The organism is Vibrio sp. ECSMB14106 (genome assembly GCF_000972265.1).
Lineage (GTDB): Bacteria > Pseudomonadota > Gammaproteobacteria > Enterobacterales > Vibrionaceae > Vibrio > Vibrio kanaloae.
In genome coordinates this window covers 57,672-115,342 of record NZ_LAUM01000004.1, presented here as the reverse complement: position 1 = coordinate 115,342, position 57,671 = coordinate 57,672, and the positions used below count along the sequence as shown (strand labels likewise).

At 43.2% G+C, this 57,671-nt stretch carries 46 protein-coding genes and 1 pseudogene (2 of these 47 cut by a window edge); 23 read left to right on the top strand and 24 right to left on the bottom strand.

All coding sequences use genetic code 11. The features are described 5' to 3' along the window. Positions 1 to 812, bottom strand: partial view of an ammonia-dependent NAD(+) synthetase gene (gene nadE / locus WR49_RS04005; RefSeq protein WP_017057949.1) — the 5' portion only. Its footprint begins 19 nt before the window's first position; only the first 812 of its 831 coding nucleotides appear in the window; it begins with the start codon at positions 810 to 812; its stop codon lies beyond the left edge, outside the window. 109 nt (positions 813 to 921) lie between these two features. Between nadE and WR49_RS04000 the strand changes: the two genes are divergently transcribed. Both WR49_RS04000 and WR49_RS03995 read left to right on the top strand, forming a co-directional pair. Further along, a complete protein-coding gene (locus WR49_RS04000; protein ID WP_046223148.1) occupies positions 922 to 1,443 on the top strand; it encodes a nicotinate-nicotinamide nucleotide adenylyltransferase in 522 nt (173 codons plus the stop codon). A gap of 26 nt (positions 1,444 to 1,469) precedes the next feature. Beyond that, entirely contained in the window at positions 1,470 to 1,955 is a 486-nt protein-coding gene (locus tag WR49_RS03995; protein ID WP_017057951.1) for a hypothetical protein, read from the top strand. A 206-nt stretch (positions 1,956 to 2,161) separates the two neighbouring features. Here the strand turns inward: WR49_RS03995 and WR49_RS03990 are convergent, their stop codons facing one another. Further along, positions 2,162 to 2,788 carry a hypothetical protein gene (locus WR49_RS03990; protein ID WP_046223147.1) on the bottom strand — a complete coding sequence of 209 codons (627 nt, stop codon included), beginning with the start codon at positions 2,786 to 2,788 and terminating at the stop codon, positions 2,162 to 2,164. Between the two features lie 175 nt (positions 2,789 to 2,963). Here WR49_RS03990 and WR49_RS03985 point away from each other — a divergent pair, with 175 nt between their 5' ends. Then, positions 2,964 to 4,070 (top strand): 1-acyl-sn-glycerol-3-phosphate acyltransferase, encoded by a 1,107-nt coding sequence (locus WR49_RS03985; protein ID WP_046223146.1) that lies wholly within the window; start codon positions 2,964 to 2,966, stop codon positions 4,068 to 4,070. A 144-nt stretch (positions 4,071 to 4,214) separates the two neighbouring features. Here the strand turns inward: WR49_RS03985 and WR49_RS03980 are convergent, their stop codons facing one another. Continuing rightward, positions 4,215 to 4,814 (bottom strand): hypothetical protein, encoded by a 600-nt coding sequence (locus tag WR49_RS03980; RefSeq protein ID WP_046223145.1) that lies wholly within the window; start codon positions 4,812 to 4,814, stop codon positions 4,215 to 4,217. A 121-nt stretch (positions 4,815 to 4,935) separates the two neighbouring features. Between WR49_RS03980 and WR49_RS03975 the strand changes: the two genes are divergently transcribed. Further along, positions 4,936 to 5,235 (top strand): YnjH family protein, encoded by a 300-nt coding sequence (locus WR49_RS03975; RefSeq protein WP_017057955.1) that lies wholly within the window; start codon positions 4,936 to 4,938, stop codon positions 5,233 to 5,235. Between the two features lie 39 nt (positions 5,236 to 5,274). On the opposite strand, the gene WR49_RS03970 is transcribed toward WR49_RS03975, so the two are convergent. Further along, on the bottom strand, positions 5,275 to 5,574 hold the full coding sequence (locus WR49_RS03970) for a YfcZ/YiiS family protein (RefSeq protein ID WP_046223144.1): 300 nt from the start codon (positions 5,572 to 5,574) through the stop codon (positions 5,275 to 5,277). Positions 5,575 to 6,102: 528 nt separating this feature from the next. Here WR49_RS03970 and WR49_RS03965 point away from each other — a divergent pair. Beyond that, complete coding sequence (locus WR49_RS03965) at positions 6,103 to 6,564, top strand: TetR/AcrR family transcriptional regulator (RefSeq protein WP_017057957.1); 462 nt, start codon at positions 6,103 to 6,105, stop codon at positions 6,562 to 6,564. 228 nt (positions 6,565 to 6,792) lie between these two features. Here WR49_RS03965 and WR49_RS03955 read toward each other — a convergent pair whose 3' ends face one another. The 6 genes from WR49_RS03955 to WR49_RS03930 form a co-directional block, all read right to left on the bottom strand. Further along, positions 6,793 to 7,575: a heme ABC transporter ATP-binding protein gene (locus tag WR49_RS03955; RefSeq protein WP_046223142.1), complete on the bottom strand. Its 783-nt coding sequence runs from the start codon at positions 7,573 to 7,575 to the stop codon at positions 6,793 to 6,795. After that, positions 7,575 to 8,612, bottom strand: a complete 1,038-nt coding sequence (locus WR49_RS03950; protein ID WP_046223141.1) for a FecCD family ABC transporter permease — start codon at positions 8,610 to 8,612, stop codon at positions 7,575 to 7,577. The genes WR49_RS03955 and WR49_RS03950 overlap by 1 nt, the downstream gene beginning before the upstream one ends. A gap of 104 nt (positions 8,613 to 8,716) precedes the next feature. Beyond that, positions 8,717 to 9,607 (bottom strand): heme/hemin ABC transporter substrate-binding protein, encoded by an 891-nt coding sequence (locus tag WR49_RS03945; RefSeq protein ID WP_046223140.1) that lies wholly within the window; start codon positions 9,605 to 9,607, stop codon positions 8,717 to 8,719. A 148-nt stretch (positions 9,608 to 9,755) separates the two neighbouring features. After that, positions 9,756 to 10,169 (bottom strand): ExbD/TolR family protein, encoded by a 414-nt coding sequence (locus WR49_RS03940; RefSeq protein WP_046223139.1) that lies wholly within the window; start codon positions 10,167 to 10,169, stop codon positions 9,756 to 9,758. Further along, positions 10,166 to 10,867: a MotA/TolQ/ExbB proton channel family protein gene (locus WR49_RS03935; RefSeq protein ID WP_046223138.1), complete on the bottom strand. Its 702-nt coding sequence runs from the start codon at positions 10,865 to 10,867 to the stop codon at positions 10,166 to 10,168. Before WR49_RS03935 ends, WR49_RS03940 begins: the two co-directional genes overlap by 4 nt. A 2-nt stretch (positions 10,868 to 10,869) precedes the next feature. Continuing rightward, positions 10,870 to 11,673: an energy transducer TonB gene (locus WR49_RS03930; protein WP_017057963.1), complete on the bottom strand. Its 804-nt coding sequence runs from the start codon at positions 11,671 to 11,673 to the stop codon at positions 10,870 to 10,872. 325 nt (positions 11,674 to 11,998) lie between these two features. Between WR49_RS03930 and hutX the strand changes: the two genes are divergently transcribed. From hutX to WR49_RS03915, 3 genes are all read left to right on the top strand, one after another. Further along, positions 11,999 to 12,520: a heme utilization cystosolic carrier protein HutX gene (gene hutX / locus WR49_RS03925; RefSeq protein ID WP_046223137.1), complete on the top strand. Its 522-nt coding sequence runs from the start codon at positions 11,999 to 12,001 to the stop codon at positions 12,518 to 12,520. Positions 12,521 to 12,661: 141 nt separating this feature from the next. Beyond that, positions 12,662 to 13,192 (top strand): heme utilization protein HutZ, encoded by a 531-nt coding sequence (hutZ, locus tag WR49_RS03920; protein WP_017057965.1) that lies wholly within the window; start codon positions 12,662 to 12,664, stop codon positions 13,190 to 13,192. Positions 13,193 to 13,404: 212 nt separating this feature from the next. Next, positions 13,405 to 13,947 (top strand): ATP:cob(I)alamin adenosyltransferase, encoded by a 543-nt coding sequence (locus WR49_RS03915; RefSeq protein WP_046223136.1) that lies wholly within the window; start codon positions 13,405 to 13,407, stop codon positions 13,945 to 13,947. Positions 13,948 to 14,030: 83 nt separating this feature from the next. Here the strand turns inward: WR49_RS03915 and WR49_RS03910 are convergent, their stop codons facing one another. Then, positions 14,031 to 14,945, bottom strand: coding sequence for a chemotaxis protein (locus tag WR49_RS03910; RefSeq protein ID WP_046223135.1), 915 nt, complete (start codon positions 14,943 to 14,945; stop codon positions 14,031 to 14,033). Positions 14,946 to 15,227: 282 nt separating this feature from the next. Here WR49_RS03910 and ppiC point away from each other — a divergent pair, with 282 nt between their 5' ends. Then, the gene (gene ppiC, locus WR49_RS03905; protein WP_261383044.1) at positions 15,228 to 15,539 is read left to right on the top strand and encodes a peptidylprolyl isomerase PpiC; all 312 of its coding nucleotides are present in this window, start codon (positions 15,228 to 15,230) and stop codon (positions 15,537 to 15,539) included. A 284-nt stretch (positions 15,540 to 15,823) separates the two neighbouring features. Beyond that, on the top strand, positions 15,824 to 17,209 hold the full coding sequence (locus WR49_RS03900; RefSeq protein WP_046223134.1) for an alpha-amylase family glycosyl hydrolase: 1,386 nt from the start codon (positions 15,824 to 15,826) through the stop codon (positions 17,207 to 17,209). A 317-nt stretch (positions 17,210 to 17,526) separates the two neighbouring features. Here the strand turns inward: WR49_RS03900 and WR49_RS03895 are convergent, their stop codons facing one another. The 4 genes from WR49_RS03895 to WR49_RS03880 all read right to left on the bottom strand — a co-directional run bounded on the left by WR49_RS03895 (position 17,527) and on the right by WR49_RS03880 (position 22,775). Further along, the gene (locus WR49_RS03895) at positions 17,527 to 19,398 is read right to left on the bottom strand and encodes a methyl-accepting chemotaxis protein (RefSeq protein ID WP_046223133.1); all 1,872 of its coding nucleotides are present in this window, start codon (positions 19,396 to 19,398) and stop codon (positions 17,527 to 17,529) included. A 430-nt stretch (positions 19,399 to 19,828) separates the two neighbouring features. Beyond that, the gene (locus WR49_RS03890; RefSeq protein ID WP_046223132.1) at positions 19,829 to 21,199 is read right to left on the bottom strand and encodes a YjiH family protein; all 1,371 of its coding nucleotides are present in this window, start codon (positions 21,197 to 21,199) and stop codon (positions 19,829 to 19,831) included. A gap of 231 nt (positions 21,200 to 21,430) precedes the next feature. Then, positions 21,431 to 22,102 (bottom strand): YoaK family protein, encoded by a 672-nt coding sequence (locus WR49_RS03885; RefSeq protein ID WP_017057972.1) that lies wholly within the window; start codon positions 22,100 to 22,102, stop codon positions 21,431 to 21,433. A 253-nt stretch (positions 22,103 to 22,355) separates the two neighbouring features. Continuing rightward, positions 22,356 to 22,775, bottom strand: a complete 420-nt coding sequence (locus WR49_RS03880) for a GFA family protein (protein ID WP_029627212.1) — start codon at positions 22,773 to 22,775, stop codon at positions 22,356 to 22,358. A gap of 95 nt (positions 22,776 to 22,870) precedes the next feature. Here WR49_RS03880 and WR49_RS03875 point away from each other — a divergent pair, with 95 nt between their 5' ends. From WR49_RS03875 to WR49_RS03865, 3 genes are all read left to right on the top strand, one after another. Next, the gene (locus WR49_RS03875; protein WP_046223131.1) at positions 22,871 to 23,521 is read left to right on the top strand and encodes a hypothetical protein; all 651 of its coding nucleotides are present in this window, start codon (positions 22,871 to 22,873) and stop codon (positions 23,519 to 23,521) included. A 122-nt stretch (positions 23,522 to 23,643) separates the two neighbouring features. Then, positions 23,644 to 23,943: an isoamylase early set domain-containing protein gene (locus tag WR49_RS03870; RefSeq protein ID WP_046223130.1), complete on the top strand. Its 300-nt coding sequence runs from the start codon at positions 23,644 to 23,646 to the stop codon at positions 23,941 to 23,943. A gap of 368 nt (positions 23,944 to 24,311) precedes the next feature. Continuing rightward, the gene (locus WR49_RS03865) at positions 24,312 to 25,607 is read left to right on the top strand and encodes a peptidoglycan DD-metalloendopeptidase family protein (RefSeq protein WP_046223129.1); all 1,296 of its coding nucleotides are present in this window, start codon (positions 24,312 to 24,314) and stop codon (positions 25,605 to 25,607) included. 116 nt (positions 25,608 to 25,723) lie between these two features. On the opposite strand, the pseudogene WR49_RS03860 reads toward WR49_RS03865, so the two are convergent. Both WR49_RS03860 and WR49_RS03855 read right to left on the bottom strand, forming a co-directional pair. Continuing rightward, positions 25,724 to 27,578, bottom strand: a pseudogene (locus WR49_RS03860) (putative bifunctional diguanylate cyclase/phosphodiesterase). A gap of 126 nt (positions 27,579 to 27,704) precedes the next feature. After that, complete coding sequence (locus WR49_RS03855; protein WP_017057978.1) at positions 27,705 to 28,601, bottom strand: LysR family transcriptional regulator; 897 nt, start codon at positions 28,599 to 28,601, stop codon at positions 27,705 to 27,707. 108 nt (positions 28,602 to 28,709) lie between these two features. On the opposite strand from WR49_RS03855, the gene WR49_RS03850 reads away from it, so the two are divergent. The 3 genes from WR49_RS03850 to WR49_RS21690 all read left to right on the top strand — a co-directional run bounded on the left by WR49_RS03850 (position 28,710) and on the right by WR49_RS21690 (position 30,689). Continuing rightward, positions 28,710 to 29,933 (top strand): multidrug effflux MFS transporter, encoded by a 1,224-nt coding sequence (locus WR49_RS03850; RefSeq protein WP_046223128.1) that lies wholly within the window; start codon positions 28,710 to 28,712, stop codon positions 29,931 to 29,933. Between the two features lie 72 nt (positions 29,934 to 30,005). Further along, positions 30,006 to 30,356, top strand: coding sequence for a hypothetical protein (locus tag WR49_RS03845; RefSeq protein WP_017057980.1), 351 nt, complete (start codon positions 30,006 to 30,008; stop codon positions 30,354 to 30,356). Between the two features lie 198 nt (positions 30,357 to 30,554). Continuing rightward, complete coding sequence (locus WR49_RS21690) at positions 30,555 to 30,689, top strand: hypothetical protein (RefSeq protein WP_017057981.1); 135 nt, start codon at positions 30,555 to 30,557, stop codon at positions 30,687 to 30,689. 161 nt (positions 30,690 to 30,850) lie between these two features. Here the strand turns inward: WR49_RS21690 and WR49_RS03840 are convergent, their stop codons facing one another. From WR49_RS03840 to WR49_RS03830, 3 genes are all read right to left on the bottom strand, one after another. Further along, complete coding sequence (locus WR49_RS03840) at positions 30,851 to 31,468, bottom strand: glutaredoxin domain-containing protein (RefSeq protein WP_046223127.1); 618 nt, start codon at positions 31,466 to 31,468, stop codon at positions 30,851 to 30,853. A gap of 69 nt (positions 31,469 to 31,537) precedes the next feature. Beyond that, a complete protein-coding gene (locus WR49_RS03835; RefSeq protein WP_046223126.1) occupies positions 31,538 to 32,428 on the bottom strand; it encodes a DMT family transporter in 891 nt (296 codons plus the stop codon). A gap of 155 nt (positions 32,429 to 32,583) precedes the next feature. Continuing rightward, positions 32,584 to 33,588, bottom strand: coding sequence for a porin (locus WR49_RS03830; protein ID WP_017057984.1), 1,005 nt, complete (start codon positions 33,586 to 33,588; stop codon positions 32,584 to 32,586). A 377-nt stretch (positions 33,589 to 33,965) separates the two neighbouring features. On the opposite strand from WR49_RS03830, the gene WR49_RS03825 reads away from it, so the two are divergent. Further along, entirely contained in the window at positions 33,966 to 34,985 is a 1,020-nt protein-coding gene (locus tag WR49_RS03825) for a succinylglutamate desuccinylase/aspartoacylase family protein (RefSeq protein WP_046223125.1), read from the top strand. Positions 34,986 to 35,114: 129 nt separating this feature from the next. On the opposite strand, the gene WR49_RS03820 is transcribed toward WR49_RS03825, so the two are convergent. The 4 genes from WR49_RS03820 to WR49_RS03805 form a co-directional block, all read right to left on the bottom strand. Continuing rightward, complete coding sequence (locus WR49_RS03820; protein ID WP_046223124.1) at positions 35,115 to 35,834, bottom strand: DsbA family protein; 720 nt, start codon at positions 35,832 to 35,834, stop codon at positions 35,115 to 35,117. 126 nt (positions 35,835 to 35,960) lie between these two features. Then, the gene (locus WR49_RS03815; protein WP_046223123.1) at positions 35,961 to 36,530 is read right to left on the bottom strand and encodes a protein disulfide oxidoreductase; all 570 of its coding nucleotides are present in this window, start codon (positions 36,528 to 36,530) and stop codon (positions 35,961 to 35,963) included. Between the two features lie 3 nt (positions 36,531 to 36,533). After that, positions 36,534 to 38,597, bottom strand: coding sequence for a protein-disulfide reductase DsbD family protein (locus WR49_RS03810; RefSeq protein WP_032547978.1), 2,064 nt, complete (start codon positions 38,595 to 38,597; stop codon positions 36,534 to 36,536). Positions 38,598 to 39,536: 939 nt separating this feature from the next. After that, entirely contained in the window at positions 39,537 to 39,785 is a 249-nt protein-coding gene (locus tag WR49_RS03805) for a hypothetical protein (protein ID WP_017057989.1), read from the bottom strand. Between the two features lie 250 nt (positions 39,786 to 40,035). On the opposite strand from WR49_RS03805, the gene WR49_RS03800 reads away from it, so the two are divergent. From WR49_RS03800 to WR49_RS03775, 6 genes are all read left to right on the top strand, one after another. After that, a complete protein-coding gene (locus WR49_RS03800) occupies positions 40,036 to 41,640 on the top strand; it encodes a mechanosensitive ion channel family protein (protein ID WP_046223122.1) in 1,605 nt (534 codons plus the stop codon). 205 nt (positions 41,641 to 41,845) lie between these two features. Then, positions 41,846 to 42,685 carry a RecX family transcriptional regulator gene (locus tag WR49_RS03795; RefSeq protein WP_046223121.1) on the top strand — a complete coding sequence of 280 codons (840 nt, stop codon included), beginning with the start codon at positions 41,846 to 41,848 and terminating at the stop codon, positions 42,683 to 42,685. A gap of 474 nt (positions 42,686 to 43,159) precedes the next feature. After that, positions 43,160 to 44,788, top strand: a complete 1,629-nt coding sequence (locus WR49_RS03790; protein WP_046223120.1) for a HAMP domain-containing methyl-accepting chemotaxis protein — start codon at positions 43,160 to 43,162, stop codon at positions 44,786 to 44,788. Positions 44,789 to 45,129: 341 nt separating this feature from the next. Next, positions 45,130 to 54,309, top strand: coding sequence for a T1SS-143 repeat domain-containing protein (locus WR49_RS03785; RefSeq protein ID WP_046223119.1), 9,180 nt, complete (start codon positions 45,130 to 45,132; stop codon positions 54,307 to 54,309). Positions 54,310 to 54,342: 33 nt separating this feature from the next. Then, positions 54,343 to 56,502: a type I secretion system permease/ATPase gene (locus tag WR49_RS03780; RefSeq protein ID WP_046223118.1), complete on the top strand. Its 2,160-nt coding sequence runs from the start codon at positions 54,343 to 54,345 to the stop codon at positions 56,500 to 56,502. Next, positions 56,495 to 57,671, top strand: the 5' portion of a protein-coding gene (locus WR49_RS03775; protein WP_017057995.1) for an HlyD family type I secretion periplasmic adaptor subunit. It continues 149 nt past the right edge of the window; the window shows 1,177 of its 1,326 coding nt (coding positions 1-1,177); it begins with the start codon at positions 56,495 to 56,497; its stop codon lies off the right edge, out of view. Before WR49_RS03780 ends, WR49_RS03775 begins: the two co-directional genes overlap by 8 nt.

Sequence of the window (57,671 nt, the reverse complement as noted above, 5' to 3'; positions counted from 1 at the left end):
ATTGGTTGACGCTTGTGCTGTGTCGCTTTGTAGATGCTTACTAAGCGATCTGACACGTCTTGAGGGACTTCTTTGCCTTCAAGGAAATCATCAATTTGATCGTAAGAAAGGTTCAAGGCTGCTTCGTCGGCTTTCTGTGGATCAAGCTCTTCTAGGTCGGCAGTAGGAACTTTCTTAACCAGTGTTTCTGGGGCACCTAGCGTTGCTGCAAGTTCACGAACCTGACGTTTGTTCAGACCAAACAAAGGTGCTAAATCACAGGCACCGTCACCGTGCTTAGTGTAGAACCCCGTGATGTTTTCCGCCGAGTGGTCTGTCCCAATCACAAGTCCGCCAACGTAACCAGCAATTTCGTATTGTGCGATCATGCGAGCGCGAGCTTTTACATTACCTTTCACAAAATCGATCTTTGCAGAGTCTGTTGGTAATAAGCCTGTGCCATCTAAAGCAACGTGAGATGCAGTGTGAAGCCCATCAACTCCCGCTTTAATGTTGACAGAAACGGATTGAGAAGGCTGGATGAAAGAGAGAGCAAGCTGAGCTTCATCTTCATCTTTTTGCTCGCCGTAAGGCAGGCGAACCGCAATGAATTGATAGTCGTTACTGCCTGTGCTCTCGTTCAAGCTGTCGATGGCCATTTGAGCCAACCGGCCACAGGTCGTTGAGTCTACACCGCCACTGATACCAAGGATGAGAGACTTGCAGCCTGACTGTTGAAGTTTCGTTTTAATAAAATCCACACGACGAGTCACTTCGAAGTGAGGGTCAATTGAAGGTAGTACGCGCATTTCGTCACGAATTAACTGTTCCATTCGTATTCCTTTCCTGCAAGCAAATTAAAAATCTAGTGTTATCATACCTAAATCATCTGATTTAAAAACCTCTTTGCACAAGCTTAGAAAGAGAAGGCAGTAATAAATAATGGAAAAAATAGCCATTTTCGGTAGTGCATTTAATCCGCCGAGCTTAGGGCATAAAAGTGTGATTGATTCGTTAGCCCATTTCGACAAAACTCTACTCGTTCCAAGTATTGCCCATGCTTGGGGAAAAGAGATGCTAGACTTTGATACTAGATGTCAGTTAGTTAGCGCATTTATTAACGATCTGTCACTGGACCAAGTTGAGCTATCGTTGATCGAAAAGAGCTTGTTTACCCCAGGTGAAAGCGTGACGACTTATGCAGTGCTTAGTGAACTCCAAAAACAACACCCAGAGGCAGAGCTAACGTTTGTCATTGGACCTGATAATTTCTTCAAGTTTTCATCGTTTTATAAATCAGATGAGATTACTGAGCGATGGTTCGTAATGGCTTGTCCTGAAAAAGTCAAAATCCGCAGCACAGACATACGTAATGCGCTGATAAGTGGAAGCGATGTGGCAAACCTGAGTACTAAGTCAGTTACAAAGATGTTGCAAGACGGTGGGCTGTATCAGATAATGTGAGCTCATTAATAAGAGGTCAGAGGACTATGCTAAAGAGCACGATACCAGCGGCGTTGATCATAGCTGCATGCAGTTTGCCTGCGTATGCTGAATGTGATTTTTTTAGCTTAGATTCGATCATGCTGACCTCTGATAGTGAAAACAATTGTTTGGACTTTTCTACGAGCATCGAATCTTTTGGCCAACGTATGATGGAAATCAGTGGGCTGAGCGCTGAGGAAGCGGAGAGTACACCTGATTATTGGACTGACTGGGTACTTCAAAGCAAAGAGGCACCATTTATCACACAAAGCCTAGAATCAAATTATGTTGGTTTGGGTATGTGGTTTCCTGAAGATCTGGAAGACGAACAGTATGAGATGTCTACCGAAGAGTGGCTGCTAAATCATGGCTTACAACTTAGTATTGGTTTTGGCGAAAAAGTCCAAGGGCAACCTCGGATGCGTTTTGATTACCGTTGGCATGATTCAAGTGACGCCGACCTAATGATGCAAGTTGAGTTACCTTTCTAACGAATGATACGGCAGTTTTGCTCTGAATCTTGAGCAGACATTAAAAAGTTAAAAAAGCCGCAAAACTGAAGTGCCTCCATAAAGTGGAGATTTCTGTTAAGCGGCTTTTTAGTATCTTGTTATTTTTGGCTTGGTTTACAGACTGGCTTGAGGTGGAAATAAGTACTCTCAACGATTGAAAAACGGTAGGCCCGCTTCCCCCTTGATTATAGGTATTCACCAAACACTAGCATGCACAGTTGTTCGAACTCTTCTTCTTTCCCTGAAAATAAGTCATCAATTACAAGCGAACGTTTTTGGCCAGACTGCATGCGCTTCTTTGCTTCTCGCATCACCATTACTAGGGTGTGTTCTTGCGGTAAGTTTGAATCATCAATGCTCCATTGATTGAATCTCAGAGACAGGGCACTCTCATAAAGCAGTGGCTTAAACGACAACACCTCTTGTTTCAATACAGAAAGCATATCTTTACATGCTTGATCGGTATTGTTGGCACTTGAAGAGTGGGACTTGGTCAGTTCCAGCTTTTCGAGTAGCGCTAAAGAGAGGTTAGTTTGCGTGATGTAACCCGCTTGTCTTGGAAATGAGTCCGTTAAACGAATAGAGAAGTCAACACGGTTAATCTGAGTGTTTGGAAAGTAGGTCAGTGATGTTAAGCAGTCGTATGGAATCCAGATGCTTTGGCCTGGCTCAACGGCATACTCTTGTTTACCCAGCTTAATCAAAACCAAGCCACTTTGAACAGATACAAGGCTATGTTTAAGTACTTTCTTGCGTGGTGTGATCACCAAGTGTGAAAAGTAAGCCGATGTATATTCAATAGCGAAGTTCATAGATAGTACCTTAATTTTGGGGCGTCAAGATTACCGTTAATCTTAAAGAATGCCAACAGTAACAGGGGATTTTCAATATTTCTGGTCTGACCTTGTCAAAAGTATGGGCTCTGTAGCTGCGATAAGTCAAAACAACGCGTAGAATGAGCCAGCTTTTTATTATATGAATTAAAAAATGACCTCTCCAACCGATCCATATGTTGATATTCGTCCTTACGGCGATAATGAAATTCCAGCGGCATTAAACCGTCTAATTAATGATGAAGAATTTATCAGTGCGATTCTGCACTACCGTTTTTCAAACCATGCGTCTTGGTTCAAAGCATTAATGAGCCCCATTCTGCGTGTGTACTTAAAAATGAAATGGAGTAAGCTGACGAGCGTTGAAACCATTCAGATTGAAGTGAAAAAGTACTTGCGAGACACGTTAGCGAGAACTACAGATGGTGTGACGTACACTGGTGTAGAGTCATTGGATGCGAATCAAGCTTACCTTTTTGTATCAAACCATCGTGACATTGCAATGGATCCGGCGTTAGTAAATTACGCTTTGCATCAAAACAATCATCAGACTTGTCGCATCGCAATTGGTGACAATCTGCTAAAGAAGCCATGTGCGACGGAATTGATGCGCTTGAACAAGAGCTTCATCGTAAAGCGTTCTTTGAAAGGGCCACGTGAAATGATGAAAGCACTAAGCCAACTGTCTTCTTACATCAAACACTCTCTAGAAACAGGTAACTCTATCTGGATTGCTCAAAAAGAAGGCCGTGCAAAAGACGGTAATGATTTTACTGAGCCTGCAATTTTGAAGATGTTCCATGTTGAAGGGCGCAAGCAAAAAATCGAATTTCCTGAATACGTTATATCATTAAAGATTGTCCCTGTGGCTATTTCTTACGAAAACGATCCGTGTGACACGGCTAAAGCCGTCGAGCTTTTTGAAAAAGACGTCAACGGTAGCTACGAAAAGGGTGAGTTTGAAGATATTGAAAGTATCATTCAAGGCATCATTGGTAACAAAGGCCGTGTTCATGTTGGTTTCGGTCAGGTTATCGACCAAGATTTTGCGACGCCGGAAGAATTGGCTGAAGAGATCGATCGTCAAATCCACGAAAACTACAAACTGTTCCCAGTAAACCTGTTGGCAGCTGGAAAAGAAGATGAGTCGATTACTGCTGAAGTGAAGCAAGAGTTTGAAGAGAAGCTATCAAGCCTACCAAAAGGTGCTCGCCAGTACTTGATTGATAGCTATGCGAACCCAGTGAAGAATATTGGTTAGTTAATGCTCTTGTTAGTTTACGTATACAGAGATAGCTCTAGCAGATGAGTTAATAGCTAGAGTTGAAAAAAGGAGCTTTGAGCTCCTTTTTTGTTCTCTGTGTTTGCTCACGTATAGACCAAGCCTTTATAGTTTTAGCCTGAGTTAGCGAGCGACTGCGCCACCGAGTTCTAAGTTTGTAGGCCAAGTAGTAATGATGTTCCCACCTAGATAAATATTGCCTTTGACTGTCATGGTGTCAGGAAATGCCGTAATAGCAGAGCCACCTATATATAAGTCACCATCAATAATGATTCCGTTAGGTAGCTCTGTTAAAGGCGTACGAATCACACTCAGGTCTCCTTTCACTCTAAAACCATTCGGTAGCCTTTGCAGTGGGGTGTCAGTAAGGTTAATAAACCCACCCACTCTTACACCTCTTGACCAGCTGGTTATTTGGCTACCAATCAGATCAGCGTAACCTTTTATCTTAACCCCGGTAGGAATTCTGGCTAATTGGCTGTTAGATGCTTTCAGGCTGCCGTTCACTTCCAATCCTTTAGGTAGGCGCGCAATTGCCGTGTTTTCTATATTGAGATTGCCATCAATGATCAGTCCTGTTGGTAGTGATGTATAAGGCTTGTTTCGTAGATATAAGTTTCCGTAATTATCGAGATGGTTCAATATTTGAGAGTGATCGAGCGGTTCGGCACTGACATTTGTTATGGTTAAGGCACCAATAATAAGTGCAATTATTCTGAGCATAACGGGCTTCTTATTACGATAGACGTTAACACTATAATGGAAAAATTATTCTCGCACAGTGTTTTACCAATTTGATGGTAGATTAAATTGAATCGAGTGGTTAAATAGGGGGAAGTCAACAATGGCAGGTAAATCAATGACTAGAGTAAAAAAACAAATAATTAAGGCTTTTCTCGTCGCGGCTTCAACGTTTGGTTCAATGTCTGTGGATGCGAACAAAGTAATTTCAACACCCGCAAAGGCCGCAGTATTGGTGACTCAAGGCGGTCAACCGCAACGTGTTTGTTATTACGATGATAAGGCTTATAGTATTGGCTCTGTGTTAGAGATCGGCGGAGTTGTGATTAAATGTGCGGTCGAAAATGATTTTGAGCAAAATGGTGCGCTTAGGTGGGTTGAAATAATAAAAAAAGACGAGTAATAAACTCGCCTTTTTATTTTATGAGTATAATTGCTTATATTAGCGTACTAGAGAGCGGCTCTTCAGTTCGAAAATAATCTTCTCAGCGCTGACTTCAAATTTAAAGCGCGCTTGCAATTCAGTGCTATCTTCTGTCATCTCTGACGCTTCAAACTCAACGTTACTAGACACTTGCTTTGCCAACTCAACGTACTTAGCAAACTCAGCTTCAATAAGGTCTTTGGAGTTACCGTAAACCGTTACTTCGGCAACATCGTCGCCTTCTTTTATGATGAACCCGATTTCGCCTGCACAGCCGCAAGCCTCACATACATCGTTGTTGCCCATATCTTGGCTCATAAATAATCCTCTTACAAAGTCTGAGGTTATTCTAGCGAGCAATTTGAATGGTATCTACAAAAATTGAAACCTTTGAACTAATTCGTTGTAGTAGGCTATGTTGTTTACTTGAAGGTAAATAAATATAAACATTTGTGATAAAAATACATATGTGATCTTTATCATGTTTTTTTGAGGATTAATGTTATTAATTCGTCAGAATATCATTCACTTAGTTGCGCTAGAAATGATTTTATAAGATTATCTATTGATTGATAAGTATTTATAAAATGAATTTTTTGTAGAGTATTTCATATTCTAAGTCGTTATTTAAAACTATCGACTTAGGGTAGTAAGGTGATTTTTGAAGAGCAATTAAACAAAGTGTCTACAGAGATATCAATGTAAAATTGTTCGTACAAAGTATTTGTGTGAGTTTAGTGAAAAATACTTGCGAAAAAATACCTTGCTCACATAATACTGATAACGATTTTCATTCTTACTTCAACTCATCGAGTTAGATGGATTTACAAAGAGAAGAACCTGAATATGCCAAAGCGTAGTAAAGAAGATACAGAAATCACAATCCAGAAGATTATGGATGCCGTCGTAGACCAGTTACTAAGGTTGGGCTACGACAAGATGTCATACACGACGTTGAGTCAGCAAACGGGTGTTTCTCGTACAGGTATCAGCCACCATTTTCCAAAGAAAACAGACTTTACGGCTGCTCTAGACGGGCGAATCTTCAAAATGTTTATGGAACATATTGATTCCGAAAATGGTCTTGATGCATTCTCTGCAAGCTGGGTTAAGTCTCTAGAAGACGCTGAATTTATAGCAATCTTACGTTTACTTTTCCATCATATTGTTACTGCTGAAAGTGCGCATGAGTTCGCTGCAAACGGTATTGATCGTCTTTACAAGCTGACAGAAACTCAGTTTGGTGATACTAGCGGTAAAGAATTAGAGTGGCTAATTGGTAAATCATTGATCCGTATGAGTAGGTAATGGTCATATGGATTCAAAGAAGCTCCCTGGGGAGCTTTTTTTGTGCCTGTTGTTTGAGTTCGGATGCCTCAACCTATACCACTCTCTTAAATCTGTTTTCTTCTCTTTAGCTTCCCTATTTGTTCTAGGATTTAAAGTGTTTATGTCAGGTGTGAGTAATCAAAGCCCCCGAATGAGTCGAGGCTTTGATGAACCAATACTTTGGAATGGAATGAGAATTAGCAATAGTTATTGAGCTGGATGAACCTGAGGGAAGCTCATGGTTGGGTGTTTTTCAACAATACTTCTGTAGCCATAGACATCCTCAATCATCGAGGGCTGAAGTGCCTCCCAAGGGCTGCCATCGCAAACTAAGTTACCATCTTTCAATACCACGAGTCGGTCGGAATACTGAGCGGCTAGGTTTAAGTCATGCAAAACTACGATAACCGCGGCATTGTGGTTGTCGGCTAACTCTCTCGCGATCTTTAAGGTGTTGTGCTGGTGGGCAAGATCCAGTGCTGATGTGGGTTCATCAAGCATCAAGATACATTGGTCACCAGAGTGGTGAAGTTGGGTTAACACTCGAGCCAAGTGAACACGCTGTTTTTCACCACCAGACAGAGAAGGATAAAGCCTTTCACTCAAGTGAGTCACATCAGCAATATCCATTTTTTGGCTAGCAATGCTGGTCAGCTTCTTGTTGGATTCTTTCAGAGGAATCCCACCAAGCTCGACGACTTCATGTGCCAGAAATGGGAAGGTCAACGTACTGTGTTGAGGAAGCATCGCTAAGTGCTTAGCCAACTTCTGTGAAGGCCACTTGTCTTTGGTGTGTCCAAAATATTGGACATCACCCGTGCTCGATATCTCTTGGCACAAAGCTTTAAGCAGCGTGCTTTTACCTGCGCCATTTGGCCCAAGCAGTGTGGTTACCTTTCCCGCTTCAATCTCAATAGAAACGCCATCTAATATCACTTTACTGCCGAACTTCACTTCGATATCGGTCGCTTTTAAAGCTGAAGGAAACATTAAAGGATTCTCCCTTTCTGTTGAAATAGTAGATATAAAAAGAATGGAGCGCCGATAATCGCAGTGACGATACCCACTGGTAATTCTGCTGGTGCAAGAACCATACGTGAGAACATATCTGCGGCGGTTAATAGCAGTGCACCAAGCACTGCAGACAGTGGCAACAGAACTCGGTGATCGGGGCCTGCCAACATACGACCTAAATGTGGGATCACCAGTCCAATGAACCCAATCATACCAGACAAGCTAACCGTAATTCCGACACCAGCAGCCGTGAGGAGAATCAGCTTTCGTTTGAGCTTTTGTACTGGAATACCAAGATGTTGCGCTTCTGACTCACCTAATAACAAAGCATTTAGCGACATCGCTTGACGGTAGAACACAACAAATAATCCAACGAGAGCCACAGCAGCAAGTAAAATGCCTGACCATTTTGCGCCTGCCAATGAACCCATCGACCACAACGAAAGATCACGCAGCATTTGGTCATCAGCAATGAAATTCAAAAAGCCAATACCAGCTGCTGATAGCGCGCTTATTGCTACACCTGCTAGCAACATGATGGTCACTGAAGTACCGAATTTGCCAGTACCAAGTTTGTAAACCAGCAGCGTGGTTAATGCGCCACCCAGAAAGGCGAAAACAGGCACGGCCATAAAATTCATGAAGGAAGGATACTGCAGTGAAAGCTCAGAGAACAAAACGATAGCCAATGCTGCACCTAATGCTGCACCCGCTGACACGCCGATGATCCCAGGCTCGGCAAGCGGGTTTCGAAACAAACCCTGCATGACAGTGCCACATAACGCGAGGATTGCGCCAATCAGCATGCACAAGATGGTTCTAGGTAAGCGAATTTCTTGAATGACTAAGTTGATGTGAGGTGCTAAGTCGTTGTTTGGTTGAATTAAGCTTGTGGCGCTGTCGGCTAAGCTAATGTTCATTGGCCCAACAGTGATCGAGTACAGCGCGACAAAGGCTAGGGTAGCACCTAGGCCTAACATCGATGTTTTTAGTGGGACGGAGCGTAACAACATAAAGGGCCTCAATATACATTACCCGCTTTAATACTCCTCACCGGCTCTACGAAAAGTGAGTTGGCGATGAGTATTAAGCAAGCAATAGGAATAGGGTTGTCGAGTTAGAGTGGGTAGATAAGTGCGTTCAATCTCTTTGCTTCGGAAAGGCTCTCAAGGCCAAGTCCTCCAACCAAAGCACTGCCATTTACGGTAATGATTTGCTTGTTCATTCCAGCAGGAGTCGCCGCGAGCATAGGGAGTGATTTCAGGATGGCATCTGCACCGCCCATTTTTTGGTAGCTACGACCACTCACCAAAATGATATCAGGTTGCATTTCGACCAGTGATTCCATCGACAATGGTTTGTAAGACGTCAGGATTTTAGCCGCAGGGTTTACACCACCAGCTAATTCAATGATCGTATTTGGTGATGTTTCACCACCGGCAACGTTCGCATTACGGCCTTCATGCAGTAGTAGGAACAGAACTTTTTTTGCTTCGTTGCTGGGGATTTGGTTTTCTTTTAGTGCCGCAATCTTCTGATTTACTTCTGCTTTAATTTGTTCTGATTGATCTTCGGTATGGGTAATCTTGGCGATTTGATCGATACGCTTTAATAGCCCTTCAACGTTTGCTTCGGTGTTAACAATCTCGACATCGACACCTGCAGACCTCAGTTGAGAAATCGCATTGTCTGGCCCCATTTCATCTGAGCCAATCAGTGTGGTTGGTTCAAGAGCTAGCAAGCCTTCAGCAGACAGGTTTCTGTGGTAGCCAATCTGTGGTAGATTTTCGGACTGAGGGAAGCGACTGGTCACATCAATACCTACCAATTGTTTTTCAGCGCCAAGCGCTAAAACTAGTTCTGTAATGGCACTGCCTGCACTGATGATTCGAGGTTGTTCAACGTCATTTGCCATCGCAATTGGCGCGGTCAAGGCCAAGCTCATAGCGGCAGCTGAAAGGAGATGTCTCTTGGTCTTTAATTTGTTGAGCACGTTTAAGTTGTTCATAATAATTTCTTTATGTTTTCTTTTAGTATCGCGAAGATACTCAGTGAGCAGTCCGTTCGCATTGTGAGTTCGAATCGATAGAGTGGTTTAGCTCTGGCTATTTAGTCTCATCAATCAAGAGTCAAATCTCGTGAAAATTGAGTGTTGTCTAACCATCATCAGTCAGTAATTGGGTCGCAGCTATTCCGTTTTCTTGCAGGAACGACAGTAACTTAACTAGGTTCTCAACGTTGGCGGCCTTATCGGCGCCAATGGTGATCGGCTTTTTATTTGTTGACCCCGTCTCTTCTAGCAATGCAATTTTGAAGTTTTCCCAGTCGATATATTCTTGGCCGTTAATCCCCCAATAAGGTTCGTGGTCTAAAATATTGACGTTAATCGAATCTTTATGGACCTCGGAAACGTTTTTAATATCAGAACTAGGCAGTTCAACTTCTAGTGATTCCAGCTTTACTGATGCCGTAAGCAGTAGAAAAACCATGACGATAAATATGATGTCGAGTAGCGGTGTTAAATCTGGCGCTAAACTCTGTGTGTAAGACGATTGAGGCGTTTTAATCATGCTTGACTCACATTACCAACAGCGACTTTGTTTACTGGCTTGCCTTTAGTATCGTCTGATGGATTTGCTTGAATCGACATGCCTTCTAGCCACACATTCACATAGTTCAGAGTATGTTCTAGTTGAGCGAGCACTCGATCGGCCCAAAGGCCTAATAGCTGTGCGCCGGAAATCGCCGGAAGCGCGATCATCAAGCCTGCTGCAGTGGTTCTCATAGCCAAGCCTAACCCGTCTGCTAGATCGTTTGGCGTAATACTCCCGGTCGTAGCTGCTACACCTTTGAACATTTCAATAAGGCCAAGCACCGTACCAAGCAAGCCAATTAGCGGGCTGATCACGCCAATCAAACCAAGTAGCCTTAAACCTGCGTGCAGCTGGTGGCGTTTTTCTTGTAGCCATATCCCTGCTGCATCTTCACGTAACCCTTTCGAAAAAGAGTGGTGAGCAAGCAACATCGAGACGCCCTTGTATAGCAACGGTCGTTTAGCTGAAATAGACTGAGCGAGAGCTTCGATCTCTTTGCTGTTGGTTGGTGAGATCTGGTTGAGCTCGCGACGAATGGCGCGTTTGCCAACACCAATACTTAGCATCACTTGGAAGATACGCTCAGCGATGATCATTGCGGTAAGGGCTGAACAGATAAGAAGAGGCCAAGTCATTAAGCCCAGCTGTTCTTGTAAATAACTGATTTGTTGCATGATTATTCCAATTTAAAACGAACGGGTAGTTGTACGCGGTGAGCAATCGCTCTACCATTGACAGTGTGAGGTGAAAATTTCCATTGTTTAATGGCGTCTAAAGCGGCGTTGTCGAGTATTAGCAGACCTGATGAATTGATTAATGCTTGTTTAATTTGTTTACCTTCTGCATCTAACCAGACCTCATAGATAGCGACGCCTTCAATACCACGACGTACTGCCTGTCTAGGGTAGTTCGGCGGTGTAGGGCGTTCAGAGAAAGAAGGCTTAGTCACTAGTACCGGCTCTTGGTTTGATACGCCTTGGTTTACTTCCTGAGGTTGGCTCGCAGACTCGTTCATATTCTTATCTACTTTCTTGTCGGCCAGCTTCTCTGGTTGAGTGGCTGGTTGTGGGCGTTTTTTCTTCACGACCTTTTTCTCTGTCACCGGTCTCTTTTGAACCGGCTTTTTCTCGACTTTCTTTTCCACAACCTTTTTCTCTACTTTCTTGGGTTGAGGCTTATTGGTGATCGCTTTTTTCTTTGGTGTAGGTTTGGCTTGCTCTGTCTCAACGGCCTTTGGCTCGACAGGTTTAGGTTCTGCTTGTGAGACCGTTTCTTGGGGTGGTTCTGGTTCAACCGGTTCTGTAACGGTTTTTTTTTGAGCCGGGGAAGGCGTGCTCTTTGGAGTGAAGTTGATCGATACCGTGTTCGATTGGCTACCTGCAGGCATGGCAAATACTTTGGACTCTTGAGCAACAAATAATAGCGCCGCATGAATCACTAACGATGCACCGCTGGCAATAACATATCTAGGAACGTTCACATTCAATCCTTAATCCACTCCAAAATCTGTATCGGATTATTGCTTACAATCTAAATAAGATCAATTATCAATTGCATTATCATTTGCGTCTATCTATGATTCTTTCAGTTTTAGCGAATCGTTTTTCAGACTTTGCTATGTAAGTGTTTAGAGAGGTTATATGAGTCTTGATGTTTATAAGTTGGACGAATCAATTCTAGGTGTGTCGAGCCCTGATCCGCTTCGTTTTGCGTTTACAAAATTCTGGGCAGTAAGCCTCGCTTAATATCGAACCTTTTTAGTTTGTAACTTACGTAAATTACTCGTTTATACGGAAACATATTCAATGACAGATACAACATTAGAACTAACAGAAACTCTAAAACAACGTGTCGCTCGCACTATTGAAGAAGAACCAAAACTGCTTCCTACCGCGGTTGCTGAGAAGTTAGGCGTTTCAGAGGTTGAAGTCGTTGCTGCTTTTCCAAATGACATGGCGGTGATGTTAGATGGTAGCCGTGCTCAGGAGATTCTAGAAGGCCTAGTGGGTTGGGGCCCTGTGACCACAATCATGCATTCATTCGGCTCAATCTTCGAAGTAAAAGCGCCGTTCCCGAAAGGTAAAGTAGCGCGTGGTTATTACAACCTTATGGGCAGAGAAGGCGAGCTCCATGGCCACCTCAAGCTCGACAACATCAAGCACATTGGCTTAGTGAGCAGGGCGTTCATGGGGCGTGAAAGTCACTACTTCGGTTTCTTCAGTGAAACGGGCGAGAACATTTTTAAGATCTACCTAGGCCGTAATGAAAAGCGTGAGCTAATTGCCGACCAAGTTGAACGCTTCAAAACGTTAAAAGAACAAGCTTAAATACAATCAATAGCAAGCTTAAATAAGATTGCCTATTAGCTTAAACAGTACATCAATGCTCGAGAATCGTTGAGTTCGCTAATGAGCGCTCAACCTCGGGCAAAAATAATAAATCAGAGAAAGTGAAGAAAGGAATTACCCATGGAACAGCAAGTAAAACAAGAACGTCTACAAGGTCGTCTAGGTCCAGAAATTAAAGAATTTCGTCAAGAGCGCCGTACACTTCAACTTGCAACGGTTGATGAAGAAGGCCGCCCAAACGTAAGTTACGCCCCTTTCGTTCAGAACCAAGAAGGTTACTTTGTTCTAATTTCTGATATTGCTCGTCATGCTCGTAACTTGAAAGCAAACCCTCAAGTGTCTTTGATGATGATTGAAGACGAAGAGGGCTCGAAGCAGCTTTATGCACGTAAGCGTTTAACGTTTGATGCGCAAGCGAGTGTTGTAGAACGTGAAACCGATCTTTGGACTCAAGTGATCGGCCAAATGCAAGAGCGTTTTGGCGAAATCATCGATGGCTTGAGCCAGCTTCAAGATTTCTCTCTATTCAACCTTAAAGCAGAGAACGGCCTGTTTGTGAAAGGCTTTGGTCAAGCATACCAAGTGTCTGGTGATGATCTGGTGGATTTCGTTCACCTACAAGAAGGCCACAAAAAAGTATCTAACGAGTAATCTCGTTTAACCTATTTCTTAAGAGCCCTCCACAGAGTGAGGGCTTTTTTATGTCTAAAAATCGTCGTTAGCACGTCGAAGAGTTTTGTAATTACTTTGTAAATATATGGAGCGTTGCAAATACAATGGGCGCAGATGTCAGAAAAAGCAGACTAAATCAAAGAGTTTGCTATATTGGCGTCTGATTACTATTTATGTGTAAGGATCACTACGTGAAACCAGTAAGTCGAGATTGGGACGAGTTCTGTTACCCTTTTATTTATGAAGACAGTCCTATCTGTGATTTTGAGATTCTGTCGGACGAACTATGCTGCCGAGTTGGGTTGGTGTTGTCTTTGGAGCTGGAACCACAAGTTCGCGATATCTTGCAACGCCTGCAACCAAACATCTACCACCTTAATGGATCTGTACGTGGGAAATTAGCGATCACTGAATCCGAACTGGTCGAGCTAAAGCAAGATTACCACCGTATCCGTGAGCAGTTAGAAGGTGGTTTCAAAGGTTTTGTATTACCCGGAGGGCATCGAGTGTCAAGCGAGCTTCACTTATGTCGCTGTCAGGCTAAAAAAGTCGTGCGAGCATTGGTGAGTATTGAGCATCATGAAAGTAAAAAGTCACCAGATCCGGTTCTTTTTAAATACGCTAACTTAGTCGCGAACACTCTCTATGCATTGGCCTCTTTTACCAATCATGTCAATGAAGTTGAAGAAGTGGAGTTTGTGAGTAAGAGTTATTCTATGCCAAAGAAATCTTAAGGAAGAGTTCTACACTGATTCATCTCTAAGCTAAGAAGCTAAACCATTAAGCATGATGCTAGGTTTAGCTTCTAAAGTCGCGCTTAAGCGGGTGTAGAGGCGTCGTTTAAGACTTTTGCTCCGCGTAGCATCGCTTCGATTAATTCGCCCGCGTTGAACTTCTCAAGTGCTTCATGTGCACCCACCTGATTGGCTCGGTCAACACAGATTTCACTTGATAGTGAGGTATGCAAAATACAGTAGGCATGACTTAGGGCGTTGTCATTTTGAACTTCAAACGCAAGCTCGTAGCCATCTAACCCTGGCATCTCAATATCACTCACTAATAGATCAATCGCGTTGCCTGCGTTGGCTTGGTTGCGCATCAAGTCAATAGCATCTAAGCCGTTGTTACAAATGCTGTAAGGGATGTTGATACTATCTAAGGCATCAGATAACTGTTTTCGCGCGATCAAAGAATCATCAACCAATAAGATATTCAGCGCTTTGAGGCGTTCCCTTTCAACATCGGTAAGCATCGGAACATGCGCATTCTCGTAATGTGGGTAGATTTTAGAAAGCAATAACTCCACATCGAGCATCTGAACAATACGATCTTCAAAGCGTGTAATGCCGGTAACGAAAACATTGCGCCCAACGCTCGCTGGTGGTGATTCAATGCTCTTCCAATCACATTCAATTATTTTATCAATCGAACGAACCAAAAATGCGACTACCGTCCTCAAACAATCGGTGACGATGAGTACACAGCTTTGGTATTCAGTGGGTGCTATTGGACGAAAACCTATTGCTGCTGACATATCAATGACAGGTACGGTAAGTTCTCTGATGGTCACTGTGCCGATGACGTGATGGTGAGAATAAGGAATTTGAGTCATCGGCTGAAAAGGCACGATTTCTCTTACCTTAAGCGTGCCAATAGCAAAACTCTGAGTTAGGGATAATTTGAACATCAACATTCCCTGTGACTGGCTAGCTTTACTGATCGGTTTCGCCATAAGTGGCTCCTGCTTTACTACGTACTTAGTTTATAAGGAATAATCTAAAGGGAAATAAGGGTGGCGGCAAGTCGCTATGCGGTTTTTAGGTGCTTTAACGCTGCTGTTTTCGGTTATAGAGTGAAGAATGGCAGTTCTTGGGGTAAAATCATGAAAAATGCTCGCTGTCGATAGTTTTATGTCGACAAGTCGGTAGCGTTAAACAGATATACAACCGTCAGTGGTTGGTGGTTATTTGAATAATTAATGGTTCGAAAAATCGAGTGTTGAAGTAATCGTCTCATACAAACTGACAGTAACAAATTGAGAATTATCATGGCAAGAACAGCAGCAGCGCTTCATATTTTGGTGAAGCATAAAGAACAAGCAGAAGACATCATTAAACAGCTTAAAAAAGGTGCTAAATTTCAAACACTAGCGAAGAAGCACTCAACATGTCCATCTGGCAAAAAGGGCGGCGACCTAGGCGAGTTCAAGAAAGGTCAAATGGTGCCTCAGTTTGATAAGGTTTGTTTCTCTGGCGAGACGCTTGTACCACATCTTGTAAAAACAAAATTCGGTTGGCACGTTGTAAAGGTTCTCTACAGAACCTAGTGTAAGATATGTGTTTGATGGAATAAAAGGAGCGTATATACGCTCCTTTTTTGTGACTGTTTGGTGCACTTAAAAGCACAATGGCTGAGCGTTCATCCCTGACGTTATACGATAATTGGGGCTACGCCCTCGCCTATCCACCGTGACTAATTGGTAAGAGGATGAGGGGTTTTAATGAGTAAGTCATATAATAAATGCCATTCTTAAGGAAATTTAAGCAGCTTTGCCTTTTTAGTTTTTGTCTTTATCTAGAAAGCTGTAACTGAGTTTGGTAGGAGAACAACATGGAGAGTTCAGCTATGTTAAGCAATCCAGCGACAGATGTCATATTGCATGCTTTTGACTGGTGCTATGCTGACGTAATGAAGAACGCCCCACAGATCCAAGAGTTGGGTTATAAATCTGTTTTAGTTTCACCGGCAATGAAGTCGTTACGTAGCCCTAAAGGCTGCGACAGAGAGTCTGGCACTCAATGGTGGCAACGCTATCAGCCACAAGATTATCGTGTGATCGATAATCAGTTGGGTGACACACAAGATTTTAAAGCGATGGTTGATGCGTTAAAGCAGCATGGGCTTCGTACCTATGTGGACGTAGTGTTCAACCACATGGCAAACGAATCTGGTATCCGCAGTGACTTAACGTATCCTAATCTTCAAGATATGGCGTCTTACCAAAAAGACGCCGAATATTACGAATCAATACGCTTGTTTGGTGATCTTTCTAAGCCTTTATTTGATGAAAACGACTTCGTGGAAGCGTTTGGTATCAAAAACTGGAAAGATACGTGGGAAGTGCAGAATGGGCGTATTACTGGCGGAGCCAGCGATCCTGGCTTACCAACGTTGTTAGTCAACGACAATGTGGTTGCACAGCAGCGAGCGTATCTAAAAGCCTTGAAAGAGATAGGTGTGAAAGGTTTTCGTATCGATGCGGCAAAGCACATGACACTTTCCCATCTGTGTAGGGTGTGGACCGATGATATCTGCGAAGGAATGCACATCTTTGGTGAAATCATTACTGATGGTGGTGCGACCCAAGAAGAGTATGAGCTATTCCTTGAACCATACCTGAAGCACACTCGCTTAGGCGCTTACGATTTCCCTTTATTCAATACCATCTTCAAAGCCTTTGAAGAGCAGGGCAGCTTTAAGTCTCTGATCAATCCTTACTGTTTTGGTCAGGCGCTATCGAATATGCGAGCCATCACTTTTGCTGTGACTCATGATATCCCAAACAACGAAGTGTTTTTGGAATATGTGATGGATGAAGTTGACGAACGCTTGGCTCACGCCTTTATTCTTGGTCGAGATGGCGGTGTGCCGCTTGTCTATAGCGAATTAAGTACCAGTGGCATTCTGGATCAGAATGGTCAGCCTCGTTGGTTTAATGACTGGCGAGCGCCATATATGAGAAGTATGATTCAATTCCACAACCATGTTCATGGCGAAACGATGCGTGTGGTTGAAGCGAATGATGACTTGTTGGTATTTGTCCGTGGTGATAAAGGCATTGTTGTGATTAATAAATCTAAGCGAAGTAAAACAGCATCACTGACTTGGACTGGTGCAGTGACCGATTTGTTATCTGGTGAAGTGTTCGAGTGCGTTGGCAAGGATTTAACCATTAAGATTGAACCTAACCAGTGCATGATGTTGACAACTAACTAGGTCGAGCCTGTTATGATACCAATCGTAGTAAATAACTGGTCATCCTAGCTTGTTAAAACGCTCGATAACTTCGTTATAAATTTTGATTGTAGAATAACTACTTATCGGAACTCTTTGTCGAATAGAGCCGCCTTGTTCTCAAGCCTTTTTCCTGCGCTATTTATGATCATTTACTTACTGTGGTTGGTATGAGTTAAGCCCAATCGGTAAGATAAGATTGAAAAGAAAGCCCCGCTACTGGTAATCAGTAAGCGGGGCTTTTTATTTGAAGCTGTTTATTGGTTACTAAGCAAAGCGTTAGTTAAACTGACAGGCGATTAAACCGTGAACTTGTTCAATAGTTCATCCTGTGCTTGAACATTGTCAGTTTGTACCTGCATTGCCGTGTTTGCTTCTTGAGCCGCGTTTGATACTTGCGTTGAAAGGTCTTTGATCTTAACGGTGTTGTTGTTGATCTCTTCCGCGACCAAGCTCTGTTCTTCTGCTGCCGAAGCAATCTGAATATTCATATCAGAAATACGTTGAATTGCGTCACGGATGCGGTCAAGTGAAGAATTCGCTTGTTGAGCGCGTTCAACGGCGTCAGTCGCCGTATCTTTACTCTGATTCATCGCGTTAGATACTGAGCTTGCACCAGCTTGGAGCTGCTCAATCATGTTGCGAATTTCAGTCGTCGACTGTTGGGTACGTTGCGCCAGAGTACGAACTTCGTCGGCTACGACAGCGAAACCACGACCTGATTCACCAGCACGTGCGGCTTCAATCGCTGCGTTCAATGCCAGCAGGTTCGTTTGGTCTGCAATGTCGTTGATGACTTTAAGAATTGTTTCGATGTTCGCGGTTGCTGATTCAAGTACCTGTACTTCTGCAACGGCTTGGTCGATACGAGCTGATAAGTTATCAATCGCTTGAGTGGTGTCACTGACTACAGAAGTTCCGTCTAACGTTGCTTCATCTGCTTCACGAGCCGCCGCCGCCGCGCCTTGAGCGTTGTTTGCTACTTCTGTCGCGGTAACCGCCATTTCGTTCATTGCTGTTGCTAGCTGTTCCAGCTCTTGCAGTTGAGTGTTCATTGCGTTTGCTGATTCGCCCGCACCTTTAACCGTGATTTCAGTACCACGCTTAATCTCGATACCAATCGCTTTCGATTGAATTATTTGGTTCTGCAGATTTTCAGTAAAGGTATTGAAACCTTTTGCTAGGTCAGAAAACTCTTTATCTGTATTCGTATCTAGGCGTTTGGTTAAGTCACCTTGTCCGCTTGCGACATCTTGAATCGCGTGGTTAAGTGCATCAAGTGGGCGCATTAACACACGTATTAGAATCGTCAGTGCGATGATACTGAGAATTACCGCTATCAACGAATAGATCATCGAGCTGTTCTTGAGATCTGCAACGGCTTGGTAAGCGATCTCTTCATCAAGAATTGCGCCAATATACCAATCTTCACTTGGGATGTGCGTGAAGTTCACTAGGAACATTTTGCCGTCGACTTCAATTTCTTGAGAGCCTTCGCGAATGTTAGCTTGTGGCATGTAGCTCGAGAGCGTTTCACCGTTGTTTTTAGCATTCGGATGGGCAATTGTCGTGCCGTCGGCTGTGACCAGGAATAGGTAGCCCGCATCAAACAAGTTCACTTGGTTTACTAAAGTAGCAAGGTTGGTCAATTCTAGGTCGTAGAACATACCAGCAGTGAAGCGGCCGTTGTCTTTAACTGGCGTACCCACTGAGATAATGACTTTCTTACTTGATGCATCCACATAAGGCGCGGTAACAACTAAACTGTTTTTGGATTTAGCATCAATGTACCAAGGGCGAATTCGTGGGTCGTAATCAGGGCCGGCGTCCCAACCGTCATCATTTTCAATGACGAAACCGTTTGCTTCATAACCAAAACCAACCGCAAGGAAACTGTTTTTAAGTTTAGGCTTTTCTAAGATTTCTTTTACGTAGGTACGATCTTGAGGGTTGATTTCGATGACTTCAGTCGTCGATTGCGCCAACGCTTTCTTGGCGTTCATCTCTGAGACTACGGTATTCCTGACTCCAGAGACCATTTCTTCTAGGCTCGCATTGACGTGGTTTTCTACAGCACTTCTTACGGTGTAAAGTTGTTGTATTGAAAGCAATGATACTGTTACTAGCAGCAAGGCTGATGATGCAGCAACCACCTTATGGCTAAATTTCATTGAATATTCCCCTTCTCACAGGCTTTGCGAAGACTAAAGTTAATCGTGTTTTTCTAATTATATATATCGACGAAACTGAAATTTACTTGAATGTAAATTCACAAAATAGACTACAAAAATATAACAATTCACACAGCATGAAAATCATTCAATCAAAACATCGTTATTTTTATTATTCTATTCAATGATTTAAAGCTCAGTTCAGCCTGAGTTAGTTAACTTGAGTATTTATTAGTTAGACGTTTATGCGTGTGATTTTTTATTAAGAAAATAGGAAATGAGTCAATTCATATGAAATTAAATGATATGCCAGTTTTATATTTTGATAAGATTTAAAATGGGGATATGAATATATTCAGTAAAAAAAGCCTCACAAAAATGAGGCTTTACAAAACTGTGTCTTTACTGATTTACATCAGTAGTCTCTAATTTAGAATATTAAATGAGCTACACCAGCGATAATTGGAAGCGTAATTAACGTACGTAAAATAAAGATAATAAACAGTTCTAAGATGTTCACTGGAATCTTACTTCCGAGAAGCAGAGCGCCCACTTCAGACATGTAAATCAGTTGAGTGACTGACATAGCGGCAATAACAAAGCGAGTCATTTCATTGTCAATAGAAGCGGCAAGGATTGCTGGAATGAACATGTCCGCAAAACCAACGACGATAGTTTCAGACGCTGCTACCGCTTCTGGTACACCAAGTAGATCTAAGAATGGAATGAAAGGCTGACCTAGGATTGAGAACACAGACGTGTATTCCGCAATTACCAATGCCATGGTACCGAGACCCATAACAACAGGTAATACACCAAATACCATATCTACGGCGTTACGCACACCTTCAGAAAATACTGACTTAGCAGACTTAACCTGTGATGCCTTATTTACCGCTAACTCAAAACCCCAAGAGAATGTTGAGTGGCCAGCAGGGATCGCGTCAGCATCTTTGTTCGGCTTGCTACCATCAATGAAAGTATCTTTCTTCATGCTTAGTGGTGGAAGGCGAGGGATGATAACAGCTGCCACAATGCCAGCTAAACAGATCGCTGCGTAGAAAGGCAGGAATAGGTGTTCTAGCTCTACTTGTGCAATAACCACAAGGCTGAATGTAATAGATACTGCTGAGAAAGTGGTACCAACAACTGCTGCTTCACGTTGAGTATAGAATCTCTGCTCGTATTGTTTACTTGTCAGCAGAATACCAACACTACCGTCTCCTAACCAAGAAGCCATACAATCGATAGCACTGCGGCCCGGTAGGTTGAAGATCGGACGCATTACTTTACTTAGCAAGGTACCAAAAAGTTCTAATAGACCAAAGTTCAGTAGTAGGGGCAGTAGTAAACCAGCAAAGATAAATACGGAGAAAAGTGTTGGAAGCAGGCCCTCTAAGACTAGGCCGCCCGTATTTTCTTCCCAAATAATTTCGGGACCTATTTGGAAAAAAGTCATCAGCGCTGCAGCACCACCAATGAGGCGAACCGACAGCCATAAAGGAGAGGGGTTGAACAGACCGTTTAAAAATGAACTGGATGTAATGAATGTAGGCTTGAAAATCGTGCTCAATACTGAAGTGACAGACATAAAAGCAACGATCGCAGTGATAATAGAGACTAGATATTCACCGAAAACCGCTTGGATTGATTTCGCCAAGATAGCGACAGGGATGGTGAGATCACCTTGATAGCTGATTGGCGCCATGAAAAGGAATAAACCAATCAATGATGGGATTAAGAAAACCCAGAAACTGCCTTTAGATTTCTCTGTTGGATCAGTATTCGTGTTGTTAGACATGTTATTGTTCTCGAATTTCTACACGTAAAAAAGCCACATCCTTGGCATTTTTATCCACTAAACATCCGTATTTTCTTATAGGATGCAAGACTACCCAGTATTAATATCGCTTGCAATACTATTCATCAAATATCGCTAAATATTCAGGATGCTTATTCTGCGACTCTGCGTTACTTTGGAATAAAGTGTTGTGAATGTTACGTATCTTGAGGATATATTTCCAGATATTTATTAGTTAACTGGGGCTTCAGTTCGATAAGTTAAATAGAGCCAGTAGCTAAACGCAATAATAAAGGCAAAAGAGGCAGGGAAAGCCAGGGCTAATATTTCGAAGTGTTGGAATAAGCAAGCGCCAGTTAAGCCACCAAATAGAAAACCGACGACGATGAACATCAGCAGTTTGGCTTTACGGCGATCAAAGGGCATACCTTTTAGGCGAGCGCCAATCATGATTCCAAGATCGGTAATGATTCCGCTCATGTGCGTAGTACGAATGATTGCGCCACTATAGGTGGTGATCATCGCATTCTGTAAACCACATGCGGCTGAAGCGAAGTATTGGCCAGAGGTGTAGCCTTGTAATAGTGCCCAAAGTGCCAAAAACAGCAGCCCACCTTCAATACACAGTGCGACACCGTAGCGGCGTCCTAGCTTCAGAGCTTGGTTTTCAATAAAGAACCCGCTGAAAGCAGCGCCTAACATAAAGCTCATAATCACCAATAAAAGGTGCACGGAAGCCGAAGTTGGAGTGAGCAGGCTGCTGCCTAGTAAAGACATGGTGCCCGAAACATGGGATATGGCTTGATGTTGGAAGCCAAGTAATCCAATAGAATTAACGCTACCGGCAAGGCCTGCTAAGAGTAAGGCACCGTATTCAACCCAACGAGGTAGCTTAGAAATCATGTGGTTCACTCCGGGTTAAATAGAGGAACAAGATTATAACGCTCGCAAAAAGATACGCTAGTGTTGTAGGGCATTCATGTTTGATCTTAGGCAACAGTATTGCAGTTTGTTTCGATGAAGCATTGTTATAATGCGGACTGTCGCTACTAAGATACTGTAGCTATTACGCAGCCTGTCGCTCAAAAGAAGTTTGTCGTTATAAAAAGTGCACCGTTATATAAAGACAAAGATAAGGATAAAGATCAGTTACAAGCTAGTTGTAATGGCTCATTTGGTGCTCAAACTTAACCCAGCCGTATTTACGTTCTTCATAAACGGAAAAGCTAGGAAGTGGAAAATCTTGTTCTTTAAATAGCCCGAGTGGGACGACATAAAAATCGACGGCGGCAACGGATTGTAAAAGCATGGTGGTGCCACACTGAGGGCAAAATTGATAAGTGACTTCACTGCCCGTATCGCTGATGCGTGAAAAATAGGTCACTTCTCCGCTCAGTGTGACCTGTTCAATTGGGAACCGAGCTTGAACGCCGAACACACTTCCAGTACGTTTCTGACACTCATAGCAATGACATACAGAGGTTCGCTGGGGCTCACCTCGGCATACTAGGTTGACTGCTCCACAGCGGCATTCACAACTTCTGATATTTCTATCTTTAATATGCTTGATATCCATCTATGTTTCACTTCTGGTTAACCCTGTATTGATAATTATACTAAAGCCCTTTATGGTCTGCACAACTGGATGAAAACAAAAGAATACAATTGCTCATGAAAAAGAAAATCTTACCTATACCTCTGATTTTACTGATTCCTATCGTCATGTTAGTTGTGGTCATATTGGCGGGTGTTTATCGCTTTAGTTTAAGTGATGAAGAGATTTTGGCGAAGTTTCCTTCTTCACAAGTCAGTTATGACCCAGTGGTTGAAACCGTTTTTGATTTGAAGACCACTAACCCATGGACAATTAAAGTTCCAGAAACCAACGCATACGCCTTTATTAATGAAGTCGACGCGCCAAAAGCAATCGCGTTTGGTCGTTATGACTCTGGTGTTGAGCGCGGTGTAGCAACCGTCGATACAAAAAGCCTGGCAGCCGTGACGCTAGGCGAAGCGAATTTCTTTGTTGCACCTATGTGGATATCGAATCAAGGCAGCGGCGTATTCTATTACCTTGGCCTCTTTAAGCATGACCAGCAACGAAGCCGTGTGGTGTTGGTTGACCAACTTTTCTTGGGTGATCGCGTGAAAATTCAGACTTTAGATGTTGCCCAACAGTCAGATTCAAAATCACAGAATAAACTCACAGGGCAAGGTTTTATCGGTTTTACTCAACATTCTGCGGAACAATCATTTGCAGAAACCCCTTCTGAAAAGGTGTTAATGAGTTTTTCTTTTGATACACAATCAATTGGTAAGTAGTAACATTTTTGCGAGCACAAGGATGTGTTGTTTATGTGAGTCAAATTACATATTATCTTAATAGATTGAATGAAATTTAGACATTCTTTGTGTCTGCTTACTTTTACAAATGGAGCTTGCGAATGATTAGTAAACGTTTTTTTAAGACGAAAGACGAAGTTGAAGTGACCTTTGAGCTAGAAGCTCAAGAAGCGAACTCAGTATTCATCGTTGCTGACTTTCTTGATTGGAAAGCCACGCCAATGAAAAAAATGGCGAAAGGGAAAGTGTACAAATTCAAAACTCGCCTACCTAAAGATGGCGAGTTTCAATTTCGCTACTTAGTTGATGGCCAACAATGGGTGAATGACGTGAATGCTGACCGTTATATCCCTAACGAATTTGGTCAAGACAACTGTTTGGTATCGACGATTCCAGCCTAATTTCTGGACACTTATTGTAAGCATAAGGCTGTGTTTTTCGGTTCAAATCGTTTTACTTTAATAGTGAGAAGGGATTGGTGAGTTAAGGTCGCGATTTGCTTAATAACAGCAATTAATGCGCGGTGTTTATTAATTGTTCGATACAAAATAACGTAGATAAATAAAAAGCAGTAGCTAGCCGTTTCTGCTTTTTTATTTCTCAATTTAGCTGTTAATTTTATTTATAGTGAAACGATTTTTCACTTTTTATAACTCAATGACTTAGCGGGATAGAGCAAGATTCGCATCATATTATTGCAATGTATTGATGATTTATGCGTCCGAAAAGCATATCCTATGCTTTTATATCGTAGAAAGACTTGTTTACCGTGTATTCAAAAATATTTCCCTCTCCGTTTGCTGAGCTTTCACCTGTAAAAAAAGTAGCTATTTTAGGACTGCCACTTATTGCAGCGATTGGTGTTGCTCTGCAATCGTCACAATCGGATCTGACGAAAACGATCGATCTTGATTTACCCGACTCAACCGTTATTGAGTCTATTCTGTCACCTTCTTCTGTTGCTGTTGTTATTGAGCCGCCGACGTTTGAGTATCAAATTCAAACGGGTGATAACTTGAGTAGCATCTTCAATCAGCTTGGATTTTCTTATAAATCTATGATGAGCGTGATGGAGACCGATTTGAACTTTCTTGCGTTGGACACGCTTCGCCCAGGTAACACATTGCGCTTTTGGCGTGATGAGGCAACAGGCGAGCTTTCCAAAATGGAGCTTAAATTTAGCGTTGCTGACAAAGTTGTTTATCGACGACTTGAAGATGGCAACTATGAATTCGAAGATATCTCTATTCCTGGTGACTGGAAGCAAAAGCCTCTAGTGGGTAATATTCAAGGCAGTTTCTCTATGTCGGCAAATAAAGCTGGCCTGAACAGTATCGAGATTGACCATATTGTTACTCTGCTTAAGGATAAGCTGAATTTTAGCCGAGATTTACGTGCAGGCGATCAATTTGAAGTGCTTCAGAAAGCACAATTTGTAGATGGTGTTGCTACCGGAAAACGTGAAATTGAAGCCATTAAGATCATGAATCGTAATCGTGTGGTGTCTGCGTATTTACATATCGACGGACAATATTATGATGCTAATGGTGATAGCTTACAACGCGCGTTCCAACGTTACCCTGTGAGCAGTGGTTGGCGTCAAAGTTCTCAATTTAACCCTAAGCGCTTGCACCCAGTGACTGGTCGAGTTTCACCACATAACGGTACGGATTTCGCGACGCCAATTGGTACGCCAGTTCAAGCAACGGGTGATGGCAAAGTGGTGATGACTCGTAAGCATCCATACGCGGGTAACTACGTGGTTATTCAACACAGCAGCACTTACAAAACGCGCTATTTACATTTGAGCAAGATCCTCGTTCGTAAAGGGCAAACGGTATCTCGTGGTCAGCGTATTGGTTTGTCCGGTAAAACTGGTCGAGTGACTGGCCCGCACCTACATTACGAATTGATCGAACGCGGTCGTCCTGTCGACGCGATGAGAGCGAATATCCCGATGGCCAATTCTGTACCTCAAAAAGAAAAAGCAACGTTTGTGGCCGCTAGAGATGAGGTAGATAAGTTATTAAAGAAAGCTCTGGAAACTCAGTCTAACAATAGTTAACTGATGTACTTCTTTGTATTCCCAAAAGCCACGAATTCTTTACTAAATATGTAAGTATCTAGTAATGCTTCGTGGCTTTTTGAGCTTTGGATAAGGTATGGCTCTGGCCTAGCTTTTTAGGTCATGAGAGATTCTGAGTGAATAACATAACTGATGATAGCTTCTGGTCGCATAGGTGGTGAGTAGAGGTACCCTTGGATCTTGTCACATCCCATGGCGTGCAATTTTTCTAGTTGCTCACGTTTCTCAACGCCCTCTGCAACTAATGACAAATCAAGCCTATGAGCCAATTGAATAATCAGCCAAACAACACTCTCAGATGTCGAATTCGTTAGCAGGTTTCGAATAAAGGTTGCATCAATTTTGATGCAATCGATAGGGTAACTGTGGATGTAATTCAAACTCGAGTAACCAGTACCGAAATCGTCTAACGCGATCGAAAAGCCTTGCTCTCGTAGATAGTTGAGTGCCGATTTTGTCTCTTTGGTGGGAGATAGCAGCACCGTTTCAGTTAGCTCGATAACAAACTCATTTGCTTTAAAGTTATGTCGCTCAATGGTTCGAGTGAGATAGGAGATGTAACGCTTGGAATCGCTAAGCTCATGAGCCGAACAGTTTATCCCAAGCTTAATTTTATAGCCTAACCCCTTTTCTAATGTTGTTTTTGCGCGACAAACCAGATCGATAATATGTTCACCCAGTTCAACAATAAGACCAGACTCTTCTGCGACTTTGATGAACTCCATTGGCGATACATTGCCATGCTTAGCCGTTTTCCAACGAGTGAGTACCTCGAAGTATTCCCATTGCTTTTCACTTTGACCAACGATTGGCTGCACAACCACGTACATTTCATTGTCATTTCCATTCGGTGTAAAGCTAGGTGAAGTTGCACTTTCAAGTTCATTTCGTAAAGCCGCAACCAACTCCGTTTTTCTTTGGTAGCGAGATATTAGATGGGTGTCATAACATTGAATGTGAGTATCTTGTCTTTGCTTGCACTCTTTTAGAGCCAAACTGGTGTTAAAAATTATTTGTTCTACGTCTTTGTTGCTCCCTTCCGAGCGAGCAATACCAATGCTGATGTCGAAAGCGACTTTCATATCGACGCTATTGTAACCCTTTTTTATTTTGGCCAATATCTGCTCACAGATAAAAATAGGGTCTGAATGGTAGGTAATGAAGGCAAATTCGTTTCCTGCCGTCCGGAAAGTCAGATTGTTCTCGGGTATGGTTCGGCGTAAGGTCTCTGCTACGTACTGAAGCACTTTATCGCCAATATAATTACCGTGCATATCATTAATGGCTTTGAAACTATTTACGTCGAGCAAGGCTAATGTGAATGGGGTGCTTCTCTGTTGAGTAATCGATTCCAAAGTGTCCGATAAGCAACTTCGGTTTAGTAACCCAGTTAAGCTATCGTGTGATACTTCATAACTGAGTTGATTGACCAGTTGCTCAGAACGCTCGTTGAACCATATTTCCCTTAGTGTGTGGATGACGATGTTTGCGAAAAGTTGATGGTGTTTAATCACGTTTTGCAACTGATTCGGGTTAAGAGGAGAAGTAAACGTAGAAAACAGCACACCCATGACCTCGCCACTCTGAGTTCGAGTAGGGATTGCAATTGAGTTCTGTGAGGTGATTTCCTGCTTAAATGCCGATGTAGGCAACGACTGAATGATATATTGAGCGAATGAACAGTCTGGGTGCTGTTGATGGACAGCTTGTTGGTAGATGTGACCGTGACGTGCGTTGATTTTATCATGTAGTACATGGTCCGAATGGGCTATAACCAAAAGGAACCATCTGATCTGGAAAGTACTTTTTCTCAATGATGGTGGTGTATTGAGTGCCGAACATTTGGTGCAAAATGAGCACGGCCGACTCTAGAAGGTCGATGCCTTCTAATTTAAGTAAACGACCAATGCGTTCTGCATCTATCATGCTGTTATGCGTATGTTGAGTCATAGTCACCATCCGTAGTTAACCAGAACCTATTTGTAAGCTGTATATGTGCATACTTGTATAATATTTATGCGTCTAGTTTATTATTGGCCGTGTTGTATAACTTTTCAAATTTAAATGTGATTTATTTCACAGAGCCAGAGTACTGCGCTCTTTGTCTAATCGATCTTTCAGATGGTCCAAAAACAGCTTGGTTCGTGTATGTGAGTAATCAAGCTTAGGGTAGTAAGCGTAAACCATCACTTCATCAGCCGTGATATTTGGCAATACTGGAACTAATGTCCCTTGCTTGAGCTCTTCTTTTATCATTGCGTTAATGGTCAGAAGTATTCCCATTCCTCGTTTGGCGGCATGAAAAAGTGCTTCTGGGTTGGTGGTTGCAAAGTTCCCGTTCAAGGTAACCCTTTGGCCTTTGGTTAGCGTTACTTCTCTAATCGGGCGCTCACCCCAGATCAATGAGTTATGCCGTTCTAAATCCTGCTCGCAGGTAGGGTGACCATGTTTTGTTAGATAGTCGGGTGATGCATAAAAGCTGGCTTTGTGTTCGAAAAGCGGGGTTTTCTTAAAGCTTAATGAATTGAGTTGTTCCAGCTCACGACTGATCACGAGATCCAAGCCTAGTTCAGGTAATTGACCCGGAGTCGTGGTGATAAGTTGTACTCTTATGTCTGGATATTTCTCCAAAAAATCATCTAAGTACTGAACTAAGAATTTAGAACCAACCGCAATGGTAGCCCCAACTTTTAATAGGCCAGCAGGGGTTTGGTTAACCGAGCGAGTTTCATCAATAATGGACTGCCAACTATCGAGCTGATCTTTCGCTCGTTGATAGAAAAGTGCACCGGCCTCGGTTTGGCTGATAGATCGAGTGGTGCGCTTTAAAAGTTGGGTGCCGATGCGCTCTTCTAGCCAGTTTACTCTTTTGCTGATCGCTGAGCTGGTGGTATTGAGTTTGCGCGCCGCGCCATTGAAGCTGCCTTCTTCCACCACTTTTACATAACTTTTTACGTTAAGAATCCAATCCATATTATTTCCTATCTGGACCTAATTAAATTCCAATTTGGTTAATTATCAATTATTGGTTTTGAATGTAAACTTATTTTATGAATGAAAATCGAACGAATAGGGAATTTTTTGAGCCAATTGATCTTTAAAAAAACGCCGTTACTTTTAGCGATGATGATCATTGCTACGGGGCAAGTAGGTGTGAGTATCTACTTGCCAGCACTGCCGTTAATTTCTTCTGACTTAAGTGTTACTCAGGTAGAAGTACAACTACTCGTCACGTTGTTTCTGGTTGGGTTTGGTTTGTCTCAGCTATTTTACGGGCCGATGTCTGATGCGGTAGGAAGAAGGCCTATCTTCTTGTTGGGTCAGGGGGTTTATCTGATTGGTACCGTTGTTTGTTTCGTATTTTCCGACAATATGATGGCGTTGGAAGTCGGCCGGTTACTTCAAGGTTTAGGGGCGGGTAGCGCCTCGGTTCTAGGACGAAGTGTGCTTCGTGATAGCTATGATGGTTCTCAGCTTACCAAAGCGTTGTCTTATATCTCCATTACCGCTTCGATCATGCCAATTATTGCGCCGGTATTTGGTGGTTGGATTTCATTTCATCTCGGTTGGCAGGCGGTGTTCCTGTTCGTTTTATTGTACTTATTAGCGATATTCACGCTGGGTTACTTTGTTCTGCATGAAACTTTGCCATACAGAAAGAGCCGTTTTGATGCCTGCCAGGTGGTGAAGAACTACGGGCACTTGTTGACCAATCGCCAAGTGTTGACCAGTGCCAGTTATAACTGGATGAGCTATATGGCGAGTTTGGTTTCGTTGTCGTTGTTTCCATTCTTAATGCAAGAGCAATTGGGTTTGACTGCGGCCGAATATGGTTCTTTGATGATTGTGCCTTCAGCAGGGTTATTGATTGGGAGCGTTACGTTAAACTTACTTCATCGTAGGTTTAGTACACCGCAGCTGATGAGCCTTGCGATTTTGATTGTTATGGCTTCAGGAAGTTGGTTGCTTACGCATGAGCTAACAATTTTCAATCTAGTATGGTCATTTACTTGGTTGGCGATAGCTCAGGGAATATCGTTCCCGCTTTCTATCAGCATGTTGCTGGAGCCTCATAAAAATCAAGCGGGTGCAGTTTCTGCTCTGTCAGGCTCAATTCAGATGTGTTTGGCAGGTTTATTAGGTGGATACTTGGTTGAAAGTTGGGTGACAAATCACCTGCAACTCGGCGTATTTTACTTGGTCATTGGGACTATTATGGGAGGAGTGCTTTGGTCTTCAGTCAGAATGGACAAGAAATTTGGTGCAACAGAGGTTGAATACAGTTCAACAACGAGCACTCCATAGTTCATCGTTAAAGCGTTGTATTTATGTTGATGGTTTCCTACAATACTTCGGTCCACTTAATAGGTAAAAAACATGCAGCAAAATGAATTTGAAGTACTGGTAAAAGCTATTTGCGCACTAGATGGCCTGCCTCAAGCGCTTGAGCTATTGAAATCTAATGAGGACACTGAAGTCGCTGAGGCTGCCGCATCACTGACTGGTCAATTTGCGCTAGCGGAAGTAGAAGGTGAAAAACGTATTTACCACGTGACGCTTCAAGAAAACGAACAGGGTGAAGAGCAAGAGTACATCGAACATGTTATGAATGAAGGCGATGACTTAATCAAATTTGCAGCTTGGTTCTTTGAAACTATGTTCGAATTAAAGCAAAAAGACACATACCAAATTGCGGGTAAAACTTACAGACAGCCAAAGCGCAGCTAGGTTTCTAAGCAATTAGGTTTCTAGAAAAACTATTTTTAAAGCAGCTCTCTTGAGCTGCTTTTTTTATGGATGTTTAAATGAATATTTTGATTGTAACTTAATGGGTCTGTTACATTAAAGTGTGATCTAAGTCTTGTTTTTGGGCGTTTTAAGTGTAGAATCCGCGAACAATGAAGTTGATTAAGTGCGGAGATAAGCATGAACTACGAACTAGGCAATGTATACCTTGGTCAAATTGCAGCAAAAAACATGATGCACGAAGCGTTATACGGCAAGCCAAAGCCAAAGAAACCATCGTTTTTTAAGCGAATGAAGCAGAAAATGGCTAAATAAGCACTTTCCCAAACGGAATTTTAAAAGGCCTTAAACTCATTGCAGTTTAAGGCCTTTTTCGTTTTAGCTATCGATGACTTTTATGGCTCTGTTTTGTTGTGGATAGGTACAACAAAACATTGTTAGTTAATTATCGGAAGTCTAACTCTCTCTAAGCGAGATCAGCTTGCTGATTGATTAGATAAATCGACAACATTGTTTGGAATGGAATTTAGACCATTTTCTTTCATCCATGCTTCCAAGTTGTCTGCACCGCCGATGTATTTCCCATCAAGCCAAATCTGAGGGACCGTAACTGGTGTTTTATTACCAATGTGCGCTTTCACCTCTGGGATCATACGATATAGAGCGGCGCTGTCTTTTACGACATCGTGGTATTGGTATTCAACCCCCGCTTCATCAAGCATTTTCTTTGCCTTAACGCAGAATGGACAGGTCGCTTTGCCATAAACGATGTTGCCTTTTAGGTTGTCTCGTTTGGTCCACTCTTTGATTACTGACTGAACTAGCACGCCACGATTAAGAGCTTCACCTTGGCTGACGACCTTACCTTCAACGACAAGGATAGGCGCATGCCAAGAACCGAGTTTTAGCGGTTCCCACCAGTGAGATAACCAATCTTTCACTTCTAGTTCGACATCGACATCGGCCAATTCATTCTCAAAAGTATCCTTTAGAATGTCTTTGGTAAGGGTACATTCTCCACATGGGATGTTTACTTTAAATGGCCCCCAGCTGCCTGCCCAACGGTATAGTGTAATCTTGACTGGTTTCTTCATGGTTACGATCTCGCTTAAAATTCTCTTATCAATATAGAACGGACTGTAGACGTATTTATTTCATTGGCCTTAAATTTTATTAACTTTCGCCGGCTTTTTTGTTTCCCAGTGAGTAATAAACGCAACAGATGCAATAATAATTGCTGCCCCTAACCATAAGCGGCCTGGTGGAACCCAGCTGAATACCAGCCAGCCAGCCAGTACATTGAGTGGTAATTTTGCATGATCAAACGGTTGAACAAAAGAAGCGTCAGCGACGGAATATGCTTTTACAATCGCCCATTGAGCCAGGGCCGTCATAACACCGATAACGATTAAGATAACCCAAATGGTCCCACCGCTTGGCGTTTGCCAATCAGGCACGGCCAACAAGATGTTAAATGGCGTGATCAATAGCAAAAGGTAAACCACCATAGTTGAAGGACTGTCTTGTGAGGAGAGCTTTTTCACCATCAGTGAATAGCATGCCCAAAAGAAAGCCGCGCCAACCGGTAGTAACGTTGCCCAACTAAAATCTTCGGACCATGGTTCGAGAATAACCATAGCACCGGCGAAGCCTGCCAAGGTTGCGCCCCAACGAGCTGCGCCCACTTTCTCTTTGAGGAAAAGCCCAGAACCTATGGTTGCAAACAATGGCGAAGTCATGAGAAGAGCAATACCTTGCCAAATAGGTACAGGATAAGCTAACGCCCATATCCAAAGCTGAATACCGATAACCGATAAAAAAACACGAAATACATGCAGTTTGAGGTTATCGGTTCTGAGCGCGCGACGAATGCCTAACGTTTTTAAGTAAGGAAGAATGGCGAACAACGCGATGGCGTATTGAATGACGGCGACGGTGGTAGAAGTCAGTCCGAAGTGAATACTCGCGATTTGGGTCAGGCTATTAATCACGGCAAAGGCTAAACCAGCGGTTAGCATCCAGCTAGCGCCTTGGATCGGATGGTGTTGTGACATGATGTTTCTAATTGTTTGATATGGTTGGTCGTATGATACGGATTTAACACCACGAAACCAGAAAAAGCATTGCTGAAGTTGGTTAGAATATTTGAATAACAAAAAAGGTTGAGCAAATGCTCAACCTTTCTATTTATAGCTAAAGTAAATCTAGATTAGAAGTCGTAACGTACACCTAGACGAAGTGTATCTTCGCCTTGAGTGGTTAGGCCTGTCGTCGCATCTTTCACTTCGTCTAAGTTGTTTAGTTGGTAAGCAATGTATGTGCGAATTGATTTGTTGAATTTGTAAGTACCCGTTAACTCGAAGAAGTCAGCGGTATCTACGGTTACGTTTTGAGACGCATCTTCTTCTTGTTTTTGGTAAAGAGCTGCGAGTTCAAACTGACTGGTTAGTTTGTACTTCGCGGCAACTTCTACACCAGAGAATTCAGTGTTAGCCTTGTCGTCAAGGTCGCCCATCGTATAAGTTGCACCTAAGTACAGGGCATCCAATTTATAGTTAATACCAGCGATTACAGCCGTTGCTGAACCATTTCCAGCCCCGTTGTCATTGCCTGAATAACCAAGGCCAAAACCTAACCCCATAGGTAGAGTGTAAATACCAGAGACACCGTAACCGTTTGTATCTTTGTCTTCACCAGCAATTAAACTTCCTTTTAAAGAAAGAGCATCAGCATCGTAAGCATATACAAACGTGTTGTTGACTTGCTCGTCGCCGGCATTAATGAAGGCTTTTTGATCACCAGAGAAAATGGTAACGTCCGACATTTCTGAAATTTGAGCTGCTGCTGTATCTTGGCGACCTACTGATACTGCACCGAAGTCACCTTCAAAGCCCGCATACATATAACGTTGCTTAAAGTTATCGGTTTCATCATTGTCAGCTGAGGAGTTTACGCTTTGTTCTGCTTCGTAGAAGCCAAAGCCAGATAAGCTATCGTTGATTTCTGTATTACCACCAACATTTAAGCGAACACGGCTCTTGTTTTTCATTGAACCGTCTATTTCAGCACCACCTGAACCGATGAAATCACCACGGAATTCTGCACGACCGCCAATTTTAAGTTCAGTACCATCAGAGCTGTAAACGGTTGCTGCTAGAGATGAACCTGAAACTAGTGCCGCTACCACTGCAGAAGCTAGAACTGCCTTTTTCATAATCACTTACCTTATATTTTAAATATCCGCGAGCAATGTGCCCTTCGTGTCGATATGAAGCTAATTTAGAGCAGATAAATTAAGCTTTCATTTCTATAGAATTACATTTTCGTGAATGAGGAACTTTTTAAGTGTTGATTTTATTGCACTTTTACTTCAATTGGTTGAGTGGTTTGTAAATAGACATACAAGCTTGAAGTTTTGCAACCGTCTCTTTGAAGGGCTTACTTTGAAATATGTGAGAATAATATGAACGGAGTTTATGTATCGAGTAGAGCTTGCGGATCAATTAACTGCTTGTACTGGTTACGATATCCTCTATGATGCAAAAACTTAAAAAGAGAATATATTTTGCTCAACAAGACGGAGAAAGTTGGATGAAAACAGAGTACTTAGGCGATGTTTTACAAGGCAGGCAGGTTATAGGCTCCTTGAATGTTGAAGATCTACCCGTTGGAGCGCATCAGTTTTGGTTCCAAGTGACCAGTGATGGGCTCGGGCAACCTAAAAACATGCCAGTTTCTGTTTTCAAAGGCAGCCAAGACGGCCCTAAGCTTATGGTTACCGCTGGTATTCATGGCGATGAACTAAATGGTGTACTGGCTGCACAACAAATTATTAGAGACTTGGTGGGTAAAACACTGAATGGTACGGTGACAATTGTACCTACGGTGAACTTGTCTGGTTTGCTAAATCACAGTCGTGACTTCATCTCTTCCGATCCGGGTTCATGCCCTGCCAACCTCAACCGACTCTTTCCTGGCGATGCCCACGGACTAGCAGCGGAACGCTTTGTTGCGTCACTGTGGGAGCGCTTACTCAAGCACAATGCAACATTTGCCGTTGACCTCCACACCCAAACTCGTGGTGCGGTATACCCACTTTATGTTTTCGCTGATTATCGAATCGAGCAATGTTTGGAGATGGCGAGACTGATGCAACCAGATTGTGTTCTTAATGATCCCGGCGACCCTGGGATTCTTGAAACAGTTTGGAATCGCAGTGGTATTCCGAGCATCACTGTAGAAGTCGGGATGGGTAAGTTTACTCAACCAGACATGATTCAAAGAGCGGTAGATGGCGTATTAAATATGCTCTCCTATTACGAGATGCTTGAGGTCGATGGACAACATCCGTTAGAGGCAAAGCAACTGCCAAGCATGGATTGGATTGAAGGCAACAACGTTGTGTCCATTCGCGCTGATATTGGTGGTTTTGTTCTGCCTCAAGTCGAGCTTTTGCAAAGCGTGGAGCAAGATGATCTGTTAGCCATCCAATATGATGCGTTCGGCAATGAATGTCGTCGTTATCACGCGCCGTCTTCTGGCCGTGTACTCAGTTATAACGTGGATGCACTAAGAGAGCCGGGTGCGTTGGTGTGCCGCTTATTGAGCTAGTAATAAGTTAGACAGTGGCTAGGTTTGCCATTCGAAACGCATAAAAAAGCCTACTGCGGGTTAACGCAAGTAGGCTTTATCAATTTCATCTTCAATTTTTGCTAAGACTCACAACCTTTCTACACTCAATTAGAAAGCGTCATCCACGATGTCTTTTAATCGGTCGTAAGGCACATAGCCTGGTAAGACCTGGCCATTCATCATCAGCGTTGGTGTGCCTGTTAAACCTAATGCGCTAAAGGTTTGATGGTTTGTCATCAGTGTGTTGCTTTGGTCTGAAGTGGTGTTCAGTTGTGCTTCTGTTCCTGTTTTCTTTGCCACAGCTTGCAGTGAAGCCTTTGTATGGAGGCCGCTTTTCGCCATCAATAACCTATCGACTTCAGTAAAGGCTTCGCGGTTATATTTCCAAACCTTCATAGCGTATAGAGCGGCATTAGTATTAAGTTCGTTTATTTGTTGCTGTTTAAATGACAGGTATACATTGATAATTTTGATATCACTATTTTCAGAAGCTAATTGAACTAGGCCTTTTTCTAAACGTTTACAGTAAGGGCAGTTATAGTCGGTAAAGTTAATGATTACCGATTTTCCATCTGGGTTTCCTGTGATTGGGTGCGCGTCATTGCTGTACAGCCAGTCGTGGCTTTCCGCTTGGGCTTTCTGCACTTGTGCTTGGCTCGCGACATACTGCTCTAAACTGGTATGCAGACCCGAAATAGTAGAAGGGTTCTCTTTTAGAAACTGATTAATTTCTTCAAGCTGTTGAGTTTGCTCTTTATTTAACTCGGCAAAGGCATTAGCACTCATTAGTGAACCCAAAATCAGTGTGCTTATCAGATGTTTTTTCATGTTATTTGTTCTCTCATTCTTGATAATTGTGCGCGTTTATTGGGTCGCGCTCGCGATAATTATATTGTTTGTTAAATTGGCTTAATCGATTTATTTGCTTTGCTCTGCTTTTTCTTTGTAAGCGAGTTATGCCAAATAGGTTCTGATCCAAAGCCCAATAGGGGAAGTTACGCCCGTTGCGATACTAGTGATCTTTCCGTCTTTGATGATGACGATGCTTGGAGTGACATTAACGCCCCAACTTCTGCTGATTGAGCCAGAAAGATCATTTATGACAGGGAAGTCATACTCTTTTGCATCCAAGTAGCGCTGGACACGTTCGTCTGGACCAGACGATAGAGCGACCGAAACCACCTGATGGGAATCGCTGAAGCTATTGACGGTTGGGCTTACAAATTTGCAGGCACCACACCAAGTCGCCCAAAAATAGACAATGACTGGCTTACCATTTTTGCTTAGCTCGATAACATCAATATCTTCGCCTTGGAGCGATTGATCCACAATTGGAATCGCATCGCCCTGAGGCATGCTTCTGCTGTGATAAAAGTCCATGGCAAATGAAACTACGCCAACGATCAGTATCATTGAAACCAGTTCCTTTCCCCACTTCTTAAGACGACTTGGCTTTTTGGCCTCACCCTTTATAGCGTTGTCTTCAGTCGCGCTAGATTTCTCTTCATTGTTGGGAGTCTTCATCAGTTATCTCGCAGCGTCGATGGCTTGAACGACAGTGTCACTGTCGAGGAGCACAGGCAGTGGAATACCGCTTTTATAGCTAGGACCATAGACGATATTAAATGGCACACCAAATCGCCCATTACTTTGTAAGTATTGAGTGACACTTTCACTTGGTGTTGTCCAATCGCCTTTCATCAAAACAATGTCTTCTTGCTGTAGGTGACTGTGGACAGGATCTTGAAGGATGACACCGATCTTGTTGGCTTTACAGGTGATACACCAATCAGCAGTCACATCAACAAAGACCGTTTTGCCTTCATCAACTAACTGAGGGATTTGCTTCGCATCCAGCTTTTGCCAAGCGAGATCGTCAACAATGGGTGTCGCCCAGTTCTCAGCGGTGACACTACCGACGATCAATGCAGCCCCAAACACCAAGGTTGTAGTTGCCATAATAGGAATAAGTACCTTGCGACCCAGTTTCATGCCAATCCAAACCAATACTGAAATCACGATAAACAGTGACAGCAGGATAGTTGGGAATTTACCAATGAATGGGCTCAGAAGGCTTGTTAACCAAAGGCTGGTAATGAACATCATTAAGCCAAAAAACAGCTTAACTTTGAACATCCACGCGCCCGGCTTTGGTAGCAGTTGGGTGAGGCTAGGGAACAGGGCGAAAATAAGCCAAGGTGCACTCATGCCGATGCCAAGTGCGATGAAGATAGCCCATAACTCTTGGTAACTTGCTCCGAGTGCATACGCGACAGCGGTTCCTAAGAATGGCGCGCTACACGGCGTTGCTAACAGCGTCGCAAACATGCCTTGAACAAAGTGGCCTGAATGTGAGTCATCGCCTTTGGTTGCCATCCAAGTGTTTAAACCTGATGGTAGTCTGAATTCGAATAACCCAAGCAGGTTAATTGAGAACAGCAAAGTGATGATCAGCATGAACCCGATAAACCAAACATTTTGGAATTGGATTCCCCAACCAATCGCATTACCCCCCATTTTTAGAGCGGTCATACCTAGGGCTAGCAGCGCAAATGATGTAATGACACCTGATGCAGAAGCTAAGAATGAGAGTCGAATATGACGATTAGATGCCCCTTGGTTTTGAATGATGCTGTTTAGCTTCATTCCTAATACCGGCAACACACATGGCATGATATTGAGGATCAAGCCACCAATTAAGGCAAAGCCAATCATCGCAATAAAGCTGGTGTTACTTGATTGATAGGCAATAGGCTCTGAGCCAACCTGCGCCGTCATCTCTTCAGCAAAGTTAATATCTGAAACCGTGACGCTAACCGTGCGATCGGTTAAGTCGACGTCACCGAGCCAATTACTTACATCGAATACAGCAGTCATTGTGTTGTTATTGATATGAACGGTTGGCTGAGAGAAGAAGTCATCAATCACTTCTTGCCCATCAATCAACACCATCGGCTTATCCCAGCCTTCTTCACTCATGAGCTGAGTCACTAGTTGTTGCTTACTCTTATCCCAGAACAGACCGTTCACCGACGTGCGGTTAGCTTCGCGTGGAGATTGGCTCATGCCTTGATTGAACAAGAACATGGCTTCTTCATCGAGCGCTAATGCTTGTGGGTCGATCGGCAGTTTGATGTCGTAATCGGTTAACACACAGATATTGGTACACGACGGAAAGGTAAACGACGCCCTGAATATTGCAGGCTTCGTGTTGTCTTTCAGGGTTAACGTGACAGGAAAGCTAACGTGCTTTTTGTAGCCTAGCGTCATGACGCCAAGCTGCTCGTAGTACTTAGGTATTGGCCAATGCCACTCTACAGACTCAATGTTTGTTGAATCAGACCAGTCCCAGCTTGGTGGTATACCACCTTCGCCAGGGCTACGCCAATAGGTTTTCCAGTCGCCGTCGAGCACGACATCTAACACGGTTTGAATCTGAGAACCGTCATCCGACTGTTCACCCGTCGACATCATTCGCATTTTGACTGGTGGATGTTCAGGCGCGCTGAGCCAGCCCGTAGTCTGTGCTAAAGCAGTAAATGACGTCATAACCAAAAGGGCAGTGACTAAGGTTTTCGCGCATGTACGCATAGAGAATGCCAAAGAATCGACAAACTTAGTTATTAGTGTGTTGTACACAAATGTATCTCCAAAAAATAAATAAAAGGGTGTAGTAGCCCGGTTATTTACTCTCTAAATATACAGTGCGTTAGATGTAAGCGGTGTTTCGTAGGTCGAGAAGAGAGATGGTTATCTCTAGACAATCTCGATATGTGAGGTGACAAGCTGTATGCGACAGCGATAAATAAAATAAAAGGGGTCAGCCAACCTGTTTTAGGTGTGGAAAAGTTGAGCATTTTCGAGCTCAGACTGCATGAGTTCGAATTAGACTCCGTTAGTGCTTTAGATGCTTCTGAGCCAAACACGCTGCCATATAGTGCTGATATTCTCTCTAATGATGCGACTACCACTTGTGGGCCATTCGTTTCTGCACCAACGATTACTGATTGGCCAATAAGGAAGTTGGAAACTGTTACTTTCTTTGCCGATAGCGTGCTCGCCAGACAAGTTACGATAACCAGTCCGGTAAGAAGAAGCGCCCAAAGCGATTGCCTTTGTTGGCGGTTCTGTTGGGATAAAAAAAGCAGTTGTGTATTCAGCAAATCAGTCAGTAATCGAATCAGTTAGTATTTAACACGGGTTATAAGCAGGCTAGCTTAGATAACTTTGCTTCGTGCCACAAGTCATAAAATTGTTAAAGTGGCAAGGCTAGGTAGATGCAAAGCCTAACGTCTAAGGCACCAACGTCCAACTTAAGTTCATAATAATCTGTTCTTTTTTCTATGAGTCGTGTTTATATTTAAATAGCATCAATATAAGCGGTGAGGTGCGACATTGATATGTACTAAAGTGCAATAGACATGAGGTGCTTTAAGCGTCAGACATGAAAAAGCCCAATCGTTCGTTAGTAATCACATTGGGCTTTTTCAATTGGTTTTTTAGTGCTTCGTCGCGACTAATTAGAGCGCCTTAGTGGGTACGACGAGGACCGTTCCGTACTAGGTCTTTGCCATTATCAAACACTTCTTGGGTGATCCAACGTGCAAGTAGAACTTTGTGGCTGCTATTGAATACAGCGACGAAGTGGCGGCCATCTGCGTTATTGGTTGCCATACCTACGCCTTCAACCCCTTCAAGGCCTAAGCCGCCGGCTTCCACTGAAATTAAGAATTTTTCTAGCTCTTCTAGAGACTCAATAAGATCAAGTTCGTTATTCATTTATATGCTCTCTTGCTGTGAGCCAACATCCAGCTGATGACGTTTTAGTGCATGCGTTTAAGTGGTGATATTGGCCGTTGTTCTTTGTGGGGCGTACTCTACAGATCATAAGAAGGGATTGGAACTCTCAAATATTAGATGCCGACTAATTTTTTGCAAACTTTTAACATAATATACGTTTAAATGTTTGTTATTCATCTTCTTTTTACTACTATTGATAGGGTCGATGTAGACAATGGTAAGGATTAGTATGATGAAGGTTTGGCGTTGTCTATTGTTAATGTTGACGTTTGTAGCATTTGGCAGTTTTGCACAAAGCGTTGAAAAAATAGCAGCAGTACAAGAGCAGTTATTGCTTGATTTAGCAACACTAGAAACGGCGCATGATGCTGAGAAACCATTTCTGGAAGATATATTAAGGCGTAAGAACCAAAGCTTACGAGAAGAGATTATTTCCCAGTTATCATCTGATACAAAAGAGGGGCTTGATGTCACTCTTGCTAAGCAGGTTGAACTTTTACAAAAATTGCTGGCATTGAATGAAGTTAAAATTGCTTCAATGACCAAGGAAAGCCTTTCCGCTGAAAATGATGTTCAAAAGCGTCTCGAATTACAAATCCAAAGACGAGTCCGAATGATGGACACTTACTATCAGCAGTTGGCTAAGACACTAAATTGGTCGAAAAATCGTGGTGTAGATGTCACTGTCCATGAAAGTGAGTTAAAAACGGCGCTAATCGCTCGTTCTCAATATCTTACTAATGCCATTTTATACACGGACACACAGCGTCAAGACTTAGAGGTGCGTTTGTCTTTTGTTGGTGAAGAAGACAAAGCCGCCATTAAAACCGAACTTGAACGCTTTAGTGAACGTATTAGTACCATGGTGGCGAGCTTAGAAAAGACCATCACTTTAATGGAACCGTTTGGCGTGGATATGACTTCCTACAAGCGGGTACTACTGACCACGACAGGTGATATCAATGTCGATGTGTTAGAGGTTGATGTAGCGCTCGAATTGTTGGATGGGTGGCTTCGCTCGTTGAGCTCATGGGCTTTTGAAAACGCCCCCTCTTTTATTGTCAAACTCGCCTTATTTTTAGGCATTTTGTATGTGACTCGTTTAATTTCCAATATTACTCGTAAGACGGTCCGGAAAAGTGTGTCGCACTCAAAAATGGACTTTAGCTTATTAATGCAGGAGTTCTTTGTATCAATCGCATCTAAAGCCGTTGTTTTTATCGGTTTGCTTATCGCACTCTCTCAAATTGGGATTGAGCTAGCTCCGTTACTCACTGGTTTTGGTGTCGCGGGCATCATTATTGGTTTCGCGTTGCAAGATACGTTGTCGAATTTCGCATCGGGTTTGATGATCTTGATCTATCGTCCTTACGATGTTGGAGACATGGTTAAAGTATCAGGCGTTCAAGGTACTGTAAAAGACATGAACCTAGTCTCTACCACTGTTCAAACGATCGATAACCAACGTTTGGTTATCCCAAACAACAAGATCTGGGGGGATGTGATCAACAACATCACTGCAGAACGTGTGAGACGGGTTGATATGGTTTTTGGTATTGGTTACTCCGATGACATCGATAAAGCAAAATCTGTGTTGAACGACATCATCATTGCACACCCTTTAGTGCTAAAAAAACCAGAGCATATGATCAAGCTTCATACCTTGAATACCTCTTCTGTAGATTTCGTGGTAAGGCCTTGGGTTAAGACCGATGACTACTGGGATGTGTACTGGGACGTAACAGAAACGGTTAAGAAACGCTTTGATGAAGAAGGCATCACGATTCCATTCCCTCAACGAGATGTTCATATTTATAATCATGAAGAGAGTTGATTTTTTCTCTAAACGAACAGTTTAAGACTAAGGAAAGTTAATCATAAATGGGCTCCTGAAACGGTGCCTATTTTTATGTGTGTTAGATAGGCAGTGCCAGCACCACTGACAATAATAAATAAGCTATGATGATAGACGTTCAGCAAATGGTGTACAGAAAGTAAAGCAGTATACCGAGTGCAGGTTGAGGCTAGGAGTAAACGACATGAATGATTCACAGCAAAAAACCAATACAAGAAATACAACGGTAAGAAAAGCGACACGAATCGAAAGTGTTATGAACTCTGCGATGTGGCATCTAACTCAGAGGGATATGACAGAGAGTGAGCTGATTGCGAAGCTGAGAGTGAAGACGGACAATCAAGATTGGATCGATGAAACTCTAGGAACTCTGAAAGGTTTTGGGTATCTCAAGTCTGACCAAGTGTTTGCAGAACAATTCGTAGAACAAGCATTCTCTGGTGAATTTGGTTCTCGATATATTGTAGAAAAGTTGAAAAAGAAAGGGTTAACAGACTCAATTATTGCTGATGCGATTCATAAGGTTTCTGCAGACAAAAATATAGATGAGCAAACCATCTTGATAGACAGAATCAACAACTACTATACAAGTTTTAGTATGAGCCGTGAAAAGCTTGTCGCAGCATTACAAAAACGTGGTTTTAGCTATCAACAGGTGAAAGTTGCCATTGAACAGCACCCGCAAGCGTATGAACTGAAAAGTAATATCCAAATTAAGGCAGAAAAAGCCGATTTGGAGAAAGAAGTGCTCAAGTATGCTCGAAAAGGTAAAGGCATGACCGCTATCCAACAAGAGCTTAGGCAACGAAAAATCGACACCAGCGAGCTGTCATCGTTAGTTGACCGATTGATTAATGAAGAGCAGCTAGATTTCTATTCTTCGTGTTTAGAACAGTTGCAGAAGAAGTCTTATGACCTAAACGATCATAAAGAACGCTCAAAGGCTTACGCCATGTTGAGTCGTAAAGGCTTTTCATCCGAAGAGATCAAGTTTGCATTGAGTGAGGGGAATGAGGCGAGTTGACGAGGGGAAAGCTTTTAGATCGAGTACTAGGTATGCTGAGTATCCGTTAATGATTGCCATTTAGACCACTAAGTCACTGAGTTTCAGCTATAACATTCATGTTTGTATTTACATTGTTGATACTTTAATCACTATGGTGCAATATTAGTCTATTAGAGTAATGTTTAGATATCGCTAGTGGCCTTATGACAGCGATTGAGCATTTTCACCGTGACTATTTTTAATATTACAGACTTATTATTATCTCGAATTAACGATAACTTCTAGATTATCAATACCATATCTTGAAGGTAATTAGATGTATGAGCAGAGTTCATGATTATATTTTGAAAATAGTGATAACACATTACCAAGATAGAGCGAAGTTATCGCGTTAATCTGAATTATAAAAAGGTGCCAAGTCGTTACATTAATGGGGAATATATAACCTGTGTCATATCGAGATGTTCTATTAACGCTGTTTGGAGTAAGTTTATGAGTATTAAAGACTTAAGTGTCGTAAAAAAAATATGGTTGAGCTATTTAACCGTATTTATTGTATTTGCAGCAGTATCGATTATGTTGGTACTGAGTTTATCGACACTTAATAAGGATATTTCAGTTCTTACAGAGAAGAGTTTACCTTCTGTCGCTATTCTGAAAGGAATCCAAGTAGACATTACTAAAGTGCGAAAAGATGAGTTTTCATTATTACCAAATGGAAATAGCCCTCAAATTGGTGAATGGCTGAAAGATCTAGATCAATGGCGTGCAGATGTACAATCAGGTATTGCTGATTTTGAATCTCTGGCTCTTAATCTTGAAGAAAAGAAGTCGTTTAACACCTTCAAGGATACTTGGAGTCAATATATACAAGAGACTAGGCCTTATAATGACTTGTTGAGTCAGGGAAAGCCTGATGAAGCAAATAAAATCGTGCTATCCAGTTTTTCCACCTATTCAAAAGCACTTAAAAGTTTGGACGATACGCTTGCCTTAAATAATGAGTTGGTCAACCATATTGGTGAAGAGGTTCATGCAGAAGCGCTTGCTACTAAATATAGTGCAGGCATTGGTGCAGTAGTGATTTTCATTGTTATAGGACTGTCTTCTGTCGTACTTTCTCGTGCGATTTGTCGCCCTGTTGATCGTGCATTGGCGTTTGCTTCCAAGATAGCGCAAGGCCAGTTGACCAACACGATTGATGAGAAAGAGCTTACTAAAGATGAGTTAGGTACTTTGTTGAACGAGCTAGTAACAATGCAAGGCAACTTGCATTCATTGGTTTCTGATATCAGCGATTCCACAATTCAGCTTACAGCGGCAGTAGAGGAAGTGAGTGCTATCTCCTCTCAAACCGCTTCTGGCATGCAGAATCAACAGCTTGAACTGAGTTCTGTTGCTTCGGCAATGACAGAAATGCAAGCAGCAGTAGGGGAAGTGGCACAAAACACCGAGGTTGGTGCGACGTCTGCTTACTCAGCTACCGAGGTGACAAAAAAGGGAACAGATACTCTTCAACGTACCACTGCTGTCATACAGCGAGTGTCACAAACTATTCAAGACTCTGATGATTTAGCACAAGAGCTTGAATCTAGCTCGAATAACATCAACCTAGTTGTTGACGTGATTCGTGGTATCGCAGAACAGACAAACCTACTTGCACTCAATGCGGCCATTGAAGCTGCGCGTGCGGGTGAGCAAGGACGAGGATTTGCGGTAGTGGCTGATGAAGTTCGTTCATTGGCTCAACGTACGCAAGATTCTACCTCGCAAATTGTCGAAATAGTCAATCAACTGCAAGAAAACACCAACAAGATGGGGAGCTCAAGCCGTGATTGCCAAGCCGGGATTGCTCAGTGTGTCGAACAGGTCAATGAGGCCGGTAGTCAAATCCAAGAAATTGAACAATCGGTAGATAATATAGCTCAAATGAGCACTCAAATTGCAACGGCGTGCAGCGAACAAAATTCAGTTTCTGAAGAGCTTAATCGTAGTGTCGATCAGATTAACAGTACATCTACAGAAATGGCTGAGGGGGCATCGCAAACCGCGGTAGCTTGTCAGCAAATTAGCAGCCTTGCTCATAATCTTAAAGCTAGGATGGAAACGTTTAAGCTCTGACTTATTCCCACATTATCCGCTCAATTTTATATTGAGGCTGAAAATAAAAAGGACGAAGAATATCGTCCTTTTTTGTATTTATGGGTACTCGTTAGTTTTTAGCTTCCTTTAAAACAACGCTTGAATTTCAAGATAATGGCAAATTCATCAAATGTATTCGGTGATGTTGCATATAACGGAATGTAAGTCACAAGCTCACGGTTTACTTTATGGCATATGAGTGCTAATTAATAAACTGTTTTGCTGCTAGTATTAACTAGGGAAAGTTCGCTGATTCTCCCGCCTTTCATTGAATCTATTCATGTTCTCAGGTCAGCGTTTTTGTAAGGAAGAGGTTTAGGATGGATCCTATTTTATATATCGAAGTTGGTGGTGTTGTATGGCAAGTCTTCCCTGATGGCACTTGGCTTCAACTGCCTGCATCACAACTTAAAGTTGAAGGTGTGCAAGTCGTTACTATTGAGCCTCAAAGTTTGGAACAGGCTCAACCCCTCACAGCAATACAAATAGCCGCTGTTGAGCAGGAGCTAGAAGAGGTGGTGACTCAGCTTGTCAACAACATCGAAAGTGCACCTCAACAGCAGAGTCCTGCCTATGATCAACCCAGCGCAAGCGCCTCTTTCATTGCTTATGTCCGCTCTACATTAGACGAAACCCTTGCGAAAGCAGGCTTTGATACGCGCCCTACAGAATATGAAGAAGAAGACACTACCTCAAACGACGGTAACCTAGATGCGCTACTACCTAGCGCAGAACTCACGGTTGATATACTCGATGGCGGTGATGGATACGAAAACCAATTTGAAGTACCAGGTGTTACGATTACGGGCACGGCTGCGGATGTTCGAGATGGACGTACCGTTGTTCTTACCATCACTGATGTTAATGGCAACACGGTTACCACAACGGCAATTACTAATAACGAAACTTATGTTGTAAACGGTGTCGACCTTTCTTTATTGACTGAAGGCGATCTTCAGGTCGATGCGATCATTGCTGATGATTTTGGTAATAGCATTACAGCCAACGATTCCACAATCAAAGATACGCTAGCGACGATTGATGTCGACTTTGATGGTTTTGGTGATGAGTTTTACAACCAATTTGAAATATCGAATGGGGTGCTAGTTGGTACGGTTGCCAATGTTGAAGATGGTCAGACGATAAGCATTTCAATTACCGATAGTCAAGGTCTCACACAAGACTATACAACGACAGTATCCGGTGGAACTTGGACTCTCACCCTTCAAGATTACTCAAGCTTCGCAGAGGGTGGGTTGACGGTTGTTGCTAACACCATCGATATGGCCGGAAACCCTACTACAGCGACTGACACCATTGTTAAAGATACGCTCGCAAGTATTACAGCGAGTGTTGACGATGGAGGTGATGGCGTTCTCAACAGCTTCGAAATTCAATCCGCCAAATTCTTCGGTACAGTCCAAAATGTTGAGGATGGTCAATCGGTCAACATCCGTATTTCAGACAGTACCACCAATGTTATCGTGCTGACAGCAACGGTTGTGAATGGCGCTTGGTCTGTGGAGGGTGTGGACTTAACAAGTTTTGCTGACGGTAGTATTACCATCGAGGCTGACACGATTGATGTAGCAGGTAACCCGGCTTCTGCAGCAAATAGTGCAGGGGTAGTTGTTATCGATACCGTATCTCCAGTTATTGACATTGATACGCTAGACGGTTTTAGCATTTTGGCATTTCGTAGTGGCCAACTTACAACCATGCAGGGGACAACTAATGTTGCCGAAGGGCTCCCTGTTTACATTGAAGTCAGTGACGGGACTCAGACTCTAGTCTTTGAGGGCGTAGTTGATTCTGCGGGTAACTGGCAGGCGGAGAACATTGACATCTCTACTTTGGATTCGTCTGCAGAATGGACGGTTGACGCAAAAGTTTTCAATACAGTCGGCAACGAAGCCATTGATGGCATGCCGACGATTATTCTTCCTGAATCTGTGGTGTTTTCGGAGAATGTCATCGGTATTTTCGGAGATGAAACACAAACGTCTGATATTCGCATCGATTTTGCAGACTTCTCGTTTGGTGATGATCAAAGTTTAGCTGAGTCAATAACATCTCAGGGCTTATCGATTACCATAGCGGTATCGGCTGACAAACAAAGCCTTGTCGGAACACGAAGCGATGGCCAAATTGTATTCGACGCTGCTATTTCTGGCAGCAGCGTAAACATCAACTTCTATAAGGTGATCGACCAAGAGGCAGGATTAGATTCAATTCAGACAGCTCTGATCATTGAGGGCTTACAGACTGATGCGGACGGCACGACTGAGCTCGTCATCGGTCATTTACCTATTGTTATCAAGGACTCGGATCCACTCATTTTTGATGAGTCTTATGAAGTCATTGAAGGTCAAGTCGTATCAGGAAATGTACTTAACAACGACATCGATCTTGATACCCAGCTAACTATAAAAAGTGTCGAAGTTGATGGTACGACACAAACACTATCAGGTAGCACCCCTGTTTCTTTTGCTTTGGATGAAGGTGTTTTAACTGTTTTTTCAAATGGCCACTGGACGTTTGTCGCCAACAGAAATTTAGATCACACCGTAGCTCAAAACATCACTTTCAACTATGTCGCAGGCGATAGCAGTAATGACTTCGGAAATGGCACTGCAGTCATCGATATTTTTGATGGTGAGGCGGGGTTAGTTGTTGATGGGACAACGACCAGCTCAGAAGGTGACGTGTCTGATGGGGTCCAAACTGTAGTCGGTCAGTTTACCGTTTCCGCTGGCTCAGATAATCCAGATCCCGCTTCGATTGTCTTTAATGCTAATACTCTGGTCCAGTTAGACACTTTGGGCTTGACGACTGGAGGTGAGGAGTCTCCTCTAACCTATACGTTATCGAATGATGGTAAAACGATTACCGCGCAAGCAAATGGAGAAACGATATTCACACTAACGTTGAGTGCAGCCGCTAGTGGTATTGATGTTCTAGCAGATGTATCCCTAGTGTTAGAACAACCTATAAACCACCTGATCAGCAATGATTCCATCACTTTACCGCTTATTATTGATGGGGAAGATTTAGACGGTACTTCTTTAGAACAAGGGCGGTTTGATTGGATTATTGAGGATGGTGCGGACCCTGTTTTAACGTCGATCAGTAATGCCAGCATCGATGAGTCAGACCTTGTTCTCGGCAGTGTTTCTGATACTGGCACCTTCAATCTCAACGTCGGAAGTGACTTTGTCGAGTCTGTATTTTTTGATGTAGGAGATCAGCCGCAGTTATATAGTGGTGGCGAGCAAATTATTTATGTGGTGTCGGCCGATGGAAATGAACTGATTGGTTATGTCGGCTCTGAAAGTGTTGAAAATAAAGCGTTTACCTTGAGTTTCTCGTTACCTTCAGGTGAGGAAGATACTGATGTTACTTATACCTTTGAACTGTTTAAGGGGCTTGACCAAAAAAACATTACAGACGAAATACCGTTTGTTATCACTGCTAGAGATGATGATAACGACGAAACACAATTAACCTTGAACGTCTCGATTACTGATGGCGGAGAACCAACGATTGGTTCAGGGACCGTTGAACTCAGTGAAGTTCCTGTTGCTGATATCACTCCGTCGGGAGTCGGTTCTACAGCAAACGTGAGTTTGGCGGTTACTGCGGGTAATGACCCTCTGGTTTACTTGGGGTTAGATGTGGCGAATGGCCAAGTTGTATTAGGCAGTGATGGTGCTGCTGTTACCAGTAATGGTGAAGCATTGACTTGGCGTGACAACGGTAATGGTACATTTGATGCTGTTCTTGGCAATGGTAATGCTGTTTTAAAAATCCGGCTACCAGATGACTTTACTCTTGAAGCAAATGGTTCAACAAACGTAACGGTTGTTATTGAGTTATATCAGTCCATTGATCATGGATCTGGTTTGAAAGATACCGAGCTGACCATACCAGCTTCTATCGTCACTATCGATTCTGATGGGTCGAGAGACACTCAAGAGTCCGACATTAAAATATACGATGGTAAGGACCCTGCATTCTCAATTGTAGGTAGTATATCTGTTGATGAAGATGGACTCATTGGTGACAACGAACAAGCCGGTACTGAAGAACCGAGTCCATCAATATCCATAATTCAAGGCTCAGACGATATTGCTTCCGTATCAATTGATACTGATGCATTTGATGCACTTGGTTACAGCAGTGCCGGAAAAGCGATCTCCCTTCAGGCTGCTGATCCTGATGGTTGGTATTACGGGCAAGACTCTGACGGAAGCAACGTATTTAGAATTCGTTTTAATACTGACGGGACGACAGAGTTTGATCTATATGCGCCACTTGATCACGACTACGGTAACAACGGTGAAAACAATCTCGCCCTCAATTTTGAACTTACAGTTAATGATGCGGATGGAGACCGTTCTGATCCCGCTATTTATTCTGTCAACGTAAAAGATGATGTTCCGTCTGCTCGAGATGGTTCTATTGAAATGGTTGAGGGTGATAACCTCAATGGGCAGTTCTTAACCGAAGAATTTTCAGGCGCAGACGGCGCAGAAATTATTAGCTTCACTTATCGAAATGTCACCTATACCTTTGATAACGCAGGTACACCAATTACGATCAGTTTGATTAATGATTATGATGGTGGGTCGACTTACGGGCAGTTTACGCTTTCACCTGATGGTAGTTATCAGCTGATCACCAATCCAAACGTATCGACAGACCCCGCTGATCCTAAGATCGTTGATGACATCGATTATCTGGTGCGAGATGCGGATGGCGATGAAGTCATTAGTAACGCTGAGCTTATACTGGATGATAACGAAGGTTTTATTCGTTATGAAGATTCTGAAACCACAGAAGACAACGATGCCATTATCGTTGTGAGCGTTTCTACTGGAGACGTTGACCAAAGTGAAACTGTTACGGCCATTGAATTTTCAGAAGATTCTTTGCAAGGCGGTAGCCTGTATTTAGATGGTGTATTACTTCAAGTAGTTGATGGCAAGGTGACGCTTTCAGGTAATCAGCTAACGGCGATTGACAGCCAGTTTACTGGCCCAAATGGTCAATTGACTTATCGACCTGCACTTCATGAATCGAATACGACTTCAACGGTTATTCTAGCAATCAACGCCATCATTAGTACCGATACGGTTCCAAAGGAACTTACAGCCGATATTGCGGTTTCTGTTTTGCCTGTGGCTGACGCGCCGGATTGGTCTGATTCGGTCTTCACCTATCAATCTGTTGAAGATGACGCAGATCCAATCAAATTAGATATCACCGCTCAGTTGGTTGACCAAGATACATCTGAAGAATTGTCTTACACTATTAGTGGCATTCCAGATGGTCTGAATATCACCTTGAACGGAAATGCAGTTAAAGAGGGTAAAGAGTACACTCAGCCCCAAATCGACAAAATGGAAATTAGAGCCGATGAAAACCTCGCGGGTCGATTTGAATTTGATATTACTGCGATTGCGACTGAAGCGGGGAATACCTTTGCTGAACCAGATGATAAAACGGCCGATATCGTCAATACCGTCGTGGTCGAGATTTCACCGGATGCGGATACTCCAATTTTATCTGTTAAAGATTACAAAGGTTTGGAAGATGAAAGCATCTTCCTAAAAAACGTAATCAACGGTGCGCTGACTGATATCGATGATTCTGAATCGTTAAGCTACCAAATCGAAGTGCAAGACGGTTGGTCTATTCAAGGCGGACTATTTGAACTGATTGGCCCTAACACTTACTTAGTGTCGGCTGGTGCGATTGAGAACGATGTCGCTTATTTAGTACCAAAAGAAGACATCAGTTCATTTACCGAAGATCTGTTTATTAAGGTTACGGCGGTAGCGACGGAATCGACCGTTGATTCATTAGATCCAATTAACGTGACCGCGCTTAGCGATACCAAAACCATCAATATTTTCCTCAAAGGTGTCGTCGATGAGCCTATTGTTGTGGATGGCGGCAATGCACACTGGGAATATGACAGCGATACCAAAGTTATCAGCAACCAATCTGTTCTCAATGAAGATGGTTTGATTCGTCTCGATTTTGTCGTCCAAACCTCAGATGACGATGTTTCAGAAGAGATTAATATACTGCTGACCGATATTCCTGACGGCACCTTGCTGGTGGATTCATTCGGCGAGCCAGTGTCGTTAACCATCGCCTATATTGACGATGTTACTGGCCCAGTATTTCAGGTCTCTAACGCTCAACTGAATGGCCTGTATCTCAAGCCGGTTCCTGACTTTAGTGGTGAATTAGAACTCACCGTTATTGCTATCTCAACTGAGCCCGATGGTGATTCGGGCGAGTTTCCGATGACTCTTAAAGTAGAGGTAGCGCCGGTCGTTGATCAAGAAGACGGTCAAATCGTTAACACTCAAGGTATCGAAGACAGTCAAATAGGTCTGAACCTTGAGCCTTCAGTGAATCAGGATATCGATGGCAGCGAATCCTTGACGGGATATACCATTGATAGCCTACCTGCAGGTCTCACTCTTTATTTTGATGGGAGTGTTATTCAGGTTCCAGCTTCAGGCTTAGATTTGGACACTCTACTGGATTCGACAACTCCAACGCTTTCGGATCTTCTAAGCAGCGGTAGGCTTTCTGTTACAGCGACAGAAGATTTAAGCGGAACATTCTCACTTCCTATCACCTATGAAGTCACGGATATCTCTCCAACTGGTGCCACGGATATTAAAGATATTAGCGGTTCCATTAGCGTGACTGTAGATGCTCGCGTCGAGTTAGACACTCGATTAGAAGGCTCTACAGAGCTATTACAGAGTACAGATGGCTCGCCTGTTGATATATCTAACGCCGTGACGTTCGTCGACGCGGACATCGATGGGTCAGAGTACCTCGATTATATTTTGATCGAAATTCCAGACGGCTATTCGTTGATTGTTGAGCACCCTAATGGTGCCGCGCAAGATAGCTCTGGGAATTGGATCATATCGGCGGATGGGCTAACGAGTGACTCTTTCCAAGAGCTTGCAGCGTACATTTTAGATAATGCGACGATTTCCAGCCCAAGTGATACTCCGGTACTGGATATTGTGGTTCGTGCTCGTGTGATTGATGGTGAAGATGCCAGATATATTGATGCGACTTTCCCGCTGCAAATTACTGGTCATGACGGCGGTGGCGGTTCTTGTGACCCTGTTGGCCCACCGAGCCCGATTCAACCCGATGGCGAAATTAAAACACCTGAAGGGGAAGATATTGATCTCACTGGCTTGCTAAACACCGATGTTGGCAGTGATCCAGACAATGAAATCTCTTTCTATATTCCTGCCGATTCACTTCCTGAAAGCGTTGAGATTTCCGGTGATGGTGTTATTGCTGAATACGATGCTTCTGGTGAGATCGTCGGTTATTCAATCACTGCAGATGGACTCTCGAAACTAACGTTAACGGGCTTGGATGAAGATTTTGCAGGGTGTATTGATTTCACCATAGAGACAATTGAGACTTCACCATGTAGCGGTGATACGGTGACGACGGCCCAAACCATTAGTATCCAAGTTTTGCCTGTGGTCGATGACATTACGGTTGAAGCCGACTCCACAACCATTCAAGAAGATATCGCGACAGACCTTAACCTTGAACTGGTTCTTGGTGATAGCGTTGAAGATGGACAATTAATCACTGGTGAAGGCAATAGCGCGACCGGTAAAGAAACCGTTAACTCTCTAACGGTGAGCATTTCGAATGGAGCGACCTTGTCTGAAACTCCAACAGACACCGGGCTGTTAGTTGACAATGGCGACGGGACTTGGACGGTCACGGACCCTAGCCGTTTGAGTGATGTGTTAGTCACGCCACCTGAGCATTACAGTGGTGAAATCACCCTCACTGTGACAGCAAATATTACCGATGAATCGGATTGCGTGACAGAAACGGATACGCAAGATAAAACGACGGTCGTGACTATTACTGTCGAGCCAATCGCTGATGCGGCGAACTTGATAACAGAGGATATTATCGGAGATGAAGATAATTACATTTCATTGTCATCACTGAGAGCAGAGCTGATTGACCAAGATGGTTCTGAAAATATGTCGCTTTCGTTGAAGGGAGTTCCTGAAGGCGCAGTTGTCGCGATTAAAGTAGGAGACACCTATGAGTTGGTTCCAAACAACGGCGCCGATGGCGGTACCTTTAATGGAAGCCCTACTTACGAGTGGCAGCTCGATCCAAGTCAGTTAGCTAATCTAGTTATTCTGCCACCAAGAGACTTTAGTGGTGATATGAATCTGTCTCTAGAGGCTATTACTCAAGAAGTTGGTACTACGGATATCCGTTATACCCAATCTGAATTTACTGTAGGTGTTAATCCTATCGGTGATAAAGTTGAGTTCTTCGATCTACCTGAACAGCTCACTGGAAGTGAAGATGATGGCATTGCTATCCCACTTGATGCCAATAGCTTTGAGACGAATAGTGATGAGTTCTTAGCAATTACGGTCACGGTGAATTCGACTTCGGACCCATCAGGGTTAGTTGGGCTAGATCGAATTCGAATTGGCTCAGAAACCAGCTCATTTATCCGTGTTGGCGATATCGCGCAGGCGACGATTCTTGTTAAAGCAAGCTCTGTTGATGAGCTAGAGTTCTTTGCGGGCGATGCGTTTGGTAATCTTGATATCACGATTACCGGTCGAACGGTTGATCAAAATACCGTACTTGGCGAGTTAGTGGTCGATACGGGTGACCCAAGCTCACAAGACATGACGCTTATCATTACACCAGAACCTGATGCGCCTTTACTAAGTGTTGAATACTCTTCAATTGTGGCGGAAGCAAGTGGCTCGGTTCCTCTGGGTTTAGACCTTTCTCTTGTAAACCCTGCCGATTCAGAATTGGGCTTCATTACTATTTATGATATTCCTGCAGGTTTGACGTTCTCACACGGATCGATGGTTGATGGTCAGTATGTGGTGGATTTAGCGGATGTGTCTAATTTAGCAATTACTGGCGGTTATGATGGCGTTGATCCATTTGAACTCACCATCGAACCTTCTGCTGAAATAGGCAACAACCAAGCGGTAGGGTTGCCTCAAACGGTATCGGTTGAATTTGTTGCTGACGGCGACTCTACCATTACCGCGACAGACGATAACGACTTACTGATTGGCGGTACCGGCTCAGATAATTTTGTATTTGAATCATCAGGTTTGGGCAGCGCTGAGGCACCAAGCTACGATGTAGTTCAAGATTTTGATGCATCTCCAAATACGGATGCAATTGACCTCTCGGGTATTTTGGGAAGCCTAGGGCTTAATACAGGGCTAGGGGCAACACAATATCTAGATTTAGAAGAATCTGGTGAGGGCGTGACCATTTCTATTAAGCCAAGTGGAGATGATGACGTTCAACAAAACATCTTATTAACCGATGTTACGTACGACGATCTGTATCAAGGCGACAGTAGCAGTGCATTAGAAGCACAAATTTTACAAAAAATGATAGAAGACAATAATTTAACGCTGTAAGTTAGATGTAAGGTCTATAAAAGGAAGTTTAGATTGGTAGAACATAAAGACAGCTGGCTAGGTTGTGTTGAGTGGTTATGTGAGCATTTTAATGTTCGAAGCCACCCTTCCAAAATAGTGTCTGGCCTACCTTTAGTCGAAGGAAGGCTCAATGAGTCCCTTTTCCCAAGAGCGATTGAGAAATCGGGCTTAACTCTGAGCCACGTAAAAAAAGAATTACTGACTCAATGTCAGTTCCCCGTTGTTGCTGTTAATTCTGCCACAGGGAGTCCCATTGTCGTCACTCAAGGCTCCGGTGGCGATTTTCAAGTATTGGACTGCGAAATCAATTCAAGGCAAGAAACTTCCTTAAAAGACTTGGTTGCTCGGGTGGAATCGTATGTGTGGCAAGTCGGTGCTCAAGCTCTTGATGATTCGCGTGTTCAGTCACATGAGCGCAGTGACAGCAAATCCAACACTCGCTGGTTATGGCGGGTGGTCAAAGAAGTGAAGCCTTGGTATCGCGATCTGTTTATCGCTTCATTCTTGATCAACTTGCTCGCGCTAGTCGTGCCTCTTTTTACCATGAATGTATACGACCGTGTAGTGCCAAATCAAGCATTTAACACCTTATGGGTGCTGGCGGCAGGCGTTGGTATTGTCGTTATTTTTGATTGGATATTGAGAAGCTCGCGAAGCTCTGTGACAGACATGGCTGGACGCTATATTGATAACAAGTTGTCTTCTCAACTATTCTCTAAAGTCCTTGGTATGAAGTTAGAAAACCGACCGCAATCGGTAGGCGCATTTGCTAGACAGCTTCAAGATTTTGATAGCGTTAAAGATTTCTTTACCTCCATCTCTTTGGTGACCTTAGTCGATTTGCCATTCACTTTGCTCTTCCTGTTTCTTATTGGTTGGCTCGGTGGCGCGATGATGTTCATTCCTGTCGCCATTATGCTGGTATTGATTGTGTTGAGCATTGCGATGAAAGGTAAAGTCGAAAAAACATTCGATGAAACCGCGCGTTTGTCGACACAAAGACAAGCACAATTGTTTGATTGCTTAACAACCCTTCCTGATATCAAGCAAAACAACGCTGAGGGGATCACCCAAAAGCGTTGGGAACAGACAATTTCATCATTATCTCAATGGCAAACTCAATCTCGTCATTACTCCAATATCGTGACGCACTCCATTCAATCAAGCCAGCAGGTCGTCACTATCACTCTGATCATTTTCGGTGTTTATCAAATATCTGAAGGCTTGCTGAGCATGGGTGGTTTGATAGCTGTAGTGATGTTGAGTGGACGTGCTGCGAGTTCGGTGAATCAACTTTCTCTACTACTGCTGAGGTTCCAACAAACACGTTCGGCCGTTGAAGGCTTGAATCAGATTATGGAGCTACCTCAAGAAGAATCCAAGCACCAAGTAATTGATAAGGGTGACTTTGATGGAGGGGTTAGGTTAGATGAAGTTACGTTTACCTACCCAGAAACACAAAGCCCAGTGTTAAAAGAACTCTCTTTTGAGATAAAACCGGGCGAACGTGTCGGCCTTGTTGGTGCGGCAGGTGCAGGAAAAACCACGCTGTTATCAATTGTTGCTCGCCAGTATCTACCAACAACAGGACAAGCTTTCTATCAAGACATTGACGGGAAATTATGGCCAGCTAGTGTTTTGCGTAGCAGCATGGGGTGGGTTGGGCAAACTACCAATCTTATCTTTGGCAGTATCTACGACAACGTCACTTTGGGTGCAACCAACGTTGATGAAGAAAAGCTAAGGCAAGCGCTGCAACAATCAGGTTTGAATGGCTATATGGGGCGCTTAAGTAACGGCTTAGAAACGCCAGTCGGTGAAGGTGGTAGATTGCTTTCAGGAGGCCAGCGCCAAGCCGTGGCTATTGCAAGGGCGCTTTATCGCTGTCCAAAGTTATTGATCATGGATGAGCCAACCAGCGCGCTAGATAATCAAGCTGAGATACAGTTCTTCAACGCATTGCAAAGTATGCCGAGAGAAACCTCAATGCTGATCAGTTCACACAAGTCTTCATTCTTGATGATGTGTGATCGTGTGATTGTGTTGGATAAAGGCCAAATCGTGGCTGAGGGTGAACCGAAAGACATTCTCTCTCTGCAGAAGAAAAGCATACCGAAAGGTGTGAGCCGTTTTAAAACGGTTTCTGTGGTGAAGGGAGGCCGGCATGAGTAATGATATTCAATGGACTAATAACCACTTGGCATTTCGTTCTCGTAAACTGATCTGGCTAAGTGCGTTATTGATAGTGTCGATTATCGGTTGGGCTATGTGGGCAACATTAGAGGAAGTCGTGATCGGTGAAGGAAAAGTTGTGCCGAGTCTTTCGGTACAAACGATTCAAAGTCTAGAGGGCGGTTTGGTCCAAGAAATCTTGGTGCAACAAGGCCAACCCGTGGTGAAAGGGCAACCTCTGGCCAAGCTAGAAGAGACACGTTTTAAAGCGGCTTTTTTAGAGTCAGCCCAGCAAGCTGACACCTTACTTGCTCAGCAATTAAGATTAAAGGCCGAGCTGTCGACAGTCGTTTTAAATAATGATGCAAAAGAATGGTATGAGCGAGTGGTCTTGGTGCCGCAAGATATTGCTGTCGATGTATCAAGCCATCCCGCTTTAATGAACGCGAAAGCTAACTACCGAGAGCGTTTAGGGCAGTTGAAATCGGAACTGGAAGAGGCGGCACTTCGCATCGAGCAACAAGACCAAGCACGTGTCGATACGCTGAATAATATCCAGACTCTTGAAAGCAGCCTCGAGATTGTGATTCGAGAGCGCAACATGTTGAAAGACGTGGTAGCGAGTGGTGCGGTTGCGGAAGTTGAGTTGCTAAAACTGAACCGTGATGTGGTCAAGCTGAAAGGTGATATTGCCAGCTCAAAAGTGGCGGCTCAGAAGCAGAGAGCTGCTTACTCAGAGTCGATAGCGGATCACCGTAGCATAGCGTTAGATTTTCGCGCCAAAGCACAAGGTCAATTGAACGAAGTCGCCAGCAAAATAGCGCAATTGAATGAAAGCCAGCAGGCGATCGCAGACCAACTTAAACGAACGCAAATTTTAGCGCCTGTTGATGGCACAGTAAAAGAGATCTTTGTTCGGACTATCGGTGGTGTCGTCCGTCCGGGGGAGCCTATTATTGAGATTATCCCGTCAAACAGCGAGCTGATTGTTGAAGCAAGAATCTCTCCTCAAGACATTGCATTTGTTCATAAGGGGCTGGATGCCACTGTCAAATTCACGGCCTATGATTTTGTCATTTATGGCGGACTTAAAGGTGAGGTGATTTATGTCAGTGCCGACGCCTTACAAACCGAAGACGGCAATGCTTATTATCGCGCCCATATTCAGT

What these genes read in the sequence shown, in the direction of transcription:
- WR49_RS04000 (WP_046223148.1), top strand. Translation starts at nt 922, where the DNA reads ATGGAAAAAATAGCCATTTTCGGTAGTGCATTTAATCCGCCGAGCTTA.
- WR49_RS03800 (WP_046223122.1), top strand. Translation starts at nt 40,036, where the DNA reads ATGATGAAGGTTTGGCGTTGTCTATTGTTAATGTTGACGTTTGTAGCA.
- WR49_RS03895 (WP_046223133.1), bottom strand. Translation starts at nt 19,398, where the DNA reads ATGAAATTTAGCCATAAGGTGGTTGCTGCATCATCAGCCTTGCTGCTA.
- hutX (WP_046223137.1), top strand. Translation starts at nt 11,999, where the DNA reads ATGACAGATACAACATTAGAACTAACAGAAACTCTAAAACAACGTGTC.
- WR49_RS03955 (WP_046223142.1), bottom strand. Translation starts at nt 7,575, where the DNA reads ATGTTTCCTTCAGCTTTAAAAGCGACCGATATCGAAGTGAAGTTCGGC.
- WR49_RS03785 (WP_046223119.1), top strand. Translation starts at nt 45,130, where the DNA reads ATGGATCCTATTTTATATATCGAAGTTGGTGGTGTTGTATGGCAAGTC.
- WR49_RS03970 (WP_046223144.1), bottom strand. Translation starts at nt 5,574, where the DNA reads ATGAGCCAAGATATGGGCAACAACGATGTATGTGAGGCTTGCGGCTGT.
- WR49_RS03795 (WP_046223121.1), top strand. Translation starts at nt 41,846, where the DNA reads ATGAATGATTCACAGCAAAAAACCAATACAAGAAATACAACGGTAAGA.
- WR49_RS03870 (WP_046223130.1), top strand. Translation starts at nt 23,644, where the DNA reads ATGATTAGTAAACGTTTTTTTAAGACGAAAGACGAAGTTGAAGTGACC.
- WR49_RS03965 (WP_017057957.1), top strand. Translation starts at nt 6,103, where the DNA reads ATGCCAAAGCGTAGTAAAGAAGATACAGAAATCACAATCCAGAAGATT.
- WR49_RS03945 (WP_046223140.1), bottom strand. Translation starts at nt 9,607, where the DNA reads ATGAACAACTTAAACGTGCTCAACAAATTAAAGACCAAGAGACATCTC.
- WR49_RS03830 (WP_017057984.1), bottom strand. Translation starts at nt 33,588, where the DNA reads ATGAAAAAGGCAGTTCTAGCTTCTGCAGTGGTAGCGGCACTAGTTTCA.
- WR49_RS03910 (WP_046223135.1), bottom strand. Translation starts at nt 14,945, where the DNA reads ATGGCGAAACCGATCAGTAAAGCTAGCCAGTCACAGGGAATGTTGATG.
- WR49_RS03885 (WP_017057972.1), bottom strand. Translation starts at nt 22,102, where the DNA reads ATGATTTCTAAGCTACCTCGTTGGGTTGAATACGGTGCCTTACTCTTA.
- WR49_RS03835 (WP_046223126.1), bottom strand. Translation starts at nt 32,428, where the DNA reads ATGTCACAACACCATCCGATCCAAGGCGCTAGCTGGATGCTAACCGCT.
- WR49_RS03980 (WP_046223145.1), bottom strand. Translation starts at nt 4,814, where the DNA reads ATGCTCAGAATAATTGCACTTATTATTGGTGCCTTAACCATAACAAAT.
- WR49_RS03790 (WP_046223120.1), top strand. Translation starts at nt 43,160, where the DNA reads ATGAGTATTAAAGACTTAAGTGTCGTAAAAAAAATATGGTTGAGCTAT.
- WR49_RS03820 (WP_046223124.1), bottom strand. Translation starts at nt 35,834, where the DNA reads ATGAAAAAACATCTGATAAGCACACTGATTTTGGGTTCACTAATGAGT.
- WR49_RS03995 (WP_017057951.1), top strand. Translation starts at nt 1,470, where the DNA reads ATGCTAAAGAGCACGATACCAGCGGCGTTGATCATAGCTGCATGCAGT.
- WR49_RS03935 (WP_046223138.1), bottom strand. Translation starts at nt 10,867, where the DNA reads ATGCAACAAATCAGTTATTTACAAGAACAGCTGGGCTTAATGACTTGG.
- WR49_RS03815 (WP_046223123.1), bottom strand. Translation starts at nt 36,530, where the DNA reads ATGAAGACTCCCAACAATGAAGAGAAATCTAGCGCGACTGAAGACAAC.
- WR49_RS03840 (WP_046223127.1), bottom strand. Translation starts at nt 31,468, where the DNA reads ATGAAGAAACCAGTCAAGATTACACTATACCGTTGGGCAGGCAGCTGG.
- WR49_RS03975 (WP_017057955.1), top strand. Translation starts at nt 4,936, where the DNA reads ATGGCAGGTAAATCAATGACTAGAGTAAAAAAACAAATAATTAAGGCT.
- WR49_RS03880 (WP_029627212.1), bottom strand. Translation starts at nt 22,775, where the DNA reads ATGGATATCAAGCATATTAAAGATAGAAATATCAGAAGTTGTGAATGC.
- WR49_RS03940 (WP_046223139.1), bottom strand. Translation starts at nt 10,169, where the DNA reads ATGATTAAAACGCCTCAATCGTCTTACACACAGAGTTTAGCGCCAGAT.
- WR49_RS03990 (WP_046223147.1), bottom strand. Translation starts at nt 2,788, where the DNA reads ATGAACTTCGCTATTGAATATACATCGGCTTACTTTTCACACTTGGTG.
- WR49_RS03855 (WP_017057978.1), bottom strand. Translation starts at nt 28,601, where the DNA reads ATGGATTGGATTCTTAACGTAAAAAGTTATGTAAAAGTGGTGGAAGAA.
- WR49_RS03875 (WP_046223131.1), top strand. Translation starts at nt 22,871, where the DNA reads ATGAAAAAGAAAATCTTACCTATACCTCTGATTTTACTGATTCCTATC.
- WR49_RS03825 (WP_046223125.1), top strand. Translation starts at nt 33,966, where the DNA reads ATGAAAACAGAGTACTTAGGCGATGTTTTACAAGGCAGGCAGGTTATA.
- WR49_RS03900 (WP_046223134.1), top strand. Translation starts at nt 15,824, where the DNA reads ATGGAGAGTTCAGCTATGTTAAGCAATCCAGCGACAGATGTCATATTG.
- WR49_RS03950 (WP_046223141.1), bottom strand. Translation starts at nt 8,612, where the DNA reads ATGTTGTTACGCTCCGTCCCACTAAAAACATCGATGTTAGGCCTAGGT.
- WR49_RS03805 (WP_017057989.1), bottom strand. Translation starts at nt 39,785, where the DNA reads ATGAATAACGAACTTGATCTTATTGAGTCTCTAGAAGAGCTAGAAAAA.
- hutZ (WP_017057965.1), top strand. Translation starts at nt 12,662, where the DNA reads ATGGAACAGCAAGTAAAACAAGAACGTCTACAAGGTCGTCTAGGTCCA.
- WR49_RS03890 (WP_046223132.1), bottom strand. Translation starts at nt 21,199, where the DNA reads ATGTCTAACAACACGAATACTGATCCAACAGAGAAATCTAAAGGCAGT.
- WR49_RS03985 (WP_046223146.1), top strand. Translation starts at nt 2,964, where the DNA reads ATGACCTCTCCAACCGATCCATATGTTGATATTCGTCCTTACGGCGAT.
- WR49_RS03845 (WP_017057980.1), top strand. Translation starts at nt 30,006, where the DNA reads ATGCAGCAAAATGAATTTGAAGTACTGGTAAAAGCTATTTGCGCACTA.
- WR49_RS21690 (WP_017057981.1), top strand. Translation starts at nt 30,555, where the DNA reads ATGAACTACGAACTAGGCAATGTATACCTTGGTCAAATTGCAGCAAAA.
- WR49_RS03810 (WP_032547978.1), bottom strand. Translation starts at nt 38,597, where the DNA reads ATGCGTACATGCGCGAAAACCTTAGTCACTGCCCTTTTGGTTATGACG.